The sequence below is a fragment of the Mesotoga sp. H07pep.5.4 genome (assembly GCF_003664935.1).
Classification (GTDB): Bacteria; Thermotogota; Thermotogae; order Petrotogales; family Kosmotogaceae; genus Mesotoga; species Mesotoga prima.
Genome location: NZ_JFHM01000006.1, coordinates 115,639 through 173,309, shown reverse-complemented (window position 1 = coordinate 173,309; position 57,671 = coordinate 115,639). Strand labels below are relative to the sequence as shown.

59 protein-coding genes and 1 pseudogene (2 of these 60 only partly in view) are annotated in these 57,671 nt (G+C 44.5%); 26 read left to right on the top strand and 34 right to left on the bottom strand.

Annotated elements, in window-relative coordinates; all coding sequences use genetic code 11:
- The 6 genes in view from rnpA to Y696_RS04235 are tightly spaced (at most 46 nt apart) and all read left to right on the top strand, a layout consistent with a single transcriptional unit that may run on beyond the window.
- A protein-coding gene (rnpA, locus tag Y696_RS04260; protein ID WP_006492498.1) for a ribonuclease P protein component crosses the window boundary here: on the top strand, positions 1-203 show its final stretch. It extends 226 nt beyond the left edge of the window; only the last 203 of its 429 coding nucleotides appear in the window; its start codon lies off the left edge, out of view; it ends in the stop codon at positions 201-203.
- Positions 148-390: a membrane protein insertion efficiency factor YidD gene (gene yidD, locus Y696_RS04255; protein WP_099772085.1), complete on the top strand. Its 243-nt coding sequence runs from the start codon at positions 148-150 to the stop codon at positions 388-390. Before rnpA ends, yidD begins: the two co-directional genes overlap by 56 nt.
- Positions 387-1,733, top strand: coding sequence for a YidC/Oxa1 family membrane protein insertase (gene yidC, locus Y696_RS04250; protein WP_006492497.1), 1,347 nt, complete (start codon positions 387-389; stop codon positions 1,731-1,733). The genes yidD and yidC overlap by 4 nt, the downstream gene beginning before the upstream one ends.
- A gap of 31 nt (positions 1,734-1,764) precedes the next feature.
- On the top strand, positions 1,765-2,472 hold the full coding sequence (gene jag, locus Y696_RS04245) for an RNA-binding cell elongation regulator Jag/EloR (RefSeq protein ID WP_006492496.1): 708 nt from the start codon (positions 1,765-1,767) through the stop codon (positions 2,470-2,472).
- Complete coding sequence (locus Y696_RS04240; RefSeq protein ID WP_006492495.1) at positions 2,438-2,800, top strand: cupin domain-containing protein; 363 nt, start codon at positions 2,438-2,440, stop codon at positions 2,798-2,800. Before jag ends, Y696_RS04240 begins: the two co-directional genes overlap by 35 nt.
- Before the next feature lie 46 nt (positions 2,801-2,846).
- Positions 2,847-3,080 (top strand): FmdB family zinc ribbon protein, encoded by a 234-nt coding sequence (locus tag Y696_RS04235; protein WP_006492494.1) that lies wholly within the window; start codon positions 2,847-2,849, stop codon positions 3,078-3,080.
- On the opposite strand, the gene tsaD is transcribed toward Y696_RS04235, so the two are convergent.
- A complete protein-coding gene (tsaD, locus tag Y696_RS04230; RefSeq protein WP_006492491.1) occupies positions 3,081-4,073 on the bottom strand; it encodes a tRNA (adenosine(37)-N6)-threonylcarbamoyltransferase complex transferase subunit TsaD in 993 nt (330 codons plus the stop codon).
- Positions 4,073-5,299, bottom strand: a complete 1,227-nt coding sequence (gene clpX, locus Y696_RS04225) for an ATP-dependent Clp protease ATP-binding subunit ClpX (RefSeq protein WP_039882879.1) — start codon at positions 5,297-5,299, stop codon at positions 4,073-4,075. Before clpX ends, tsaD begins: the two co-directional genes overlap by 1 nt.
- 56 nt (positions 5,300-5,355) lie before the next feature.
- On the opposite strand from clpX, the gene Y696_RS04220 reads away from it, so the two are divergent.
- The 3 genes from Y696_RS04220 to Y696_RS04210 are packed head-to-tail and all read left to right on the top strand — an operon-like array spanning position 5,356 to position 9,426.
- Complete coding sequence (locus Y696_RS04220; protein WP_006492489.1) at positions 5,356-6,996, top strand: radical SAM protein; 1,641 nt, start codon at positions 5,356-5,358, stop codon at positions 6,994-6,996.
- Positions 6,993-7,988 (top strand): asparaginase, encoded by a 996-nt coding sequence (locus tag Y696_RS04215; protein WP_121509806.1) that lies wholly within the window; start codon positions 6,993-6,995, stop codon positions 7,986-7,988. The genes Y696_RS04220 and Y696_RS04215 overlap by 4 nt, the downstream gene beginning before the upstream one ends.
- A 1-nt stretch (position 7,989) precedes the next feature.
- On the top strand, positions 7,990-9,426 hold the full coding sequence (locus Y696_RS04210; RefSeq protein ID WP_006492487.1) for an AI-2E family transporter: 1,437 nt from the start codon (positions 7,990-7,992) through the stop codon (positions 9,424-9,426).
- Between the two features lie 82 nt (positions 9,427-9,508).
- Here Y696_RS04210 and queA read toward each other — a convergent pair whose 3' ends face one another.
- Both queA and Y696_RS04200 read right to left on the bottom strand, forming a co-directional pair.
- Positions 9,509-10,519 carry a tRNA preQ1(34) S-adenosylmethionine ribosyltransferase-isomerase QueA gene (gene queA / locus Y696_RS04205; protein ID WP_121509805.1) on the bottom strand — a complete coding sequence of 337 codons (1,011 nt, stop codon included), beginning with the start codon at positions 10,517-10,519 and terminating at the stop codon, positions 9,509-9,511.
- Positions 10,500-11,501 (bottom strand): ribonuclease, encoded by a 1,002-nt coding sequence (locus Y696_RS04200; protein ID WP_259459844.1) that lies wholly within the window; start codon positions 11,499-11,501, stop codon positions 10,500-10,502. Before Y696_RS04200 ends, queA begins: the two co-directional genes overlap by 20 nt.
- A gap of 113 nt (positions 11,502-11,614) precedes the next feature.
- Between Y696_RS04200 and rpmE the strand changes: the two genes are divergently transcribed.
- The 3 genes from rpmE (at position 11,615) to glgP (ending at position 14,972) form a co-directional block, all read left to right on the top strand.
- Positions 11,615-11,824 carry a 50S ribosomal protein L31 gene (rpmE, locus tag Y696_RS04195; RefSeq protein ID WP_006492482.1) on the top strand — a complete coding sequence of 70 codons (210 nt, stop codon included), beginning with the start codon at positions 11,615-11,617 and terminating at the stop codon, positions 11,822-11,824.
- A 50-nt stretch (positions 11,825-11,874) separates the two neighbouring features.
- Positions 11,875-12,243 carry a S1 RNA-binding domain-containing protein gene (locus Y696_RS04190; protein WP_014730554.1) on the top strand — a complete coding sequence of 123 codons (369 nt, stop codon included), beginning with the start codon at positions 11,875-11,877 and terminating at the stop codon, positions 12,241-12,243.
- 161 nt (positions 12,244-12,404) lie between these two features.
- A complete protein-coding gene (gene glgP, locus Y696_RS04185; RefSeq protein WP_099772077.1) occupies positions 12,405-14,972 on the top strand; it encodes an alpha-glucan family phosphorylase in 2,568 nt (855 codons plus the stop codon).
- A 26-nt stretch (positions 14,973-14,998) separates the two neighbouring features.
- Here glgP and Y696_RS04180 read toward each other — a convergent pair whose 3' ends face one another.
- Genes Y696_RS04180 through Y696_RS04145 form a run of 8 tightly spaced genes read right to left on the bottom strand, consistent with a single transcriptional unit; the run spans position 14,999 to position 20,970 of the window.
- Positions 14,999-15,328, bottom strand: a complete 330-nt coding sequence (locus Y696_RS04180; RefSeq protein WP_014730552.1) for a hypothetical protein — start codon at positions 15,326-15,328, stop codon at positions 14,999-15,001.
- Between the two features lie 7 nt (positions 15,329-15,335).
- Positions 15,336-16,130, bottom strand: a complete 795-nt coding sequence (locus Y696_RS04175) for a DUF72 domain-containing protein (RefSeq protein ID WP_121509803.1) — start codon at positions 16,128-16,130, stop codon at positions 15,336-15,338.
- Positions 16,131-16,724, bottom strand: a complete 594-nt coding sequence (gene pduL, locus Y696_RS04170; protein WP_121509802.1) for a phosphate propanoyltransferase — start codon at positions 16,722-16,724, stop codon at positions 16,131-16,133. It abuts the gene before it with no gap.
- Positions 16,725-16,738: 14 nt separating this feature from the next.
- The gene (locus tag Y696_RS04165; RefSeq protein ID WP_121509801.1) at positions 16,739-17,845 is read right to left on the bottom strand and encodes a GTPase; all 1,107 of its coding nucleotides are present in this window, start codon (positions 17,843-17,845) and stop codon (positions 16,739-16,741) included.
- Positions 17,842-18,894, bottom strand: coding sequence for a YqeG family HAD IIIA-type phosphatase (locus tag Y696_RS04160; RefSeq protein ID WP_121509800.1), 1,053 nt, complete (start codon positions 18,892-18,894; stop codon positions 17,842-17,844). Before Y696_RS04160 ends, Y696_RS04165 begins: the two co-directional genes overlap by 4 nt.
- Positions 18,872-19,114, bottom strand: a complete 243-nt coding sequence (locus tag Y696_RS04155) for a DUF4911 domain-containing protein (RefSeq protein WP_014730547.1) — start codon at positions 19,112-19,114, stop codon at positions 18,872-18,874. Before Y696_RS04155 ends, Y696_RS04160 begins: the two co-directional genes overlap by 23 nt.
- Positions 19,115-19,123: 9 nt before the next feature.
- Positions 19,124-20,410: a PhoH family protein gene (locus Y696_RS04150; protein ID WP_014730546.1), complete on the bottom strand. Its 1,287-nt coding sequence runs from the start codon at positions 20,408-20,410 to the stop codon at positions 19,124-19,126.
- A 2-nt stretch (positions 20,411-20,412) separates the two neighbouring features.
- Positions 20,413-20,970, bottom strand: a complete 558-nt coding sequence (locus Y696_RS04145) for a PolC-type DNA polymerase III (protein ID WP_014730545.1) — start codon at positions 20,968-20,970, stop codon at positions 20,413-20,415.
- Between the two features lie 85 nt (positions 20,971-21,055).
- Here Y696_RS04145 and Y696_RS04140 point away from each other — a divergent pair, with 85 nt between their 5' ends.
- A complete protein-coding gene (locus Y696_RS04140) occupies positions 21,056-21,364 on the top strand; it encodes a polyhydroxyalkanoic acid system family protein (protein ID WP_014730544.1) in 309 nt (102 codons plus the stop codon).
- A gap of 3 nt (positions 21,365-21,367) precedes the next feature.
- The gene (locus Y696_RS04135; protein ID WP_014730543.1) at positions 21,368-22,120 is read left to right on the top strand and encodes a histidinol-phosphatase HisJ family protein; all 753 of its coding nucleotides are present in this window, start codon (positions 21,368-21,370) and stop codon (positions 22,118-22,120) included.
- On the opposite strand, the gene murJ is transcribed toward Y696_RS04135, so the two are convergent.
- Entirely contained in the window at positions 22,114-23,631 is a 1,518-nt protein-coding gene (murJ, locus tag Y696_RS04130; protein ID WP_121509799.1) for a murein biosynthesis integral membrane protein MurJ, read from the bottom strand. The two genes, Y696_RS04135 and murJ, sit on opposite strands and share 7 nt — an antisense overlap.
- Positions 23,632-23,736: 105 nt before the next feature.
- Between murJ and wecB the strand changes: the two genes are divergently transcribed.
- The gene (gene wecB / locus Y696_RS04125) at positions 23,737-24,894 is read left to right on the top strand and encodes a non-hydrolyzing UDP-N-acetylglucosamine 2-epimerase (protein WP_014730541.1); all 1,158 of its coding nucleotides are present in this window, start codon (positions 23,737-23,739) and stop codon (positions 24,892-24,894) included.
- A 22-nt stretch (positions 24,895-24,916) separates the two neighbouring features.
- Here the strand turns inward: wecB and Y696_RS04120 are convergent, their stop codons facing one another.
- The 5 genes from Y696_RS04120 to Y696_RS04100 form a co-directional block, all read right to left on the bottom strand.
- Complete coding sequence (locus tag Y696_RS04120; RefSeq protein ID WP_121509798.1) at positions 24,917-25,609, bottom strand: DUF2461 domain-containing protein; 693 nt, start codon at positions 25,607-25,609, stop codon at positions 24,917-24,919.
- Positions 25,606-26,358 carry a histidinol-phosphatase HisJ family protein gene (locus tag Y696_RS04115; RefSeq protein ID WP_014730539.1) on the bottom strand — a complete coding sequence of 251 codons (753 nt, stop codon included), beginning with the start codon at positions 26,356-26,358 and terminating at the stop codon, positions 25,606-25,608. The genes Y696_RS04120 and Y696_RS04115 overlap by 4 nt, the downstream gene beginning before the upstream one ends.
- Positions 26,359-26,387: 29 nt before the next feature.
- Positions 26,388-27,287, bottom strand: coding sequence for a tyrosine-type recombinase/integrase (locus Y696_RS04110; protein ID WP_099772067.1), 900 nt, complete (start codon positions 27,285-27,287; stop codon positions 26,388-26,390).
- A 213-nt stretch (positions 27,288-27,500) separates the two neighbouring features.
- On the bottom strand, positions 27,501-28,442 hold the full coding sequence (locus Y696_RS04105; protein WP_006492457.1) for a hypothetical protein: 942 nt from the start codon (positions 28,440-28,442) through the stop codon (positions 27,501-27,503).
- A 179-nt stretch (positions 28,443-28,621) separates the two neighbouring features.
- Positions 28,622-29,470 carry a carbohydrate kinase family protein gene (locus tag Y696_RS04100; RefSeq protein ID WP_006492456.1) on the bottom strand — a complete coding sequence of 283 codons (849 nt, stop codon included), beginning with the start codon at positions 29,468-29,470 and terminating at the stop codon, positions 28,622-28,624.
- Positions 29,471-29,568: 98 nt separating this feature from the next.
- Between Y696_RS04100 and Y696_RS04095 the strand changes: the two genes are divergently transcribed.
- Both Y696_RS04095 and Y696_RS04090 read left to right on the top strand, forming a co-directional pair.
- On the top strand, positions 29,569-30,810 hold the full coding sequence (locus Y696_RS04095) for a glycoside hydrolase family 1 protein (RefSeq protein WP_006492454.1): 1,242 nt from the start codon (positions 29,569-29,571) through the stop codon (positions 30,808-30,810).
- A 75-nt stretch (positions 30,811-30,885) separates the two neighbouring features.
- Positions 30,886-31,242, top strand: a pseudogene (locus Y696_RS04090) (sodium/proton-translocating pyrophosphatase); the annotation flags it as partial.
- Between the two features lie 56 nt (positions 31,243-31,298).
- On the opposite strand, the gene yihA reads toward Y696_RS04090, so the two are convergent.
- Genes yihA through Y696_RS04060 form a run of 6 tightly spaced genes read right to left on the bottom strand, consistent with a single transcriptional unit; the run spans position 31,299 to position 37,528 of the window.
- Entirely contained in the window at positions 31,299-31,871 is a 573-nt protein-coding gene (yihA, locus tag Y696_RS04085) for a ribosome biogenesis GTP-binding protein YihA/YsxC (RefSeq protein ID WP_006492449.1), read from the bottom strand.
- A complete protein-coding gene (gene lon / locus Y696_RS04080; RefSeq protein WP_006492448.1) occupies positions 31,852-34,227 on the bottom strand; it encodes an endopeptidase La in 2,376 nt (791 codons plus the stop codon). The genes yihA and lon overlap by 20 nt, the downstream gene beginning before the upstream one ends.
- Positions 34,228-34,785 (bottom strand): tRNA (adenosine(37)-N6)-threonylcarbamoyltransferase complex ATPase subunit type 1 TsaE, encoded by a 558-nt coding sequence (gene tsaE, locus Y696_RS04075; RefSeq protein ID WP_006492446.1) that lies wholly within the window; start codon positions 34,783-34,785, stop codon positions 34,228-34,230.
- Positions 34,743-36,203, bottom strand: coding sequence for a glycerol kinase GlpK (gene glpK / locus Y696_RS04070; protein ID WP_006492445.1), 1,461 nt, complete (start codon positions 36,201-36,203; stop codon positions 34,743-34,745). The genes tsaE and glpK overlap by 43 nt, the downstream gene beginning before the upstream one ends.
- Positions 36,204-36,213: 10 nt before the next feature.
- Entirely contained in the window at positions 36,214-37,287 is a 1,074-nt protein-coding gene (locus tag Y696_RS04065) for a DUF362 domain-containing protein (protein WP_121509797.1), read from the bottom strand.
- On the bottom strand, positions 37,208-37,528 hold the full coding sequence (locus tag Y696_RS04060; RefSeq protein ID WP_006492441.1) for a hypothetical protein: 321 nt from the start codon (positions 37,526-37,528) through the stop codon (positions 37,208-37,210). The genes Y696_RS04065 and Y696_RS04060 overlap by 80 nt, the downstream gene beginning before the upstream one ends.
- 150 nt (positions 37,529-37,678) lie before the next feature.
- Here Y696_RS04060 and Y696_RS04055 point away from each other — a divergent pair, with 150 nt between their 5' ends.
- The 3 genes from Y696_RS04055 (at position 37,679) to Y696_RS04045 (ending at position 41,182) form a co-directional block, all read left to right on the top strand.
- On the top strand, positions 37,679-38,227 hold the full coding sequence (locus tag Y696_RS04055) for a PolC-type DNA polymerase III (RefSeq protein WP_006492439.1): 549 nt from the start codon (positions 37,679-37,681) through the stop codon (positions 38,225-38,227).
- Between the two features lie 221 nt (positions 38,228-38,448).
- The gene (locus Y696_RS04050; RefSeq protein WP_121509796.1) at positions 38,449-40,602 is read left to right on the top strand and encodes a ribonucleoside triphosphate reductase; all 2,154 of its coding nucleotides are present in this window, start codon (positions 38,449-38,451) and stop codon (positions 40,600-40,602) included.
- Positions 40,520-41,182, top strand: coding sequence for an anaerobic ribonucleoside-triphosphate reductase activating protein (locus Y696_RS04045; protein ID WP_006492436.1), 663 nt, complete (start codon positions 40,520-40,522; stop codon positions 41,180-41,182). The genes Y696_RS04050 and Y696_RS04045 overlap by 83 nt, the downstream gene beginning before the upstream one ends.
- A 97-nt stretch (positions 41,183-41,279) precedes the next feature.
- Here the strand turns inward: Y696_RS04045 and Y696_RS04040 are convergent, their stop codons facing one another.
- The 5 genes from Y696_RS04040 to Y696_RS04020 all read right to left on the bottom strand — a co-directional run bounded on the left by Y696_RS04040 (position 41,280) and on the right by Y696_RS04020 (position 46,187).
- Positions 41,280-42,470, bottom strand: a complete 1,191-nt coding sequence (locus Y696_RS04040) for a POTRA domain-containing protein (RefSeq protein WP_006492435.1) — start codon at positions 42,468-42,470, stop codon at positions 41,280-41,282.
- Positions 42,471-42,479: 9 nt separating this feature from the next.
- Positions 42,480-43,724 (bottom strand): ABC transporter substrate-binding protein, encoded by a 1,245-nt coding sequence (locus tag Y696_RS04035; RefSeq protein ID WP_121509795.1) that lies wholly within the window; start codon positions 43,722-43,724, stop codon positions 42,480-42,482.
- Positions 43,725-43,740: 16 nt separating this feature from the next.
- On the bottom strand, positions 43,741-44,562 hold the full coding sequence (locus Y696_RS04030) for a carbohydrate ABC transporter permease (protein WP_006492433.1): 822 nt from the start codon (positions 44,560-44,562) through the stop codon (positions 43,741-43,743).
- Positions 44,555-45,487: a carbohydrate ABC transporter permease gene (locus Y696_RS04025; RefSeq protein WP_006492432.1), complete on the bottom strand. Its 933-nt coding sequence runs from the start codon at positions 45,485-45,487 to the stop codon at positions 44,555-44,557. The genes Y696_RS04030 and Y696_RS04025 overlap by 8 nt, the downstream gene beginning before the upstream one ends.
- Positions 45,488-45,590: 103 nt before the next feature.
- Positions 45,591-46,187, bottom strand: coding sequence for a class I SAM-dependent methyltransferase (locus Y696_RS04020; RefSeq protein ID WP_006492431.1), 597 nt, complete (start codon positions 46,185-46,187; stop codon positions 45,591-45,593).
- Between the two features lie 124 nt (positions 46,188-46,311).
- Here Y696_RS04020 and Y696_RS04015 point away from each other — a divergent pair, with 124 nt between their 5' ends.
- The 6 genes from Y696_RS04015 to Y696_RS03990 all read left to right on the top strand — a co-directional run bounded on the left by Y696_RS04015 (position 46,312) and on the right by Y696_RS03990 (position 49,447).
- On the top strand, positions 46,312-46,620 hold the full coding sequence (locus Y696_RS04015; protein ID WP_006492430.1) for a DUF5320 family protein: 309 nt from the start codon (positions 46,312-46,314) through the stop codon (positions 46,618-46,620).
- Between the two features lie 4 nt (positions 46,621-46,624).
- Complete coding sequence (locus Y696_RS04010; protein WP_039882872.1) at positions 46,625-46,852, top strand: DUF5320 domain-containing protein; 228 nt, start codon at positions 46,625-46,627, stop codon at positions 46,850-46,852.
- Positions 46,853-46,855: 3 nt separating this feature from the next.
- Positions 46,856-47,707, top strand: coding sequence for an ATP-binding protein (locus Y696_RS04005; protein WP_006492428.1), 852 nt, complete (start codon positions 46,856-46,858; stop codon positions 47,705-47,707).
- On the top strand, positions 47,707-48,582 hold the full coding sequence (locus tag Y696_RS04000) for an ATP-binding protein (RefSeq protein WP_039882870.1): 876 nt from the start codon (positions 47,707-47,709) through the stop codon (positions 48,580-48,582). The genes Y696_RS04005 and Y696_RS04000 overlap by 1 nt, the downstream gene beginning before the upstream one ends.
- Before the next feature lie 2 nt (positions 48,583-48,584).
- Complete coding sequence (locus tag Y696_RS03995; protein ID WP_039882868.1) at positions 48,585-48,902, top strand: NifB/NifX family molybdenum-iron cluster-binding protein; 318 nt, start codon at positions 48,585-48,587, stop codon at positions 48,900-48,902.
- 80 nt (positions 48,903-48,982) lie between these two features.
- A complete protein-coding gene (locus Y696_RS03990) occupies positions 48,983-49,447 on the top strand; it encodes a DNA polymerase IV (Family X)-like protein (protein WP_006492425.1) in 465 nt (154 codons plus the stop codon).
- Here the strand turns inward: Y696_RS03990 and Y696_RS03985 are convergent.
- The 5 genes from Y696_RS03985 to Y696_RS03965 all read right to left on the bottom strand — a co-directional run.
- Positions 49,440-50,942 carry a carboxypeptidase M32 gene (locus tag Y696_RS03985; protein WP_006492421.1) on the bottom strand — a complete coding sequence of 501 codons (1,503 nt, stop codon included), beginning with the start codon at positions 50,940-50,942 and terminating at the stop codon, positions 49,440-49,442. The genes Y696_RS03990 and Y696_RS03985 overlap by 8 nt on opposite strands.
- Positions 50,943-50,984: 42 nt before the next feature.
- Positions 50,985-51,875, bottom strand: a complete 891-nt coding sequence (locus Y696_RS03980) for an ABC transporter permease (RefSeq protein ID WP_006492420.1) — start codon at positions 51,873-51,875, stop codon at positions 50,985-50,987.
- On the bottom strand, positions 51,868-52,902 hold the full coding sequence (locus Y696_RS03975) for an ABC transporter permease (protein ID WP_006492419.1): 1,035 nt from the start codon (positions 52,900-52,902) through the stop codon (positions 51,868-51,870). Before Y696_RS03975 ends, Y696_RS03980 begins: the two co-directional genes overlap by 8 nt.
- On the bottom strand, positions 52,899-54,407 hold the full coding sequence (locus Y696_RS03970) for an ABC transporter ATP-binding protein (RefSeq protein WP_121509794.1): 1,509 nt from the start codon (positions 54,405-54,407) through the stop codon (positions 52,899-52,901). Before Y696_RS03970 ends, Y696_RS03975 begins: the two co-directional genes overlap by 4 nt.
- Before the next feature lie 107 nt (positions 54,408-54,514).
- A protein-coding gene (locus Y696_RS03965; protein ID WP_014730510.1) for a DNA-directed RNA polymerase subunit beta' crosses the window boundary here: on the bottom strand, positions 54,515-57,671 show its 3' portion. The gene runs 1,538 nt beyond the window's last position; the window shows 3,157 of its 4,695 coding nt (coding positions 1,539-4,695); its start codon lies beyond the right edge, outside the window; its stop codon occupies positions 54,515-54,517.

The window sequence follows — 57,671 nt, the reverse complement described above, 5'->3', positions numbered from 1 at the left end:
CTAATAAACAAGTCTTTCCCGAAGGGTATGATATACTTTTCATTGCAAGAAAGGATCTATCCGACCTGTTTAAGAAGAGAAAAGTTGGATATTATGATATTGTACAGATTACTAAACGAATCGCTGAGAAAATTGGAGAAACGTCCGATGAAAAAGATACTACTGTTTCTGATAGATTTCTACAGAAAAAAGATCTCCCCTAGAACCCGCCCAAGATGCAGGTTTTCTCCCACTTGTTCAACATACACATATGAGGCAATAGAGAGATTTGGAGCTCTGAAAGGGCTAATTCTAGGCATCTGGAGAATAATCAGATGCAATCCCTTCAATCCAGGGGGGTTCGACGAAGTACCAGATCATTTCACGCTATTGAGGAGGCACGAAAAATGAAAAGAGCGATAATTCTGACTTTGATCTTCGTGACATTATTCACGCTCTCGGTATCGGGCAAGGAACTTACCACTCAGGAAGGTACCAATACGCTCATAGTTTCCGGTAAAACTCTAAAGGTAACTCTGGACACCGAAAATGGTTTGGTATTAGGAGTAACAAGTTACGCCGATAATAAGACTGTTGAGTTTTACGTGTACAACGAAAGCCTTGGAAAAGATGGATTCAACGTTTTTGACGTAGCGGGTACCGAGCTTCTGCCTACCTCCTTTTCATACGACAAAGATGAAGAAGGCAATGTAATAGTTAGCTTCAACTATGAACAAGGTAGCAAGTCGTTTATTATCCTGAATAGTCCTTACTATGATTTCAGAGTTGAACTGAATTTCAATCAGAAGATTGAGGTCGCTCTGCCTTTTATTTCTTACCAGAATCAGACGATAGGACCCGACTCCTCATATTATTTGACATATGATAAGTTCAGCGGCCAGAAGACGCTCTTCGCAATTACTTCAATGCAAGGAACATTCAAATTCCAGAGATACGAATCTGAAACCGGTAGGGGCATTCTTGAATCTTTTGCGGGCCCTATGAGGTTGATTCACGTGGGACAAGCTCTTCCGGAGCATTATGATGCTATTGTAAAGGACTTGCAAGACTTTGGAGGAGTTACCTTCTTTTCCTGGATCTATCACGGAATAGTTTACTTCCTGTTCTGGCTATATCAGTGGTCTGGAAACTTCGGCTGGGCATTGATTCTCTTCACAATTGTTACCCGATTCATCCTCTACCCCTTATATCACATTCAAACAAAGTCAATGCTAATGATGAGGATGCTTCAACCCGAAGTAGAGAAGATCAAGAAAAAGTACAAGGACCCCAGAAAGCAACAGGAGGCAATGATGGCTCTGTATAAGGAGAAGGGATACAATCCCGCCTCCGGATGCCTTCCAATACTCCTTCAGCTGCCAGTACTGATACTTCTATACAATGCCATTCGATACTTCAGCGAAGTAATGGCATATACGCCTGGTTTCCTTATTTGGAAGGATCTTTCAGTAGGTAACTTCGTACTGAACATCCCGTTCATAATAATCACGGTAGTTGTAGGAATCTTCAGTTCATTGCTCACAGCTCAGGACGCAAGATCTGCGAGGTCGGGAGTAATCATGCAAGTAATCTTTCCGATCCTTTTCGCCACATTCCCTTCTGGATTGCTGCTTTACTGGACAACCCAGAGTGTCCTTCAGTTCTTTATAAGCTGGGTAGTGTACAAGCGCCACGGCATAAAGGGGCTGACTTTAAGACAGATGCTAGGTTTACAGGAAAAACCCGTGAAGTAGATTTAGACATGCTCAGGAGGTGTTAAACAAAATGAATCCAGTTGAATACAGAGCCGAGACCGTTGAAGAAGCCATCAGGCTAGCTCAAGCAGATCTTGGTGCTTATGACGATGAAATGCAAGTCACAGTGAAAGAGAAAGGCTCCAAGGGCTTCCTAGGGATATTTGGATCCAGGGAGTCGGTAATTGAAGTTTCCTTGTTGGACAAACACTGGGAAAGAAAGCTTCACGACTTCCTCAAGGGTATACTGAAGAATTTCGATGAAGAGACCTTTTCCGAAGTAAAGCTTGTTGGAAGAACGTATAGAGTCAGGATCGAAGGTGAAGAGGTTGCCAGACTTATCGGGAAGCATGGTAAAACTGTTGCCGCTTTACAGCACATATTAAACATTTACGCAAACAGGATGGCGCCTACCAAAGTCAACGTAACCGTTGATATCGGTGATTACAGACTTGAAAGAAAGAAACTGGTGGAAGAGATAGCACATAGAACGGCAAAGTCAGCAATATCCAGGAGAAGCAAGATCGTAATGGAACCGATGTTCGCCTTTGAGCGAAGGCTCGTTCACGAAGTAATTTCCAAGTATGAAGATCTGAAAAGCTATTCAGTAGGACTCGAACCTTACAGAAAAGTTGTGGTCGAATACAGAGACAGAAAATACTCATGCGATAAAGCGTTTGATTCAAAAAGGAGGCGCTATGAAAATGTCAGAACGAATTCTGGTAGGCAAAGCGCTTGATGTCGAGCCTCAGTTTTTCGACAACGAAAATGTAAAGAGCGTTACTAAGCGTGTCCTTATTGGAAAAAAGAAGGGCGCTACGAATTTTGTGATGAGACTGTTTACTGTCGGAGAAGGAGGATATAGTCCTCACCACAGCCATCCATGGGAACATGAAGTCTTTATCATCTCCGGGGAAGCAGCCATTGTCACTGACCAGGGCGTGATTAATGCTGGTAAGGGGAGCTATGTTTTTGTTCCCTCCGGCGTAAAGCACCAGTTCAGGAACACGGGAAACGGAGATCTGGAATTTCTCTGTGTGATTCCATCTTCGGCCGATGAGGAATAGAATAGATACAGCTAATAGAAAAATTCGATGCTAAGGAGGGACTCACGTGCCGTTTTACAGGTATAAGTGCGAGGATTGTGGAGAAGAAATCGAAGCCTTCCAGAAGATGTCCGATGAACCCCTTACGATCTGCCCAGCATGCGGGGGCCATCTCAAGAAACTGGTTAATAATGTGGGAGTTGTTTTTAAAGGCGGGGGTTACTACAGTACCGATTCGAAGAAGCCATCAGCTTCTAAAAGTAGTAGCAAACCTTCAACTTCTACCAGCAAGTCTGAATAGTTAGAAGAAATCCAAAGTCAGGTAAGGTACAGCATTTGTTGAAAGAGGGGAGAATAGCCCCCTCTTAGCTTTTTCATATGCCACTAATGCAATCATTGCAGCATTGTCTGTGCACAGGTCTACCGGTGGGAAGTAAGCCTTGATCCCGCTAACTTCAGATTGCACTCTTGCCCGTTCTCGAAGAAGTGAGTTCGAAGCGACCCCTCCCGCAAAGGCTATTTCATGTAGATGTAAACTTTCAGCTGCTTCGAATACTTTGGTAACGAGAGAGTCGACAATTGCTTCCTGAGCTGACGCGGCAACATCATAAACTGAAGCCAGAGGATTTTTCTTCATGAAGTACAGCACCGAAGTCTTGAGACCACTGAAGGAAAAATCGAAATTCCCCTTTTCACGAAGTGGCCTAGGAAAAGGATACTTAGCCTGTCCTTTCTCAGCGGCCTCTTGAATTGCCGGCCCTCCAGGATACCCAAGTCCAAGCAGCCTTGCAATTTTGTCAAATGCTTCTCCTGCGGCGTCGTCGCGAGTCTTCCCCACAAGTTCGATCCTATCCAAATCTTTAAGAACTAGGATCTCGGTATGCCCACCAGAAACGAGAAGAACCATAAAGGGAGGTTTGAGAAGCGGGTATTTAAGGAAATTTGCATAGACGTGACCGAATAAGTGGTTAACACCGACAAATGGTTTATTCATCGCGATCGCCATTCCTTTAGCAAAAGAAAGACCAATCAGCAATGATCCCACAAGTCCGGGACCCATAGTTGAAGCAAATACATCTATCTCTTTGATATCCAGATCGGCTTCTTCGAGCGAACGGGAAACCATTCTATCTATGATTTCTAGATGCTTTCTGGCAGCTATTTCGGGAACCACCCCACCAAATCTCTTGTGGATATCTATTTGCGAAGAAATCTGTGAAGATAAAAGGCGGCCATCTTCGATGATGGCCACCGCTGTTTCATCACACGAGCTCTCTAGAGCCAGAACTTTCATCAGGCAGATTCTCTAGAGATTATTTCGGGAGAAGAGTTTTTACTTATCACATCCTCGTTGATAACAACCTTCTCAACATTATTCATGGTAGGAATATCGAACATTATGTCAAGCATGACCTGCTCAATTACGCTTTTCAGCGCTCTTGCGCCTGTCCCTCTTTTCATAGCCCTTTCTGCGATCGCGGTCATGGCATCATCCGAAAACTCAAGTTCTACACCGTCTAGTCCCAGAAGCCTCTGGTATTGCTTGAGAATCGCATTTCTCGGCTCACTCATAATCCTCTTCAGATCCTCCACATCGAGATCATTCAGAGCCGCCAAAACCGGGAATCTGCCAACAAACTCCGGAATCAAGCCGTACTGAATCAGATCATCCGGTACTACTTGCTGAAGGACTTCTCCAAGCCTAAGCTGATTCTTGCCCTTTACCTTTGCTCCAAAACCCATTGAGGAATCAAGAACTCTCTGTTTTATTACGCTGTCAAGGCCATCAAAAGCGCCCCCCACAATGAACAAAATGTTGCTTGTATCTACCTTTATGAATTCCTGATAGGGATGTTTCCTGCCTCCTTGAGGCGGCACATTTGCAGTAGTTCCCTCGACAATCTTTAGAAGGGCTTGCTGAACCCCTTCTCCCGATACGTCTCTCGTGATCGATGGATTCGGAGATTTCCTTGCTATCTTATCTATCTCATCGATATAAATGATTCCTAGCTGAGCTTTCTCAACATCGTAATTCGCAGACTGAAGAAGTCTTAGAACAATATTCTCTACATCCTCACCAACGTATCCGGCTTCCGTAAGAGGGGTAGCGTCTGCGATTGCAAACGGAACATCCAGAATACGGGCCAGCACTCTAGCAATGAGAGTCTTTCCCGAACCGGTAGGCCCAACTAGCATTATATTGGATTTCTCAATTTCAACGTCATCTACATCATTGAAAACTCTCTTGTAGTGATTGTACACGGAGACAGAGATCGTTTTCTTTGCGTTCTCCTGACCAATCACATACTTATCAAGTTCTTTCTTGATATCTGCTGGGGTAGGCAGCTTTTTACCAGGCTCCTTCTTGGCTTTCTGGTCCTGCTGAATAATGTCATGAAACAGATCGACACATTCATTGCAAATGTACCCTTCTGTTCCTGAGATAAGCTTCTTTACCTGTGCAGCAGATCTTCCACAAAATGAGCAATGTCTTTCAAAAGGCAAAACTTTCCCTCCCATTAATCGCTGTTTTTATTATACACTGGAATGGTATAGCTCGCACGTGGAGGTAACCGATGAATGCTCTTATCATAGACGGATACACCGATGAACCGGCAGCCTTCGGTGTGCCACCGTACATTTCACCAAGGATTCGCGCTATTGCAGGAGCCTTTTTGTTGAAAGGTATCGAAACAGATTATCTCACTATCGACTCGGTAAGGCAAGAAGGACTGTGGGAGAAAGGCAACGATTATGACTTCCTGATCGTATTTGGGGGTGTCACTACTTCCGGAAGATACATTGGAGGAACTCCGATTTCAAGTTCCGAAATATCTCTTCTGCTCAAATCAAATTCCGATCCCACGAAAATCGTCAGCGGCCCGGTGGTATCTGTCGGATACACTTTGAGAGGTGGGACCACGGCCTTCACTCCTGATTTTCGAGAAGCAGATTATCTCTTGAGGGATGAGTTTGAAATTGCGGACTTTTTGGGTCTAGACTCGGGAGGGTCTCGTTACTCTCTACTTAACAGACTTTATCCGGCCGGTGCCGATGTAATCAGGCTTCATCCTTGTTTCCCGGATCTGATGGTTGAAATCGATATTTCCTCTGGTTGCGAGAGGTTGGATGGATTCTGCTCGTTTTGTACTGAATCCATTCTCTATGGCTCCTTTGAATGGAGAAGTATAAAAGGAATTGTCGCTGAATTCGAGAAACTTAAGGAAGTTGGAGTTAAGGCAATTAGATTCGGAAGGAGTGCAAATGTAATTGCATATGGGTATGACCGGAGACGAGACACTCTTGATCCATCCTTGAGTGAAGAACTCTTCAAATCAGCAAGGAGTATCATTCAGCCTGAAGTCTTTCATATTGATAATGGAAATCCAATCTTTATTGCTCATCATCCGTCAGAATCAAGATCGGTCATAGAATCCATAGTTAGGTATAATACAGCCGGGGACACCATATCATTCGGGGTTGAGAGCTTCGACGACGAAGTCCGTTCTTTGAACAATCTTGGTGGCAGCGTACAAGACATAATATTTTCAATCGAGTTGGTGAACGAAATCGGCAAAGAAAGAGTTGAAGGAGTGCCGAAGCTCTTGCCGGGAATCAATTTACTTTACGGCCTTCCAGGACAGAGTAGAAAGAGTTTCGACATTGACTACGATGAGCTTGTCAGCATTCAAGAAAGGGGTCTTCTTTTGAGAAGAATCAACATCAGACAGACAATGATCTTTCCTGGCGCCCGAATATTCAATATGACTAGACCAAGAATCGACCACAGACTATTCGAGAAACACAAACACCGTATAAGAAAGGAAATAGACTCTAAAATGCTTAAGAAGACCTTCCCACTGGGAGCGATCATCCGTGGTGTAATCCCTGAATTTAGCGAGGGGATGATCTACTTCGGCAGACCGCTCGGTACATATCCTATTCTAGTCGGTAGCCCCGTGGGCTTTGAAGAAAGAACCGATTTTGTAGTAATAGACCATGGAATGAGATCCATTACCGGTCTTCCAGTTGGAACAGAACTCAACGACCTAGGTGAAAGAGAAATGAGGTTCATCCCCGGAATTGGAAGGGACAGGGCAAAGTCCCTTGTGATAAAGAGACCAAGAACAAGAGAAGAGCTAATCAAGATTGTTGGTCCAGAGACTCACAAGACACTGTCATTAATAAAGACAAAACTAGGAGGAAAGTGGCTATGAAACAGAGGGTCGTTATAGTCACAACAGGTGGTACGATCGCAATGATTACGGATCCTGCGACTGGTGCTTCTGTACCGGCTCAGGGATTGAACAAACACGTGGCGGACGTCGACGGACTTAAAGATGTGGCCTGTACCGAGCACTACGAGTTTTCAAACATTCCAAGCCCATACATAAATCCCGAGACGATGTGGGCGCTTTCCAAGGTAGTTCAGAAGCTTCTCGATAGAGAGGAAGTTTGTGGAGTAGTTATCACGCACGGCACTGACACGCTAGAGGAAACTGCGTATTTTCTAGATCTGACAGTCAGAAGCGAGAAACCAATTATCTGTACTGCTGCAATGAGAAACATCGACGAAATGGGAACCGATGGTCCGAGAAATGTATTGTCCTCAGTTAGAGTTGCAGTTAGTCCCCTTGCGATTGGAATGGGGACAATGGTGTGCCTGAACGACGAAATCCACGCCGCCAGAGAGGTCACAAAGACATACACTAGCAATGTTGCTACTTTTGACTCTCCCGGTCATGGACCACTGGGAATCGTGGATGAAGACACGGTGATCTTCTTTAGAAAGCCTTTGTTGAGGGCAGTGTTCAATGTAGAAAAGATCGAATCGAGAATAGCCCTTGTGAAGACCTTTACAGGAGACGACGGTTCGATCCTGCGGATACTTCCCGATCTTGGATTCAAAGGGGTAGTTCTTGAAACATTTGGAAGGGGAAATGTACCTGTAGAAGTCTATCACGTAGTAAAACACCTAATAGAGGAGAAAGGGGTTCCGGTAATCATTACTTCAAGGTGCTTCAAAGGTCGTGTTCTTGGAGTTTACGGATATGTTGGTGGAGGAAAGAGTCTGGCCGATATTGGTGCAATCTTCGCTCAGGAACTATCCCCGATTAAAGCAAGAATAAAACTCATAGTGCTTATGGGGATTACAAAGGAGATTCCGGAGATTGAAAGACTCTTTAAACTCCCTTTGAAGGGGGCATAAAGTGAGTCGTGAGATTTTAAAAAAACCTCGTTTCAATGCTGCAATTTTCACCCTGTTCTACCTGGCTCTCTTTTTTATGGTATTCTCAGTTTCGTTGCAAACGGCAATGATTCTCTTCGCAACCTTCACGGTTGTCATAATATTGGAGCCATGGGCGAGATTTGCAGAAAGAAGTTTTCACATTAAGAGGTCGATCTCTCTTGGCATAGGGCTGGCGGTGATTTTTTCGGGTCTCACGCTTCTGATCGTTTTCCTGACTACCCCCGTCGCAAAAGAAGCTTCCAAATTCTATAACATAGTGAGAGACTTCTTTCCCTCCGCTGAAGAGACCGAAATAACTTCTTTCGAAGTAAATGCAAACATAGATAGATTTCTTTCCGAAGAGGAGTTTCTTTCAAAACTCTCTCCAGAAGAGGTTGAATCCTTGGATCTGCTGTCAAAAGATCTCAAACGTTACTACTCAGAAATCATGGACCCGATCACCGCAAACTCGGAAGACCTGAATGAGGAACTTGCCTTACTTGAGGAGACCCTGAAAAACAGAAGCGATTATGTCGTAATTATCAGCAGCGGTGAGCAAAAAAACGCTTCATATGAAGAGATACACAAAATCATTTCGAATTATCTTAACCCGGAAGCGGCGGAACTGCTTTCAGCTTCGGTTCTGGATAATGCAATGGTAGTCCATTCACAAGAACTGTGGCGCAACGTAGTTGATTACTTCATGCCCAAAAATGTCGACCCATCAACACAAAGAGCCACCTACGAAAGTGTGAGAAACTTCCTCATTCAAGTGCAGAGCAGCCTAATGAAATTTCTGCCTGGTATACTTGAAAAGATTCCAAGCTTCTTAACCAGCACGGGACTTGTTCTATTCTTTACCATAGTAGGCGCGATTTACCTGAGTTACTACTTCATCACTGTGAAGGATTTTATTCCCAGATTCTACCCCAAGAAAGTGCGTGGAATAGCTATGAGTTTCCTGGAAGATACTTACAAGAATCTAGAGCGATATGTAATTTCAGTGGTAGTAATCGCCATGATCGTTGGGGTGGTGGTTGGCATTGTTGTGCATTCTATGGGACTTAAGTACAGTCTTTTGATGGGTATGTGGGCCGCCTTCACAAATCTAATACCCATTGTTGGAGTCCCTCTTGAATTCTTCCCTCTTTTCTTGCTGGCAGTGTCTACTCAAGATCTAGTTCTTGTGCTTGTCTTAATGATAATTCTAGTAGTTGTGCATGCATCTGCGTTTATACTCTTCCTGGTATTCATGAAGGGATACAACAGGATAAACCCGGTGATAATTATCTTGATGATTGTTATCGCCGGGCAGCTCTGGGGGCTTTTTGGGGCAATTATTGCCGTGCCATTTGCAATAATCCTAAAGATGACATGGATGCATTTTTTCTCTCCAATGCTCGAAGAAGAGCAGTAGGGCACCTTTTTTTCCGCAAAGAAGACACCTTTTTTGTTTAAGGCTCCAGCATGGGAACTTCTAGCATCTCAGAGCCGCTTCTCTATAGTATCAGGCAGGCGTCACCGAACGAGAAGAACCTGTATTTCTTTATAATGGCCTCTCTATAGGCCGAGAGAATCAGTTCCCTCCCGGCGAATGCAGAAACGAGCATAAGAAGGGTAGATCTCGGTAAGTGAAAGTTAGTTATGAGAGAGTCGATCGCTTTGAATGTATAAGGAGGATAGATAAAAATATCCGTATGACCGCTATCACCTACGATGGAACCGTGGCGAGCAATTATGCTCTCCAAGGTTCGTACGGTAGTAGTTCCAACCGCTACTATTCTTCTCTTTTCCTTTCTGGCTCGCTCCAATCTCTCTGCAACCTCCGAAGAAACGGAGAAGAATTCATTGTGCATCTTATGGCCGTCTATTGTTTCTGATTTGACGGGTCTGAATGTGCCAATTCCGACATGAAGAGTAATGAATTGAACATCAACGTCTTTCTTCCTAAGTCTTTCCAAAAGAGTATCTGTAAAGTGCAATCCCGCAGTTGGGGCAGCTACGGAGCCTTCCAGCCGAGAATAGACCGTCTGGTACGACTCTGGATCGTCCGGGTAGTATTTGACGTAAGGTGGAATTGCCAAGAGACCTGCTTTTTTTACGTCTTCATCTGTCACGCTACCAAAATCTAGTATCCTGCTTGAATCATCGCAGTGTTCTATTACTTTGCAGGAAATCTTATTGAACAAGAGCACGTTTCCAAGTTTGATTTTTGACCCGGGCCTAACTATGGCTTTCCAGAGGCCCCCGCCAAGCTTTTCCGTAAGGACGGCCTCCACTTTGGCCCCTGTTTCCTTTCTGCCGAGGAGTCTTGCCGGAATAACACGACTGTTGTTTAAGACAAGAACATCTCCCGGATGAAGAAAATCCTCGATTTCTGCGAATACTCTATGCTCGAATGAGTATGTCTCCCTATCGATAACCAATAGCCGGGAACTGTCTCTTGGAATGGCTGGTTTCTGAGCTATCAGTTCTTCCGGAAGCTCAAAATCATAGTCTGAGACTTTCATCGATTTCCTCCGGTCTGATAATCGTAATATCTTCAGCAGCATGGTCCAGGAACCTGTCGTAGGTTATCACTGCCGAACCGCCCTCTCTCGCCAAAAAGATTAGCCGATCATCGGCAGGAGAGTATGTCTCGACTTGAGGAAGTGACAGAAGCCTATTGAGACTCTCCTGCTGAAAGCCGCCGATAGTATATCTGATGTTTGCATCAAACACTATCCTATAAGGGAACAAAGCAATCCTGCAAAGAGCCATTCTTAGGAAGAGATCATCGATTCTTTTTAGATCGGCATGATCGGTCATCGAAAAAACAACATTGCTGCCGTCAATAACAACAGGTCTAGAATGATTCGACATAATGGCCGTCTTAACGTAGGGATGTGTGAACCTGAGATTGCTAAGCAGCCTTTTTTCGGATTTCGAAAGAGAAGTTACTGCATTTCTAAGGGTCTTCATTTCTGAGATATCTGTGTATAAAGCTCTTATTAGTCTTTCAGAGAGATTGGAGCTTCTATCATTCTCCTCCCTTTCGAAAAGCAAAGCCGCTTCGAGCATAACGAAATCCTGAATCCCATGCTCACCAACTGAGCGAGTTAGGGATTGCCATTCTTTGTAATCATCGATTGATTGAATTCTCTCTTTTACCGGGCCAGTAACTGGAGGATTGTTTCTCGGATCCACAAAAAAAAGCAGGTGCCCCATATCTGAGACTGATGCTTTGGACAGTGTAGAAGCATATTCAACCCTTTCTTCGGGTGCCCTGTCTCTTTCGCGGAGTATGTCGATCGAAAATTCGACCTCTTCATAAGAGAGATGGGCCAATCCGCTTATGCTCCTTTGGATTTTTGCAATCGTTGTACTACTTACAGGGCTTCTCTTTAGAGCCCTATTTAAACTCTCGACACGCTCCTTTCTGTTACTATAAAAGGCGTAAAATCCTTGGGAAGAAGCGGCCTCTTTCACAAAGTTCAATATATCGTCAATCATCATTACTCACCGTTCCAGTACAGCATTCAGCCATAATTAAGTCTTTGACACGCTTTCCTCTCTATGATATAATGAATTCTGTGCAAATTACAACATGAAGAGGTGAAGCCCCGATGAAAAAAGAAATGCACCCTGAGATGAAGCTAGTGACTGTAAAGTGTACGTGTGGCGCGGAGCACAAGTTTTATTCAACAAAGGAAAATATCAAGATCGACCTTTGCTCGAGCTGCCATCCCTTCTTCCGCGGAGATGCGTCTTCTATGATTCTCGACACTGAGGGAAGAGTACAGAAGTTCAGAAACAAATACGGAGACAATTACTGAGCAAGCGTTTTGCGCAAACTCAAGTATATAGTCAATTGGAGGTTAGTCATGTGAGTGTGAAAGTGGGTACCGTTGTTGAGGGAAGTGTGACTTCTGTTAAGAAATTTGGAGCGTACGTAAATCTTGAAGGCGGAGAAGAGGGATTCATCCACATTTCAAAAGTCGCAAGGGAGTACGTGAAGAACATTGAAGACTATCTCAAAGTTGGTCAGAAAGTGGAAGCAAAGGTTCTCGGAACTACGAAAGACGGAAAGTGGGAGCTGTCTATAAAGGATTTGAAAGGCAAAGGTTCAGAAGAGGCGCCTACAAGCCAGGATTTCGAGAAGAAACTAGCCAAGTTCATGAGAGATAGCGGCGAGAAGATTTCTGCCTATAAGAGAAGACTCGACAAGAAAAGAGGTATCCGTAAAAGACCATAATGGAAGAGCGAAAGTTAGATAGAATTAAGGGAGCTAGGCTCCCTTTTTTGTAGCTCTGCTAGCAATTCGTAGAAATGGCGAGCGAAATGATAGTAGGAAAGCACATACTTGCATAAAAAGGTATAATTGGACAGAATTGCCAGAATTAGGAGGTTATTGCTATGTACTTCCTCGAAAGAGTGATGGCGGTACCACGATTACCGGAGAAGCTAAGAAGACTTGAAGAACTTTCAAAGAACCTTTGGTGGAGTTGGAACTACCGCGCTCAACAGATGTTCAAATACATGGATCCAGAAATGTGGTATCAGGAAAGAAGGAGTCCCATAAGGCTTCTTCGAAGGATAAGTCAAACCAGACTTTATGAGCTTTCCGAAGACAAACCATTTATTGAGATGTATGAAAGTGTTGTAGGAGAGTTTGATGAATATATGGGTGGGAAAGATACCTGGATGGATAGAGAACATCCGGACAGAAAGGAGCAATGTATCGCGTATTTCTGTGCCGAATATGGCTTTCATGAATCTTTCCCGATCTACTCCGGGGGTCTTGGGATTCTTGCTGGAGATCACTTGAAGACTGCCAGTGATATGGGACTGAACTTCGTTGCCGTCGGTCTTTTATACAGGAACGGTTATTTCGAACAGAGAATCGACGAGTCGGGCTGGCAACAGAACATATACCACTCTTATGAATTTGAAGACTTCCCCGTAGTTCCCGCACAGGATGACTCGGGAGATGAGATATTTGTTAACATCGACTTTCCAGGCAGGAAAGTCTGGGCGAAAATCTGGAAGACAGCCGTGGGAAGAACATCTCTCTATCTACTTGATACAGACATTCCCCAAAACGAGCCGGAAGACAGAAACATAACTGCTACACTCTATGGCGGTGACCGGGAAACTAGGATAAAACAAGAGATTCTCCTTGGCATCGGCGGAGTGAGGGCTCTCAGAATGCTCAATTATTCGCCGAATGTTTGGCACATGAATGAAGGGCATGCGGCCTTCCTTTCTCTCGAGAGAATCAGAGAGCTGGTTCAGAAGAATTCGATAGATTTATCCACAGCTTCAATGATTGTCAAATCAGGCAACGTCTTTACTACTCACACTCCTGTGCCCGCCGGAAATGACACGTTCAGCCTCGAGATAATCGACAAATACTTCCGCGATTTCTGGAGCACAATAAGAGCCGAGAGAGATGAATTCATAAATCTCGGGATTGAAAGACTTCCGGGCGGAGGCCAGCAATACAGTATGACCGTTCTAGCCCTTAGATTGTCCGCTCTAGCTAATGGAGTCAGCAAACTTCACGGAAGGGTAAGCAGAAACCTTTGGAATCATATCTACCCCGACCTGCCGGCTGTCGAGGTTCCAATATCTCATGTTACAAACGGAGTACATATCTGGACCTGGCTGAACCCAAATCTGGTCAAACTTCTTGACAGATATTTGCCTGTCGGTTGGCACGAAAAAGTGTACGACCCCGAAATCTGGGAGGCAGTGGACAAAATACCCGAAGAGGAGATCTGGAAATTGCATATGTCGCTAAAATCCAGGGCCAGAAACTTTCTCCAAGGTAGGCTCAAGAGGCAAAGAATGAGACTTGGCGAAACCATAGAAGATCTTATGGAAGTCGAAGAAGCTCTTCCCGAGGATGTTCTTACGATTGGATTCGCAAGGAGATTTGCCACATATAAGAGGGCGACGTTAATTTTCAAGGATATCAACAGGCTGAAGTCGATAATAACGAACTCTGAAAGACCGGTTCAGTTTGTCTTTGCCGGGAAGGCTCATCCTGCAGACGACCCTGGAAAGGAACTGATAAGAAAGCTTTATGAAATTTCCAGGACTCCTGAATTTAAAAGTCGAATCATTATAGTCGAAAATTACGACATGAACATAGCTCGACACTTGGTGAGCGGTGTCGATGTATGGCTCAATACGCCAAGAAGACCTCATGAAGCTAGTGGAACCAGTGGTGAGAAGGCTGGTATGAATGGAGTTCTGAATTTCAGTGTTCTAGACGGCTGGTGGGTAGAAGGCTTCAACGGAGTAAACGGCTGGGCCATCGGCGACAATAGAGATTACGAGGACCACGAGCTCCAGGATAGAATTGATTCCGTTTCCATTTACAGCTCACTTGAAAAGGAGATAATTCCCCTTTACTACTCTAGAGACGAAAAGGGAGTTGCCAAAGAGTGGGCAAAGAGAATGAAAAACTCTATCAAAGAAATCGGAAGCAAATTCAATACTCACAGGATGATCGCAGACTATGCTGAGGATCTATATTTTCCAGTCGCCGATCTTTCCAAAGAAGTCGAAAAAGATGATTTCAAACTCGCGAAGAGTGTTGCCATCTGGAAAGACAAATTCAGTTCGAGCTGGAATGCCATAAGAATCAAGCCCAATATGATAGGTGAGACTTCTGCAAAGTCCGTTAAGGTAGGACAGGAGATTTCTGTTTCAGCGAACATATATCTCGGTACTATGGATCCTTCTGAGGTTCAGGTCGAGATCTTCGTGGCAAAGATGAATGACGAAGGAGAAATGGACGGGTTTAGTCTTTACCCCATGAAGTTAGTTAAGGAAGATGTTCACGGCGAATATGTCTATGGAGGCAAATTCACCGTAGCTGAAGAAGGGCAGCTTGCATACACTGTTAGAGTAATTCCCAACCCCGAAAGACTACCTCACAGATACTTCATACCTGTTGCAAAATGGATTACGTAGAGGGAACCCGCCTAATGGCGGGTTTTTCAACTGTAGGAAGAAAAATCGCTTAATGTTCTCTCAAAATCACCGGGGGAAATATCTCCCCACAAAAGAGATTTATACAGACCTGGAACGCTAATTATCGCTTTCAGCTCTTCATCAAGGAAGACTCTTTTCCTTGGGTCGTAATAACCGTCCAAGATGACTTCCGTTGATTCAGAACCGGAAGTAATCATGCTAATAACGGCATTATAGACCTCGGTGATCTCAACTTCCCTCAAGCCAAGTTTCTGAAGCTGTTCATAGATCTCATGAGTTTCGTTTCCCTCAGCTATCATTCTGAGAACCACATTTATGTAATCAGAAAAGGTCATTCTTTATTCAGGCACCTCCTAAGATGTCTCTCATCAGGAGAGCGTTGTGAACTGCTCTTCCCATGTAGCAATTATTAAAGAATACATAGACCGGTACATCATGCTTATGAAATTCTAGCACATCGAGTGCAAAACGTCTCAAATCAGTTTTCGGGTAATCGTAGTTGTACCTCTCACTGCCCTTGCTGTTGAACCAATCGGGATTTCTCCCGTGAAACCTGAAATAAGCACCCCTGGAACCTGATCTCGGAAGATATGGAAACAATCCACCAAATGAAGGTTCGTCAACGGTTACAGGTACCACACCCAATCTGTCAATGGTTTCGAAGACCTCTTCAGCTGCCCAGCTTTCGTGCCTGAATTCGAAAGCGAGCAAATTCTTATCTGAACTGAAAGTCTTTGCGACTGCTTTAATGTAAGACATATTCTCTTTGTTGTTCTTGAAGGACCAGGGAAACTGAAAAAGCAACGGGCCCAATCTTCCCTCTTCTTTCATTGGAAAAAGAGCATTATAGAACTCATCCGAGATCTCTTCTAGCTCGTTGAGACCGTTCTTCCATATCTCATGAGTCACTCTTCCCGGCGCTTTTACTGCAAAGATCATCTCACCAGGTATCTTTCTAATCATTCCAGTAACTGTCTTATATGTTGGCATTCTATAATAAGTAAAATTTAGTTCAACTGAGTTGAATCTCCAAACAGAGTGATAGTATCTCAGCATCTGAGAAGAGCTTATCTCCGCTGGATAAGCAGTACCCACCCAGTCGGGGAATGAGTATCCGCTCGTCCCCAGATAAATCACTTAAAGCTCCTCAACAATGTATACCGGATCGTCGTTGTTGAGAATGGCCGCATTTGCTTCGTCTACATCTACATGAAACTCCAGAGCGTAACTGGAATGAACTCTAACTAGAACATCGTCGAATACTACTTTCCTCGTTCCGGCACCTGTAGCGTACACCATAACGATATCCTTGTCCTTAACACCAAAGATTTCGGCGTCCTCAGGCGTCATGTGTATGTGCCTCTTAGCCATCATTACTCCAGAATTCAGTACTACCGTTCCTTTAGGACCGACAATCGTGAGACCGGGCGTATCCGTATGGTCGCCGGAATCCTTAATTGGTGGCTTTATGCCAAGAGTAAAGGAATCCGTTCTAGATACCTCTATCTGAGTTGCCTTTCTGGCAGGTCCAAGAACTCTTACTCCTGTGATCGCACCTTTGGGACCCACGAGAATCACTTTTTCATCACATGCAAACTGGCCAGGTTGTCCAAGATCCTTGACTGGAGTAAGCTCATGACCCTTGCCGAAAAGACTCTCGATATCTGCTGCACTAAGATGAAGATGACGGTTTGAAACGCCTGTCTTGATTTCCGGTTGCTTGAGTTTCACAAAAACACCTCCAGTTATTTTTGCTTCTTGAATTTTTTCGCGCCAATAAGTCCCTTTCTTACTTTTGTGCCAACACCCTCTGGGGTAGTTACAGCGATCGTCAGAGGACCTTTTGCCACATTTATCCATCCCATTCCGAATATATGAAGCTCTTGACCGGTTCTAAGTCTGAATCTTTTGCTTTTCCATTTGTAATTGCTTCGAATCGACTCCGAAAAAGGAGGTTTCAAGATTCCTCCATACCATCTGTCCCACTCTTCGTTTCCCGTATCGGAATTGGTCTCGTGCACTGTTACACTTTCAGGAACAAAGACATGGAATATCCCGACCGGATCGCTCTCATTTTTTACATCTAACCTAACAAATCCACCAAGAAAAACTGTACGAACATCGTGAAACTGAATCGTCGATCTGCTAAGCTTCTTGCGTGGAAGGAATCTGCTTTGATCTTCTACACTCAGAAGGTCTGTTATCCTGTCCTTTGTGAAGATTCCGGGCGTGTCATAAACGGTGAATGCGGAGCCGCCGACTTTCTTAGAAGCTACCTTCACAGTCGTTCCAGGGAATCGGCTCACTGTAAGTTCTTCAGACTGTATAAGACCATTAAGAATAGAGGATTTCCCAACATTTGTCACTCCTATGGAGACAAACTCCTCGGAAGCCGATTTCAAATAAGAGAAGAGTGATTTAAGACCATAATTTTTCAGCACAGAAACGGGTCTAACGGTTTCCTTAGGTACTTTAAGCATACTGGCCGCCCAGTCTCTTATCTCGTCGATTTTAACCTCCCTAGGCAGAAGATCTATCTTGTTCAGTATGTAGTGAACGGTGTGTTCCTTCAGGAGTCTCAAGATATCTCTTCTACAGGTCCCGTCGAAATCTGAAATATCAATGACGTAGATAACATCTTGCGCAAGATCGAGGTATTCTTTTAGGTTGTCGATTGAATGAACGACTCTATCGTCTTCAGAAAGAGAACCATAGTGTTTGATCAAAAAACATCTACGACACAGTACTTGTTTCCCCGACTGAAGCCTGGATTCCATGACCGATCTGGATATGTAACCTAAACCGGCTGGGTCATCATGCTGGAGCTCAGCACCGCAACCACCACACTTCATCTATCCAACGCCTCCACTTCGGGATGCTTCCTCATCTTGCTCAATATGAGACCCTCTACTCTTCTCACAAGCTTCGTCCAGAAGAACTCCCTGTCGGAAATCGGTTCTACCTTAACCGTATAAGCACCCAATAAGTTCCCCATGATGATATCTGTGAATAGCTGATCACCAACAATTACCGTCTTGTATGGAGGTATACCGAAATCTTTCAATACACGTTTTGCTTTGAATGTAAAAGGTTTTCTTGCCCGACTAATAACCTTTGTCTTACCAAGTTCTCTTTCGATTTTTCCAAGTCTACTTGATTTCCCGTTTGAAATCAAAACCACTTCAAGGCCAAGCCGCTCTACTCTGCTTATCAGCAATCGTTTCTCCTTCGAAACGCTGGTAGCTCCCCACTTTTCGAGGGTGTTGTCAAAATCGAATATTATCAGTCTATAACCAGAATCTTTAAGTGAATCAAAATCAATATCCATAACGGTCGTTGCGAAAAGGTGGGGCGTTGCTAGTCTTCCGGTTCTGAATATCCAACCAACAGTGAAGAAAAAAACGAGATAGGCCGCAATTGTGACCTTCCCCAGAAGTCTCTTATACCATTTATGGCTGATATCCACCAAAGGGGATACCAGAATTGAGTACATACCCATTCTATTTCCCGCAATTATATCCGTGAAGAAAAGATCGCCAATTATTACTGTCTTTTCGGGTCTCGATTTCATCTCGCTGAGAACTTTCCTCAGCTCCTTTGTCCCGGGTTTCCTCATCGAGTGATACACTTTCAGGTCTTCTCCGAAGAGATCCTTCAGGTTCTTGACTCTCGACTGTGGTCCGTTAGTAACGACTCCAACCTTCATTCCAGATGAAATCAAGCTATCTATAACGGGCTTGTTCCTCATGTCGAAAGGTTCTCTCCATACAGCAATTGTGTTGTCATAATCGAAGAGAATCGTACTGTAACCGAGTTTTCGGAGCCTCTCGTAGTCTATCTCTCTTACGTTTTCTGCCTTTTCGTTCGGTACTGCGTTATCAAGTATGTCCAGGATTCGCACGAATCTCCACCACTTCCAGTTCAATACGGTTCTTAATGCTTTGAAGAAAACTCTTGACTTCCTCCAGCAGATCGGCGGGGACGATTATCTTAAGTAGTCCTTCGTCAGTAACATGCCTGATGTTCATCAGATTGTCTTCTGCCTCGGCAATATAACAAAGCACATGAATGTCCTCTGGCCTGATTTTTACGAAGAGATCATATTCCAATATCTCACCCATACATAAACCTCATAGCAAATCTGCGGCCAGACTTGCAAGTTCTGATCGCTCACCTTTCATCAGAGTGATGTGGCCTGCGAGTTCTTTGTCCCTAAATCTTGACGCCGCATATGTCAAGCCATTGCTGTAAGCATCGAGATAGGAATTATCTATCTGGTAGGGATCACCGATAACGACGATCTTGGTATTCTCCCCCACCCTCGTTATAATCGTCTTGATTTCATGCGGAGAAAGGTTCTGAGCCTCATCAATTATGAAGTACTGGTTAGGTATTGACCTCCCCCTAATATAACTTAGGACCTCAACTTCCAATTGTTCTCTCTTCTTCAAGAATGAGTCCATGTCCATATGGCGATTGCTGAACAACAAATAGAGATTGTCGTAAATTGGAGTCATCCATGGATCTATCTTCTCCTCCATCGAGCCAGGAAGATAACCTATATCCTGTCCCATCGGGATAATAGGCCTTGCAACAAGCAATCTCTCATACTTCTTTTCATCTACAACCTTCCTCAGACCACAAGCAAGCGAAATCAGCGTCTTACCAGTTCCGGCAATTCCTGGTATAAAGACGACCCTCACCCTATCGTCCAAAAGCAGTTCCATGGCCATCATCTGTTCGTAATTTCTGGGCTTTATCCCCCAGTTGCTTGTATCCATTGTGACTTCAAGAGGAACTATCATTTCGCCGTCGGGAGTTACCCTTCCGAATATTCCCTTTCCGAAGTCAACAAATTCATTTGCCCCAACGGAATCGGAGAGTTCATCCACCGAAAGCTCGTCCCTATCTATGAACTTGTCTCTAAGGGCTGAGTCGTCAAACGTGTGAACTCCTGAGAGCTTGTCGTCGATTTCAACTTTATCGTGAAGGTAGTCTTCAGCCTTCATCCCCATTATGTCGGCTTTGACTCGCATGTTGATATCCTTACTGACAAGTATCACAGGAAGTTTATCTACGAGTTCAAGTTCTTTCATATATAGAAGGATAGCGTTATCCTTGTACCCGCTTGCTGCAAAAGGCGGAAGCTGGCTCTTGAATTCATTGAAGACTGCTATTCTCAGCGTGCCGCCCGACTCCAGCCTAACACCCTCGGTCAGTCTGCCCTTAGATCTCAACGAATCGAGAAACCTGTTGACTTTTCTAGCATTCTGGCCAACAGATCCCGAGTTTTTTTTCAGCTTGTCTATCTCTTCAAGAACGGGAAATGGAATGATTAGATTGTTGTCCTCAAAATTGTCAAAACAGTATGGATCATGAACAAGAACATTGGTATCGAGTATAAAGTCTTTTATCAAACTTAACCCCTCCACTTCTTTTCGTATTTGACCATTTGAGATATGCCCCCGAGTCTTCTTGCCAATGCCAGAAAGACTTTTGCTGTTACCCTGGCATCGTCCATCGCCCTGTGAGTCGGAACATCTCTTATTCTCAACCTCTTCGCAATGCTCTTAAGACCATAAGGCCCTTCGGAAAAGACTTCATGAGCTATGTCAATAGTGTCAATGTAGTTATTTGCTAAGGGCAGTATTCCGGTTTCTTTCGATGCAATATCAAAAAAAGTCATGTCATTAACGATGTTATGACCTACAATCGTGGCTCCTCCAACGTAATTTCGGAATCTTGGGAAGACCTCTGCCATTGTCGGTTCATCTAACACATCCTCATTTTTCAGCCCGTGAATGCCTGTAATCTGCGCCGGAATCATTACAAGCGGATTCACGAGCGACTGAAATGATAGATTGTGCAAGATCTTGTTTCCATAGACCGGAATAGCTGCAATCTCAAGAATCCTATCCCCTTCAAGGGGACTGGATCCAGTTGTTTCTGTATCAATGACTAAGTAGATCTTTTTCATTTCTAAACCTCCGTGAAAATTTTACCATGAGACCGCTTATACTACCGGCTTCCTCTTTACTATACAATTGAGAGAGGTGATTCATTTGAAAGAACTTTCCGTTATCATCGAGCACACACTCGGAATTGAAGAGGCAATAAAGAGATTGAATAAGAAAATCGAAGAGCTGAAGAGTGAATATGAAGGGAAGTTCGCCCTTGACTCAACCTGGGAAGACGACTCCCTGAGATTCAGGTTGAAGGCGGCCGGAATGAAGACAGAAGGTTCTGTGAAGTTTGCCGATTCTACTGTTACGCTATCAGGAAAACTACCCTTAACGTTGGCTGCTTTTAGAGGAAGGATCGAAAGCACTTTGCGAGCTGAGCTTCTAAAAGTTCTATGTGACTGTGACTGAGAAGTGTCTGTAGATCTGCATAACCACAGCTCCTTTTCCCCTGACAGTCAGACACCTGTGGAGGAAATCGTTGAGGAAGCAATTCTTAAAGGACTGAAAGTTATAGGAATCTCCGACCATGATGATCTTGACGATTCCTTCCCTGATAGCTACAGGATGAAAGATCCTGAAATCTATTTGAGGAGCCTTTCTCGCATGAAAGAGAATTCAGTTATCAAGGTTCTGGCGGGTCTAGAAGTCGGGCTTCAGTCATGCGCAAAGACCTTACCTGAAGGTGACTTTGATTACTTCATTTACTCGGTTCACGGAATTCCCGGAATTAAAGACCTGACTTCCGGGGACGTTTGGACGCTTTATCTGGAAGAGGCAATCGAGGCGATTTCCGGTATCGACAGACCGGGTTTTTTCGGTCACATCGATTTTCTCAGAAGATATCTTCCCGGTCATAAAGCTCTTGACAACGAGGAACTTCTTTGCGAATTACTGAGGAAGCTCATAAGAGCCGGTATCGGAATTGAGATAAACACATCGGGTTGGCGTTATCCTTACAAAGAACCTTCACCGCAACGCTGGATTGTGGAGAAGTACTTTCTCTGTGGAGGGAAGTTTGTGACAATAGGTTCAGATTCTCATAGAAGGGAGGACGTAGGTAGTCACGTTTCCGACGCATTACTTCTGCTGAAGAGCATTGGATTCAAGGAGGTCTTTTACTGTGAAAAGATGGAATACAAACCCGTTGCGTTGACTATTTATTGAGAACTGCTTTTTTTGTTCCGCAAGAGATCTCTCAATTTGAAGAGATTCCCAACACGAAGTATCCTTGCCGAAAGAAAATACACTATTATTCCTGCAACAAGAGTCAACGAAGTCGAAATGAATCCGGTTCCAAATAAAGTCCTCCCAGCAATCATGACGCATGACATGACAAGCGAAGCAAGTATTATCTTCAAAATAGCAATAATCTTTTCTCTGTCGTATCCGCTCCACCTAAACAGTGCAACCGAAACGGTAACTGTGCCAACGATTCCGGCCACACTTGTTGCCAATGCAACGCCAAGCGGCCCAATTGTAAAACCAAGCAGAATATCTAGTGCTACATTGACGCTTACCATGATTGCGGAGATGATAGTCGGAGTTCTGGGACTCTTTCTCGCATAGTAAGCCCTTGATAAAACCCCATACGATCCATAGAAAGGCAATCCCAGAGTATATCCGTAAAGAAGAGACGTGGTAAACGCAGTATCGGATGGTGTAAAAGAACCCCTCTCAAAGAGAATCCGAACTATTCCTTCACCCAGGACCAGAAGACCCAGAGTCGAAGGTATGATAAGAAAGGCGAGCACAGTCAATGAGTCCCACAGAGCCTTCCTGAAACGGTCTCGCGCATCGGAACCGGAGAGTTTCGATAATCTTGGAAGTGCTACAGTGGCGACAGCAACGGCGAAGACGCCCAGTGGAAGTTGATAAAGCCTCTGAGCATACCCCAGGCTAGAGACTGCGCCTCGACCCAGTTCAGTGGATACTCTTACATCTACAAAGGAATTGATTTCGTTTATAGCCGGAGATACGGCCGAAAAAAGGAAAAGAATAAGGAACTCCCTTACATCACTTTTGCTGTATCCCGGTTTGAAGACAAAGCCCTTCGATTTGGCCGCCAGAGCTACAACAACCAATTGGATTACCCCGCCAGCCAGGAAACCTATAGTCGGTCCGACAATTGGTGGCGAAAACCTTTCTGAAAGCAGAATCCCTGCGATAGTTGAGAGATTTATGAACATTGGAGAAACCGCCGCAATGAAGAAAGCATCGAGACTGTTGAGAACTCCGCAGTAAACTGCCCATAGAGAAACAAGCGCTATGAATGGAAAGGAGATTCGAATTAATCTCGATGTCAGGTCCAATGCATCCTTATCGAAACCCCCGGCAAATACTGAGGCTACCCCCTCTGAAAAAACCATCCCTCCGGCGGAAATCGATCCAGCAACAATCACTACAAAGACAATGACAGTAGAAGCAAAGACAAAGGCCCTTTCTCTTGAAATCTTGAGCTTTTCGTTGAAAACCGGAACAAATGCCATGGTCAAGGCGCCGTCTGCGAATATCTTTCTGAGGAAGAAGGGGATCATTATTGCCACAAGATATGCATCATATTGAGCAGAAGTACCAAAGTAGTTTGCAAAGAGGGAGTCTCTCGCGAGACCCGTTAATCTGGATAACATAGTTGCTATGGCAAAGATAGCGGTGCTTCTCACAGTGCTTGCCGTCATAGAGACCTCCAGACAAGATTATAATACATGGAATGAGTCGGTGAGCAGCTTGTGCTCGTCGATACTCTCTAAGATGTTGAGTCGGGAAACTGTGATATACTGAACATGGCTTTTGTGAATGGAAAGAAGGAGGGAACGGCCAGACGGCTGAAGAAGATGAAAAAGGTAGCGCTAATTTTCGGGACGAGACCTGAAGCTGTGAAGATGGCCCCTGTGTATCTTGCTCTGAAGAATTCACCAATTAGACCGGTAGTTATAGCAACGGCACAGCACAGAGAGATGCTCGATCAAGTTTTATCCTTATTTGGCATAGAAGCGGATTTTGACTTAAACATAATGCAGGAGAGACAGTCACTGGCAGGCCTTACTTCAAGGTTGATAAGCAAACTCGAAGAGATTTACTCAGAGAACGTCTTCGATGCGACTCTGGTTCAGGGCGACACAACTTCTACGTTTGCAGGAGCACTTGTCTCCTTCTATCACAAGATTCCCGTAGGTCACGTTGAAGCAGGACTCAGAACCGAAAACATATATGACCCCTTTCCTGAAGAGATTAACAGAAGGCTAAACGGAGTCATCTCATCATTCCACTATCCCCCCACTGAAAATGCGAAGAACAACCTTCTGAAAGAAGGAGTTCCTGAAAACAAACTACTGGTAACTGGCAACACCGTGATTGATGCCTTGCTCTGGGTAACGGAGAATCGATCCGTACTCACTTCGAGTTTTAGAGAAGCACTCGGTGTAGAGGAAGATGAGTACATACTGGTAACCATGCATAGAAGAGAAAACTGGGGCGAGCCGATGCGACAGGTCATGAAAGCAATAAAGGACATACTTAAAGAGTTTCCGAAGATGAAAGTTGTATTTCCCGTTCACTTGAATCCCGCCGTAAGAGAGGTTGTTTATCCTGAGCTGGAGAAACATGACAGAATCGTCTTAACGGATCCACTCGATTATCTCCCTTTCGTATCGTTGATGGAAAAGGCGAGGATAATACTGACCGACTCCGGCGGGATTCAGGAAGAGGCTCCAGCTCTGGGGAAACCAACTTTGGTACTAAGAAAAACGACGGAACGACCGGAAGCCATAAAGGCAGGAACCGCGAAGCTCGTTGGAACAGACAGAGATTTCGTCTTCAATGAGACAGTCAAACTTCTAAGAGATTCTGATGAATACAGGCGAATGGCAAACGCAAAAAATCCGTTTGGAGACGGTACTGCATCAAAGAGAATCTTGAAGCATCTTTGCGAGAACCTTTAGATAATGCTCCCTACTCTAAGCTTTAGGCATCTCTCATTTTCAACTCCCAGAAGTATTCGTAAAGCTCCGATAGCGCGGAAAAGGCCGCCTCAAGGTGACCGACAAGTCTGGAGGATAGAAGAATCTCATCGATTTCGTGATTAGAGGCGATGTAGAAATCTCGATACTGAAGCCATTCGGAAAGGCTGTCAGACACTCCCTTCCTATTCCTCCTTCTCTTGTATTTCTCACCGAAGACAGAAAATTCGCTATCTCTCAGAACCTCTGTCTTTTCAACAAACCTTACAGGGTTTTTCTCGATCTCTTCAGAAAGCTTAACCATTGTCGCCCGGGAAGGCAGATAAAAACCCATTCCGTACCGGTACCAGTCTGGAAAAAGCTCGAAAAAGAACCCAGGAGAGTCTTTCCAGTTGGGTCCTGGAACTCTGAAAGTGAACCACATATTAGTTCGGTATGGTGGTTTTCCCTTGTTACGTCTCGCATCTCTGCTGATCCTGCTAATAGTCTTTCCCACCTGTGGTCTAACGTCTATAAATGGATCGATTCTCTCCATGGAAGGGCCTAGCTGCTTTACAAGAGCTCTGAATGGCTCCAACAGTTCTATACGGTATCGATCCCTGTTTCTTTCCATCCATGATCGGTTGTTGTTAATCCCGAGATCTATCAAAAATGAAAGTGTCTCGCCGGAAAAACCTTCGAACCTCTTTTCACTCATTTTGCCTCCATTATCGGAACGGGAATATAACTACCATTCTCACAATAAAACACTTCTTTAATCCCCATTTGCCTAAGCAAAGAAAGCGCTTTCACAGTGAAATTTCCGATCTGTGAGGCCCTGTGCGAGTCTGAACCTACCGTAACAAAGCGGCCCCCCAGGTCTATATATCTCTCTATTACCCATGGCTGGGGAGAAGGGTCCCCAATTCCGTACATCCAGCCAGAGGTGTTCAACTCGAGTCCAACGTGATTCGATACAAGCTTCATCAGAAGCGTATCCATAAGCTGCCCAGGTTTGGGAGGCTTTGCTTTCGGGATATGCCTTCGCAGAAAATCAAGGTGACCAAAAAAGCCAGGTCTGTCAATGAGATCTACCGCACTGATAGCCTCTTGAAGGTATATATCCCAAGGGTTTTCAAGGGTCTTGAGATCGGGTCTCCCTGGAACGGTGTGAACAGAGTAGATGAAATAGTCCATTTCTTCACCGGGCCAGAGAATTCCTTCCGATTGCAGGCCAAGCTCAAGCCCGGCAAGAACCTTTATTGGATACTTTTCGCTTAAAGTTCTTATCTCTTTTAGATACACGCTTACTTCTTCGGGCTGAAGACAGACCTCTTGGGCTACATATGGATCAAAGTGATCGGAGATTCCGACTATCTGAAGACCTTCCTTCAATGCCGATTGTATTACCTCTTCCACGGTATTCCTTCCGTCGGAATACGTAGTGTGATTGTGAATATCTATCATACAACAACTCCACAATATTCACTTGCAAATCAGTCCGATAGCAATTGTACAGCTGCTCTCTTCTCTTTATCTGTGATATGCAAATATATACTAGTAGTGCTAAGATTTGCATGTCCCAGCAATTCTTGTACAATCTTTATACTTGCACCTTTTTGTAGAAGTTGTGTAGCAAAACTATGTCGAAATAAATGTGGATGTACTCGTTTTTCCGGATATACATATTTTACTTGTGTATTTAGTACTTTTGGAATTACGTTTCTTGCCATTGGCTCTCCCCGTGTTCCTATAAAGACGTGGTCTTCATACTCACTCACGGGAAACTCTCTTCTTATTTGGAGATACTCCTTCATAATGGAGAGAACCTGGTCGTTCATCGGTACTTCTCTATCTCTGTTCCCCTTTCCGCTCATGATCCTCACCGCCGGCGAATTGCCCATTCTGAGATCCCCGAGCCTCAATTTGCACACTTCGCTTACCCTCAATCCACAGAAGTACATTACTGCAACTATAGCCTTGTTTCTTTTGCCCAGGTTGGTACTTCTGAAGGAAGAAAGGATCTCCATGACCTCATCATGCGTTATGTAATCAGGGATTCTACGCCGTGTCTTCGGATTCTTGATCAGCTCGGTCGGAACCTTACCTACCGTTCCACTTATGTAGAGAAACGTGTAGAATGATCGGATCGTCGAAAGATTTCTGGCCACGGTAGTTGCAGAAGGTCTCTTCTTCGAATACTTCCCCTGAGAATACTCTTTAACGAACAGCTCGATGTCTTTTCTCTTCACCGACTTGTAGTCAATTCCACGCTCATTAAGAAAGAGCTCGAAATGATGGAGATCGGAAAGATAAGCGGCAACTGTGTTGGAAGACATATTTCTCACAAATTCCATGTTCTCTTTGAATCTCTCAACTGCTTCGGAAAAGTCCATTTTCAACCCCCAGATTATCATAAATATGAGTCATAATAGTCATTATGACTCATATTTCGTATTATAGCACATGGCTTTCTTCAATGCTACGCGTGTAAGCTCCATTCAATAGGAGTTACAGCGTGATACCTCTTAAAATGCTCTGTGTTGAATTTTTCTTCACTTCCGTATCTATTTATATTCTTGCCAGAAGAAACAAGCAATATGAGCCATTTAACGCGTGCGTGCCTGAACACCGCTTTCAAAGCGCGCTTTGATTTCGGATATTACAGGTCTGTATTTGTCGGCCAGTCGATATCTCTTTCCCTCGCGCAATACAAGCTCTTCTTTGATCCCGGAGTAGTGTTTCGAAAGAGCACCCATTATGGCACCCAGTGCCATAGGTCCTTTCACCAGTTCGCTCTCGTTTTCCTCCAGGAAACTGTTTATTCTGTCTACCAAGTCTTCACTCAACATGGGTGAATCGAGTAAGGAAAACAGCATCCCTATAGTGGGCAGCTTAAGTCTCTCCAGAATGAATTCTTCAAGTTCCTCTTTAGACCACTCTTTTTGAAGCGATATCTGGGGTTTTCTTGCCAGCTCCTTTTTGAAAGCTAATAGCATTAACTCCATAAATGATGATATTCTTTTGTCGTAGTTATCATCTGTGACAAGTATCGACGCGACTGAACTAACCGGAAGCTCGATTTGCTCGATCATTGAAAACAACATACCAAGACGCCCAACTGTAACAAATGGTCTCCCGAGATCGATCGCTTCGGGAAGGATTAGGAGAGCGTTTCTCGCAACTCCCTTGGCCTCTTCGAAATCAGTACAAATAATCGCCGAGACTTTGATCTGAATAGCCTCACCCACCTTCCAGATCCCCGTTATCTTCTCTCTTCCGGAGTACTTCACATAGTCAACGGAGAAACCCGATAGTTCGGCAAGCCTATTAACAAGATCGGCGTAGGCTCTTCCGAGACTCTCAGAATCGCCATCAAATGTAGGATAGGCTTCAAGTAGCCCCTCGATGTCACTGACGATGGATTCGGGAGAAGTGTACTTTGAAAGATACTCGCGAATGAATCTATTTCTACTTGATTGCTCCCCTCCATCGTCACTCAGCTTACCAAGTATTCTTACAACATCAACCGATGCAATTTGTGCTGGCATTGAATCACCTCTACAGATATACTATCACAAAAGCGTTCATATTTGATCTAAGCTTTATATACACAAAATATTTTATATAAACTATTATAGAACAACACGGATCCATACATAACCTATGCAAATATATATACAGTTACTTTCATCATATTCAGTATAGTATATTATTAAAGTATATACAACTAATGCAAGTATACGTCATACCTATTTGCGAGATCACTTACTTCATTGTAAGTGAAAGCAGGACTTGCTCCCGGCCTTGATACTACCATGGATGCAAGTAGATTTCCCAGTTTCAAGCACTGTGCCGGATCTTTTCCTGAAAGATATGCGTGCAAGAACCCTGCAATGAAAGAGTCTCCGGCGCCCGTTGTATCAATTACCTTCGCAGGAAGAGCAGCTTCTTCTGGGCCGTTCTTGATTTTCGATCCTCTCGCTCCTAGTGTTACGACAATTTCCTTTGGCTCTACGGTAAGCGAATGTTCAAGATGATTCCACTCGCTCTCATTAACGAACAGCACTTCACACCTTGCTGCAATAGCCGCAACTCCATTTGTCTTCTCAAAAGTGACGATGCCTCCAGGGTTGTATGAAAACCTTACTTCGCCAGTTTTGCCTACAAACCTTTCAATCTGATCGGGAGTTACACCTCCAAAGTGGTAGAAGTCGAACCCATCTTCAATCGGGTACGCTTTTTCGTTAACTCCCCTGTACGTGAAGAGATGCCTTTGTCCATCTTTAGAGATCGCTGAAAAACAGAAGCCCGTCTTTCCATTCAGCTTTAAAAGATAATCGATGTTGAGGCCTTCTCTTTTCAGCAATTCAAGCGCCATCTCTCCAAAAAAGTCGCTCCCAACCGCACCTTGCAGATAGATGCTCTTCCTTAGCCTGCTTAACATTATTGATGTGTTCGAGGCGCTTCCTCCGATGGCAAAGCTCATCTCGCTGATCCTGTTTTCTTCATTATTCCCGCTTTCACTTATGAATGCGCTTAGGTCTATGTTCACATTGCCAACAATAGAAATCTTCATGCGACCAACCTCATCTTTCCAGTAGTTTTTACTTTGCCCACCTTCATGATTATAATTGTATATGAGTATACACATAACATACTTAGGAGGTTTCCGATATGCTTTCGTTTCCAGACGGTTTCATGTGGGGTGTTGCAACGGCCGGCCATCAAATAGAAGGGGGCAATGTATTTTCTGATTGGTACGCATGGGAACATCAAGGTAAGGTGAAAAATGGAGACACATCCGATGTCGCTTGTGGGAGTTGGGAGCATCTCGAAAGAGATTTGGAAGCTATAAAGGCTTTGGGTGTGAATGCGTACAGGTTTTCAGTTGAGTGGGCGAGAATCGAACCCAAAGTCAACAGATTTGAAGACAGTGTAATAGAAAGATATAAAGATTTCGTAACGATGCTAATTGAAAACGGAATACAGCCCATTCTCACTCTCAATCATTTCGTGCTTCCCCAGTGGTTCTCTGAAATTGGGGGTTGGGAGGACAGAGAAAATCTACCTTACTTTCGCCGTTTCGTCTCGACAATCGTCTCATCTATGGGTGAGAATGTTCATTACTGGGTGACAATAAACGAGCCGAATGTTTATGCGGTAATGTCATACCTCATGGGAGAATGGCCCCCGGAAATAAAAGACATGGGGAGAGCGATGAGGGTTCTTGCAAATCTACTTTACGCTCATAGTGAGGCTTATGATGTCATAAAAGAGTCCAATCCCCTCTCTATGGTGGGCGTGGCAGTAAACATGATTCCTTTCTTTCCTCTGAGAACGTTCCACCCTGGAGACAGAATTGTGTCCAAGTATCTTGACAGGGTTTACAACTACAGCTTTCTGGACAGCCTGAAGAATGGAAAGATGGTTAAACCTCTCGGAACCGGAGAAGCAGTATCGGGGATATCCTCAAAACTAGATTACCTCGGAGTAAATTACTACACCCGAATGTTTGCTAAGTATGCAAAACCGCTTCCCGAGATCGTTGTCGGAGATGAATTTGAAAAGACAGAGATGGGTTACGAATTCTTTCCGCAGGGAATTGAAGACGTAGTACTGAAGGCCTACAAGAGGTATGAATTACCGATCATAATCACAGAAAATGGTATCGCCGACGGTACAGACAAGAGAAGATGGGAATACATAGAAACGGCCCTAAAAAGCCTTAGAAGCGCAATGGATAAGGGTGCCCGAGTGTTTGGGTACATCTACTGGTCTTTAATGGATAATTTCGAATGGAAGGAAGGTTATTCGATGAAGTTCGGGCTTTACGAAACGGCGCGGGAAAATCTAGAACTAAGACCCCGTGGTAGTGCCGACAAGTTCAGGGATTTCATTCGAGAGAGCCTCTCCTGACAGAAATGAAAGATCTGAGAGCGAACGGCCAAGTCGGACTATGCTCGATGCGTAGAGATATGAACAACCGGAACTCTAAAGGAGCTAATGCTTCCGAGTCTAATAGCGATTGGGATTACGCTTCCTGCTGCATTCATAGGTGGATTACATGCCCTCGGCGGTTTCCTGGGTGGTGCGATCCTCTCCGGATTGTCCGACGCGCTCTTGATATCTAACAGTGGAGAAATGTGCGGCAACTCAAAGAAATTTACCGGGGATGGAGCCTTCTGTGGAAAGGGTTCCGACGCACACAAAGCGGCTGTCAATGGTGACACCGTCGGAGATCCCTTCAAAGACACTGCCGGTCCCTCGCTTAACATGCTAATAACGGTTATCTCGCTCGTTGCCTCTTTGATGAGCCCGCTTGTTATTCTTTATGCTGTCTTCAAATAACAGGCAATTAAAACAAAAGGCGGGGAACCCCCGCCTTTTTTCCTTTTCCTGAATATCTATAAAAGCGCAATCAATAACTTCTCAATCCCCTGCTTTTTCACCGCCGATACGACAAATACAGGCGGGTAGACTCCCAGTGAAGCCAATTCAGCTTTAATTGACTTCTCGGCTATTATCTGCTGGCTCCTTGAGAGCTTGTCGGCCTTAGTAAGGACTAGAATAAAAGGTATAGCATAGTATGTAACCCATTCGAGCATCTGAATATCGGCCGGCTGCAATGGATGCCTTATATCGACAAGAACTACGACGAGAGAGAGCTCTTCTCTTGATTCAAAATAATCGATAATCAACTTCTTCCATTTCTCTCTCTCCGTCATTGAGGCTTTTGCATACCCGTAACCGGGCAGGTCCACAAAGTAGATCTCTCGATTTACGCCATAGAAGTTGATCGACCTGGTCTTTCCGGGAGTCGAGCTCGTCTTCGCCAGCTTCCTTCCAAACAACGAATTAAGGAGAGAAGACTTACCGACGTTAGATCTACCGGCAAAGGCGATTTCTCTTCTAAGAGGAGGGGGGTATTCACCCTTAGAAAAAACCGTCCTCACTAGCTCAGTGCTCTTTACCGTCACCGGGGATCAGCGCCTCCTTCAGCACCTCTCGGATGTCCTCGACAAAGACGAACTCCAATTTTGACTTTATTTCATCGGGGACTTTTTCGAGATCTCGTTTGTTGGCCAGCGGGATTAGAACCTTTTTCATCCTTGCCCGATAAGCTGCCATCAGTTTTTCTTTCAGACCTCCAATCGGCAGTACTTTACCACGAAGAGTAATCTCCCCCGTCATTGCGATATCATTTCTCACCCTTCTTCCAGTAACGGCAGAGACAATCGCCGTGGTGAGAGTTATTCCTGCACTGGGGCCATCTTTTGGAACGGCTCCTTCCGGAACATGAATGTGGAAGTCTTTCTTTTCGAAAACCTCTGAGAACCTCTCATCATCGCAGAGCTTTCTGGCCAGCGATGCCGCTATCTGTGCCGACTCCTTCATAACATCGCCCAACTGACCCGTAATGATCGTCTTTCCCTTTCCTGCAACGGGCAAGACCTCTATGTACATAATTTCTCCTCCCACTGAAGTCCAGGCCAGACCAGTCACGACACCAACCTCGGGATGCTTTCTGAAATCGCTCTCTTTGAAAAGCGGCGCCCCGAGAAACTCACCGAGTTCATTCACGCCAACAGAGATCGAATCGCTGCCTTCTGCAATCTTAAGCGTCGCTTTTCTGATTATCTTCGCAAGATTTCTATCGAGCTCTCTGACTCCTGCCTCTCTTGTATAATCTCTTATCACATCCCTCACTGCCGCAGGCGTTATCCTGAATTTGCTTGAATCCATGTTGTACTCTTCCAATAGCTTTGGAAGAATGTGATCCCTTGCTATGTGATACTTCTCCGATTCCGTGTAACCTGGAATCTCAATTATCTCCATCCTGTCCTTGAGCGCAGCAGGAATTGAATAAAGAACGTTAGCGGTGGTTATGAACAACACTCTCGAAAGATCAAAGGGCACTTCCAAAAAGTGATCGGTAAAATTGTTGTTCTGTTCTGGATCAAGCACTTCAAGAAGAGCGGAGGCCGGATCACCCTGAAAGCTGATCCCCATTTTATCGACTTCGTCAAGGACAATTACCGGATTTCTTGTCTTCAGCTTCCTTATCATCTGCATTATTCGTCCTGGAAGCGCCCCAACGTAGGTACGCCTATGGCCCCTTATTTCCGCCTCGTCTCTCATCCCTCCAAGAGAGATTCTGCCGAACTTCCTGCCCATTGCTTCAGCGACCGACCTTCCAAGTGAGGTCTTTCCAACCCCCGGAGGACCTACAAGACATAGAATTGGAGCCCTGAGATTCTTTGAAAATCTCCTGGCAGCAAGAAACTCGAGTATTCTTTCCTTAACATCCTCGAGTCCATAGTGGTTGCTGTCAAGAGTCTTTCTAACATCTCTGATCACTATTTCGTCGTCGGTCTCTTCTTGCCAAGGAAGATTCAACAACCAGTCAAGATAAGTTCTTACAACTGTCGCTTCCGGAGAGTAAGGAGACATCTTCTCAAGTCGTGATATCTCCTGTTCCGCTTTTTCTTTAACTTCCTGCGGAAGCTCCCCTGACTCTGCCTTGTTCTTTAGCTCTTTTATTTCCTCATCTTCTTCGCCCTCTAATTCCTCTTGAATAGCTCTCATTTTTTCCCTGAGATAGTATTCCTTCTGTCCTTGCTCGATCTTTTCCTTAACCCTTTTATCCAGCTCTTCTTCCAGAGAGAGAATTTCTATCTCCCTTGTGAGTAGTTCCATCAGGGTGTTGAGACGATCCTTCGCTTCAATCTCCTCGAGAAGCCGCTGTTTCTCTTCAAGCGAAAAAGGCATCATCGAGGAAACGAAATCTCCAAACTTGTCCGCATCAGATGTGTCTTCTAGAGCCATTATTGCTTCGTCGGGAAAACGCCTGCTCATTGAGACATACCTAAGCGCAAGTTCTTTCACCTTTCTTACTAGCGCCTGAAGCATCTTGCTCTTTCTACCCTTTCCCTTTAGTTTTTCGACCACGACAATCAGTGAATTTTCCTTTTCTTCAACTGAAACCAACTTCGCTCTTGTCAAGCCTTCAACAAGTATCTTGTAATTTCCGTCGGGCATCTTCATGAGCTGAACAATTCTGGCAATTGTGCCTATCTCGAAAAGCTCTTCAATTTCCGGGTCCTCTTTCGTAATATCCCTTTGAGATACGAGAAAGACCATCTGATTGAACTTACCAATTGATTCTTCCAGAGCGGCCAGCGACTTTTCACGCCCCACATACAACGGCATAACTGCCGAAGGATAGACAAGCATGTTTGTTCTCGTGGGAATCACTGGCAGCTTTTCCGGAATTTCTATCTTCCGTTCGCTACCAACGGCCGCCTTTTCCAGTAATTCAAATTTCTGAGCCATCTATTCACCTTCCCTTCTTTCATCTTCATTAATTATCATAACCAGACGATTCAAAAGTGTCGTCATTTTACGACCATGAGGCTCTATTCTCATGCTTCGTTTCGACTCGTCACAGTGCTCCAACCTTACAATCAGGTAAGGTTGAGAGACATACTTGACATAAAGCTCAGGCCACTCCACCGCCACAACAGTGTCCAGGTCCACCAAGTCGTGAAGTGCAAGATCTAACATCTCTTCTTCGCTATCAACCCTGTAAAGGTCTACATGAATAAGACCAGGCCTCTCCACTTGCACCGGGTTTTCATTGTTCTCTTTTCTTGATGATCGTCGCGGGTAGGAGTTGACAATATTAAAGGTAGGACTCCTAACGTAGTCGCGATCGATACCCAATCCATCGGCCATCGACTTAACAAAAGTTGTCTTCCCGCTTCCAAGGTCGCCAAAGAGGAGAACCGTCTCTCCTCCTTCGAGCATCTCTCCTATTTTCTTAGCAACTCTCTCGAATTCCCTCAGATCTAATTCGCCCAATTCATAGATCTCTTCAGCGCCTCTTTCCACCTTCTGAACTCTTCCTCCATTCTGTCACCCGATGGTTCAAACACCACCTCGCTGATTCTTTTATTCTTAAGACTCTCGAGATCCCATAAGCCTGTGCATATTCCTGCAAGCATTGCCGCTCCAAGCGCTGTTGTCTCCTTTATGAGAGATCTGTCGACGGGAATGTTCAATACATTTGCCTGCATTTCCATGAGAAGATTGTTTCGGGTTACCCCTCCATCCACGAGTAGCTTATTCAATCTAATACCCGTTTCCTCTTCCATCAAATCTAGTATTTCCCTTGTCCTGAAGGCAATGTATTCAAGGACCGCTCTTACAATATGAGCCTTCCTCGTTCCTCTAGTTAGACCGATCATCATACCCCTGGCGGAAGAATTCCAGTAGGGTGCTCCAAGACCTGTAAGCGCTCCGGAAAAGAACACACCACCATTATCGGCGACTTCTCTGGCAAGAGACTCGGTTTCGGAAGGAGCGTCGATTATTCCAAGTCCGTCCTTCAGCCAGCTTATCAAAGCTCCAGTAGCAAATATCGACCCTTCAACAGCGTAAACAATTTCCTCCTTGGACTTCCATCCTATAGTGGTTAGCAGACCGTGTTCAGATATCTTTGGCTTCTTCCCTGTGTTCATCAAAATGAACGAGCCCGTTCCGTAAGTGCATTTTGCGTCGCCAGTCTGAAATGCAGTTTGCCCAAAGAGCGAAGCCTGCTGATCTCCAGCCATTCCACCTATTCTCGGACCATATATCGAAGGGCCGAGGAGCTTACAGGACTCAACGACTGTTGGCAGATATTCCTCTTTCACACCAAAGAGATTGAGCAAATCATTATCCCATTTCAGCTCTTCTATATTAAATAGCATTGTTCTTGACGCATTAGAGAAATCACACACATGAAGATTCTCCCTCGTTAGATTCCATACAAGCCACGAGTCTATCGTTCCGAATCTCAATCTTCCCCTATTTGCTGCATCTCTAACGGCAGGCACATTCTCTAGCAGCCATTCCATCTTTGTGGCGGAAAAATATGGATCCGGTTTGAGTCCAGTCTTCCGTCTAATTAACTCTCCATAAGAGCTTTCTATCTCTTTACATCTACCGGCAGTTCTTCTGTCTTGCCAGACTATGGCATTGTAAAGCGGTTGATCCGTGAGAGCATCCCAGGCAACAACTGTCTCCCTCTGATTTGTGATACCTATAGCCGCTATCTCCCTGAATGAAATTCTTGCATCTGAGACCACTCTCTCAATTGTGCTCATAGTACTGAGAATAATGTCTCTAGGATCATGTTCCACCCATCCCGGTTTAGGATAGATCTGCTTGAATTCCTCCTGCGCAACCGCAACTTGATACAGCTCTTGATCAAAAAGGACCGCTTTGCTGCTACTTGTTCCCTGATCGATAGCAAGAACGTAATTCATCAAACCCCTCCTATTTAAAAAGACGTCTCGTAAAAACAATAGCATCTTCGGGACAAAGCTCGTGACAGACGTAACATGTTATGCACTTGTTGTAGTCTATGGCAAATCTGTTTATGTCAATAGCTTTTGCTGGACACGCGTTTTCGCAGACACGACAGCTCCTGCATCTTTCTCTATCTATCTTCGGAAATTTCGTAACTATTCTTCTCAGTATAGCTGCGCCATAGACACCAATGAAGTTAGTTTCGGGAAGAAGGAGCTTGTCAGGATGTACTTCGTCACCAACTACATCATAGTCACCGACCAGGCCTCTGTCTCTCGCTATTTGCAGTATCGGAACTTTTGAATGGTTGACGCCAAATAATTCCGCTATAGCATCGTCCAGTGCAAAAACATCTCTTGACATCCCAATTATTCCTGGTTTGATAATCCTACCGTTCGAGGGACCGTTACCGTCCATCCCATATATACCATCAATTACGGTTAGATCTGCCCTCAGATGAACGGCGAGATCTAACAGCATCTTCGAAAACTCCTTCATGTTTCTGACTCTGAAATGCCAGCCCTGTTTCTTTGCACCAGGAACACATCCAAAAAGGTTCTTCACCCCTAGTGTAACCCGAGTTAGTGCATGAGTCTTGAGCTTAGGGAGATTTATCAGGAGATCAGTTTCAAGAACTGGTTTAGAAATAAGGAAACTCCTGTACGTTCCTTCGTCAAAGACGATTTGAACGGGGTCATCAAAATCCAGCAGAGGTATTCCCAACTCCTTGCACACTTGTGAGATTCCAGAAGCATATCCCGCAACAGAAGTGCTTACGCTAGCGGGAGAATCCCCAACGCTCACCTCCGCTCCTCTTCCAAGAAATAATTCTGCAACTGCTCTAACAAACAAAGGGTTCGTGGTTACACAACTTTCCGGTGATCTTGCCGATAGAAGATTGACTTTTAGAAGAACCTTCTTTCCCCGGAGAGTCTCGTCGAAACCGATCAGATCTAGCCCCTCACTGATCTTCTCCCTGCACTTTTTGTATTCTGGACTGCTTAGGATTGCTACCCTTTTCGTTTGGCTCCCGTTTCCCATATATTATCCTCTTCTTTTTCCTTCTATCGTCAACAATGCATGATACTCCTTCGGGTAACTTCACTTCGGAAGAACCCAGAGTCTCTACGATGACTTCTTCGGGAATAGAGGTAATGGCCCAGAGATCTGTAAGATAAAGCCTCTCGCCCGATCTGATCGGTGCTTTCTGAATCGCTGATTCAAGGGCCTTCCTATAGCGTTCCGTTATTTCCTCTTCGGAATGGTTTACTTTGTCATCCACTGTGGATCACCTCATAGAAATTATACTCTATTGACCGCCTACAAACTGGGAAGAAAGCGTAAAGGATCTTCTGATTTCTTCGCACTTCCAACTTGACATCCTTTCCGAAAGAGATCCTTTCGTTATAGAATGAGAAGAGGGGGAAGTCATTTGGAATTTGTAGTGATAGACACAGAGACAACCGGGATGAATCCATACCGAGGAGCCAAACTCATCGAGGTGGCTGGCGTTCGTGTGAAGAACTGGGAACTATGCAGAGATGACTTCTTTGATTCTCTCATTGATCCCGAATGCATAATTCCAATAGCAATAACTGCCCTTACTGGAATAAGCAACTTGACCGTGAAAGGCAAGTCAACAGTTTGCGATGTTCTCAGAGGCTTCTATTCTTTTGCTGGAGATGCAACGCTAATAATTCACAACGCCCCTTTTGATCTTTCCTTTATCAACTTCTATGGTGATAAATGTGGACTGGGTAAGCTTCGCAACCAATTTATCGACACAATAGAAGTCTCAAAGGCCGTCTTCAGATATGGGAGAAACAACCTTGACATTCTTTTGGCAAGACTGGGTATTATACCTGAATCGAGACATAGAGCATTAGGTGACGCACTGGCAACTGCCGAGGCCTTCGTTGCGATGTTAAATAGAATTGGTACAAATAGCGTTACCCGTTTCATAAAGAAACCCAACATTTAACACATTTCACTTTCGTCAAACCTTAAGTTCCTTTGAATTCTGAAAGTCTCTCAGGAACTCGTGCTTAGACAACCGCTATCACTTCCCAAGAAAATAACAAAACTTCCCCACTGAGATAATCATAGGGCGTCTATTTTTGAAATAACAACATATTGTGGTACAATCAACTTTAGACACAATTTGTGGGGATATTTCATTATCATATTTATGGAGGTATCGTGATGCTTAATGTGAGAAAGAGAAACGGGGCCATAGTAGGCTTCGATCTAGATAAGATAATCAACGCTATGAAAAAAGCATTCGATGCAACGGAAACCCATTATAACGAAGACATACTTGAGCGGGTTGCGTTGAGGGTTGTGGCCGATTTTCAGCCTAAAGCCACGGATAATCTAATCGACATCGAAGATATTCAAGACTCCGTAGAAAGAACGCTTGAAAGTCTTGGATTCACAGATGTTGCCAAATCTTACATTCTTTATAGGCGACACCGTGAAAAACTGAGAGAACTCGATTCCTCGATGCTTGACTTTTCGAAAACAGTTAATAGCTATCTAGACATGCTTGACTGGCGAGTTCACGAAAATTCCACTGTGACCTACTCAATAGGCGGGCTGATTCTTCACAACAGTGGAACGGTAACTGCCAATTACTGGTTGAGAGAAATATACGATCCTCAGATTGGCAATGCTCACCGTGAGGGAGACATTCACATTCACGATCTTTCAATGTTGTCGGGCTACTGCGCTGGCTGGAGTCTTAAGCAATTAATAGAAGAAGGCTTGGGCGGGGTGACAGGAAAAGTTTCTTCATCACCGGCAAAACACCTATCAACCCTGGTGAACCAGATGGTAAACTTCCTCGGAATACTCCAGAATGAATGGGCAGGCGCTCAGGCTTTCTCTTCTTTCGACACTTATTTGGCGCCATTTGTGAAAATTGACAACCTTTCTCTCAAAGAGGTGAAGCAAAACATCCAGTCCTTTGTCTTCGGAGTAAATACTCCTTCGAGATGGGGAACGCAGGCACCCTTTACAAACATCACGCTGGACTGGGTAGTCCCGACCAAATTGAGGACACAGCCTGCAATTGTTGGTGGGAAGGCCCTGGACTTCACATACGGAGATTGTCAGGAAGAGATGCGCATGATAAATCGCTCCTTCCTTGAAGTTTTGGACGAAGGAGATGCTAACGGCCGGGGCTTCCAGTATCCGATACCAACCTATAATATTACGAAAGACTTCGATTGGGAAGATGAAGACGCAAAGCTTCTTTTCGAAATTACCAGCAAATACGGTACCCCGTATTTCCAGAACTTCATCAACTCTGATTTGGATCCCGATGACGTAAGAAGCATGTGCTGCAGGCTTCAGCTTGACAAGAGAGAATTGAAAAGAAGGGGCGGAGGTCTATTCGGCTCAGACGAATTTACTGGATCGATTGGAGTTGTAACGATCAACCTTCCGAGAATCGCATATTTGAGCAAGAACGAAGAAGAGTTCTTCGCAAGACTTTCAAAAATGATGGACCTCTCGAGTAGGAGTCTCGAAATCAAGAGAGCAGTAGTCGAGAAATTGAATAACGAAGGTCTCTATCCATACACGAAGAGATACTTAAAGAACTTTGACAACCATTTCTCAACTATAGGCTTGGTGGGTATGAATGAAGCGAGCTTGAATGCGAGGTGGATAAAAAAGGCGATTTCAGAAGAAGAGGGCTACCAGTTTGCACTTAGGGTTCTGGACTTTATGAGAAGCAAAATGATGGACTATCAGGAGGCAACTGGCCATCTCTATAATCTTGAGGCAACTCCGGCAGAATCAACTGCCTACAGGCTGGCTAAGACAGACAAGGAAAAGTTCCCTCAGATCATTACTGCTGGAAAGGAGAATCCGTATTATACGAATTCCTCGCACCTTCCCGTTGACTACACTAGAGACATTTTCAGTGCACTAGACCTCCAGGAAGAGCTTCAACAGAAATACACGGGTGGGACAGTCTTTCATTCCTTCCTTGGGGAGAGAATTTCAGACTGGGAAACTACAAAGCAGCTTGTAAGAAAGATAGCGGAGAATTACAAAATTCCGTACTTCACAATTTCACCAACCTATTCAATATGTCCGGACCACGGGTACATAAGGGGAGAACACTTTACCTGTCCCGAATGCGGAAAGCCAACTGAGGTTTACTCAAGAATAACGGGGTATTACCGACCTGTACAAAACTGGAATACTGGAAAGCAAGAAGAGTTTAAGACACGGGAAACTTACCGAGTGGGGAGAGAAAGAGTAGATGAATTTCGCAGGAATAGAGAGCGTAAGCCTAGTGGACTATCCGGGGAAAGTAGCCCTGACACTGTTTACCTCAAGTTGTAATTTTGATTGTGCTTACTGCCACAATTCAGAATTAAAGAAAAGGGTTCAGGAAGAATTGGCGGAATCGGAAGTTTTCGATTACCTCGACAAAAGAGGAAAGCTTTTGGACGCAGTGGTCATAACCGGAGGTGAGCCAACCCTGAGAGCCAATGAACTGTTACCGTTTATGCGGAGGCTCAAATCACGGTTTCCAGAAACCCTTCTTAAGATCGACACGAACGGCTGGAATGCTGAAATCCTGCAGGAGTTTCTTAAGATCGTTGACTATGTTGCGATCGATTTGAAGTCACTCCACTACGAAATCTTTTCACCTGTGAATCTGAGAGAGATCGAAGACAGCATAGAAATAGCGAAGGGATTCGCAAATCATGAGATAAGAATTACAATGTTCCCCGCATATCTTCCCGAAGATGATTTTGAAGAGCTATCTAGAATCTGTGGAGGAGCATCGTTGGTTTCAGTTCAGCAGTACAAACCAGTTGCCGGCTTGTGTGAAACGCCGCCGTATCCCTCAAGCGTTCTTAAAAGATTTGCCGACCTGATTTCTGATCATGCGCAAAAAGTAATAATCAGAGAGTAAAGAGATTCTAGTGCAGAGCAACCGGCCGCGTACAGCGGCCGGTGCTTTTCTATTGCATTTTCAAGCTATTTGCTCGAATAACGAATATTCGACTCGTCTAGTTCAACTCTAGATAGAATTTGAATCCACTTCCTCCAAAGAATAATTGAGGTTCTACCGCAACACCAAGCGGTGTCTTCCATTCGAAACCGATTCCAACAGACATCCCAAGAGTTTCATTGTCACCGAGAGCTCCCATGAGGTAGAGCTTCGGTATAAAGACGCTCATTTCATCGGAAGAGGAGATACCAAAACTCTCGGTAAGAGGGACTCCGGCCTCCAGTATTTCTAACAGGAAGAATCTCGGATTGAAGGAATAAGGTTCCCACCCCTTGAGATCAAGATTACCGCCGAGATAAAACTGTTTCGTCACGGGCGCCTGGCCGAAATAAGTTAATCCTGCCATTGTATCGCTTTGGACGTAAATTCTACCGATTATTCTATACCAGTAAGTGAGTGAAGCTTTCTGATTTAGGTAATTGATTCCTTTTCCGAACCCGTAGGAGAGGGTAGTCTGACCATAGAAATTCCCTCTTTTCTCTTCATAATTCTCCTCGTCTCCAAACGCGAAGGCCCCTGAAAGGATTGATAGCGAGTAGTTATTCAACGGTGTAGCATCGAACGTTGCCTTTTCATATGCGTAAGATATCCCGACAACTAAGTCTTCGAAGGGATAGGTTGTTCCAGCACCAAATGAGTCCAGCGTAAGAATCAAATCGTCCCTCCAGGGAACTTCTCTGAACAGAGTCAGTTCCAAGAAAGGATCTAACCCGCTTCCAAAGGCACTGAAGGTGCTTGCACCCAAAGTAAGGCCGCCCCAGAAGAATTGAGGTTTGGGAAGAACCCCCAGTAGTTTTTCATCGGTAAATCTCAGGAACCTGATACCTCCATAGAGGTTGACACCTGAACCCAAAAAACTCTTATCTCCAACCCCCAATGCCAGATACTCGCCAAAGTACGGGTAGATAGTGTTGCGCTCTTGAACTGAAATTATTAGTTTGTAGTCGCCATCGACATCATTCAGCTGGAGGTAGACATCTGTGAAAAGCCCGCAATCCTCAAGATTTCTCTTCGCCCTGTAAACTTTCTCGATATCCAGCTCTTCACCAATCTGTAGCCCCGAGATGTTTATTACTACTCGCGGGTTTGTTTTATGAACTCCTGTAACCTCTATCCCCACAATTCTGTCCGCACCAAAAGCTGTCAATGAAAATAATAAGAGCACTGTTGCCAGAAGTACTCGCTTCATATCATCACCTCACTTCAGCAGCTCATTGACTTTGATTACAGCTTCATCAAAAGCTGGTTTGGGTTCCGAAACGCCTTTCCTTACCTGTTCCACTGCGTTGTATAGAATATTTCTGATCTCGATAATGTTCGTGTGTACTGGTCTTGGCCTCGCAAAAACGACTGATTCTATAGGCGCCTTCAACTGCGGGAACCTCTGCCAGATAAGCTGAATCTCCAGAGAATCCATAGCCGACTTGAGAACAGGCATGTATCCAGTCCCCTCATACCAGAACAAAGTGTTCTTTTCCGAGACCATCCACTTGATGAAGGTCCATGCAGCCTTAACCTTCTCCTCCGAAAGTCCCGACATGATGGAAAGCGAACCACCACCGAGTGTTGTTGCCTTCAGCTTTCCTTCAGGAAGCGGAGCTACCCCTAAATCCCAAGGGATGTTCTCCAGTGCATAACGGATTCCTCCACTAGTCATTGGCCCCATTGAGATTCTACCCATTGTGAATGACTGGATACCTTCATCGATTGTTAAATCTGCTGGGGAAAGACCCTCTGCAAACCAGCGTCTCCACGTTTCCAAAGCTTCGATTCCTTCGGCAGAGTTGATGATGCACTCAGTCATGTCTTCATTGAAAATCTCTCCACCATTTTGCCAGACTAAAGGTTCAAACTGGTAAAACATGGTGTCTACTCCCCACAAAAGACCGTATTGAGAAGGCCTGGAATCTGATGATTTTCTGATTGTAAGCTTTCTGGCATACTCCTCCAGTTCTTCCCAGTTTTTGGGAGGTTTATTGGGGTCTAATCCAGCTGCTTCGAAGTGGTCCTTGTTGTAGAAAAGCATTAAAGCACTTATGTTGAAGGGCAATGCATAAGGTTTACCATCGCGAATTATAGTCTGCCAGAAGCTTTCGACGAAATCTTCTGCACTGAGTGTGGGATCATTTGAAATCAGATCTGTAAGATCTTGTAACGATCCATCTTTGGAGAAAATTTGGATATGTTCAATGTTTACCTGTGCAATATCCGGACCCTTTCCTGCTAGCAGAGCAGCTTTCAACTTTGTTACAGTCTCATCGTATGAACCCTGAAAGATTGCCTTCACTTCGATGCCGTCATTAGACCTGTTAAAATCCGCAACGAGCTTATCGATTATTGGTTTCTGATAATCGGACATCGAGTGCCAGAAAGTAAGTGTCACGGCTCCCAACCCAGTAAGCGAGAAAACTAACAAGGCAAATACAGTAATTATTCTTTTCATCTTTTCCTCCTTTTCACTATCCTTTTAGTCCCGTAAGAGTTATTCCCTTAACGAACTGCCTTTGAGCTATGAAATACGCAATCATAATCGGAAGTGTAGCTACAACGGTGGCGGCCATGAACTCTCCCCACTGAATTCCCCCTTCTGATTTAAACATCGCGAGACCGAGCTGCACGGTCCTCATCTTCGGCTCACTTATTACCAGAAGCGGCCAAAAGTAGTTGTTCCACGACCACATGAACGAAAAGACAGCAATTGTTGCTATTGCCGGTTTGGTAAGTGGCAAAAAGACATTGACCAAAGTGCGTAGAGGACCACAACCGTCAATTGTTGCTGCGTCTTCCAGATCTCTTGGAATAGTTAGAAAGAACTGCCTCAGAAAAAAGATCGAAATAGCGGTCGAGGCATGAGGCAAAATCAATCCAAGATAAGAGTTGTCCATGTTAAGTTTCATGACGACCAGGTATTGAGGAATCATGACAACCTGCTGTGGAATCATCATAGTTGCCAGAAAAACATAGAATATCACATCTCTGCCACGAAACCTCATTCTAGCAAAAGCGAATGCTGCCAAGGAAGCCGTCAAGAGCTGCAAGAAAGTCGTTGCCAATGCTACAACAGTACTGTTTAAAAGATACCTAGCAAATGGAACTTTGGTAAAGACACTTACGTAGTTCTTCATTGTAAACTCTTTGGGTATCAGTGAAAACGGATCCCTAAGTATCTCCTTTAGATCTTTGAATGATGTCATAAAAGACCAGAAGAAGGGAAAGACCATTACAATGGCTCCCACCACAAGAATTACATACTTGACAGTTCTACCGACCCTTTTACTCATAATGAACAGTCCTCTCAATTGTTCTAACCTGAAATACAGTGAGCGAAATAACAAACAGGAATAGAACAAAGGCCATTGCAGCGGCATAACCGAATCGATAGTAAGAGAAGGCTTCACGATAGAGCCGAAAAACAACTACCGAAGTTGTGTTAAGTGGTCCTCCGTCGGGAGTCATAACCATTATCGGTCCAAAGACCTGAAAGGAACTTATGCTAAACATTATCAGAAGAAAAAATGTTGTTGGCGATAAGAGAGGAACGGTGATCTTCCTAAGCATCTGGAATTTGCTAGCTCCACTAAGCGAGGCTGCCTCATAGTATGTCGTTGGGATGTTCTGAAGCCCTGCAAGATAAACGACCATTGCGTATCCAATATTTTGCCATATTCCCATAAGGATTATCACAAAAAGAGACACACTCGGCCCCTGAAGTACTTTGGGAAGTGTAATTCCAGTCCAGTTCAGGAGGATCTGAAAAATCCCTTCTGGATTTGTCAACCAGTTCACGTATTCTCCTCCAAGCGATGCAATTATGTGATTCACATATCCCAGTTCCGTGCTGAACAGAAAACTGAAACCCATGCCTGCTGCAATTGGCGAAGTCACTACCGGAAGAAAGTAAATCATCCTAAAAAAGCCAATTCCCTTCATTGTGGAGTCGTTCAACAAGGTTGCTATGAGAAATCCTATAAGGAGCGAGAAGGGCAGCACGCCGAGAATATAGTAAGCAGTATAAAGCATGGAATCCCAGAATTCACTCGATGAGAGAATCTCTGAATAATTCCTGAGACCTACAAAGGTCATGTTTGGAGAAAGATCCCATTCGAAAAGGCTTATTGCAAATGAATAAAACAGTGGGTAAAGCATAAAGAAAGCTATTATAAGGCCCGCAGGCGCTATAAATAGGTACGGGATAAATTTCTTCACCTGTGTCTACCCCCAGAATCCTCTTCTCAAGAAACTACATCGGCAATACGACACCGTAGGGCTTAAAATCCTTGAACCTTCCTGAACAAACTCAATGAACATCTTACTCACAACGACAAATGTACCACCCAGTAGAGGAAGATAACCTCCTTCTATCTACAACAGGAAAGTACTCTTTCAGCTCTTCGAAAGCCTTTGGCACAAACTTTCTGTAATCACTTCTCTCGAAAAACTCAACAGTAGAGATCAATGGATTTCTGTTCGGAAAAAACTCATGGATCAAGACCTCTTTATTGCAAATTCTTCGACTCTCCTTGTAGAACTTTTCTCTACCTTCACGTTTATGACCGTGAGTGACATAAGAGGCAACAAGAAGATCAAAACTGCTGTCCTCAAAAGGAAGTTTCTCAAAGAAATCACCTTGAACAACCGATACACCACTACCCCTCAAATTGTGCCTGGCAATCATAACCATGGCGGCAGAGGCATCCACGGCAGTCACTTCATACCCTAGCTCGCTAAATGCCAGCGCAAGGGCACCAGTTCCGCAACCAATGTCTAAGACACTTCTTATCCCTTTTCCAAGCAGAGATCGGTGTTCTTTCAGCAACTTTCGATAGCTCTTTAGCTGCGACTTGAACGCAACATCATAAAAGGGAGCAATTAATGTAAAAAGTAATACGTGAGCCCTGTTTCCCATTGATCCTCCTTATCTAGATACTATCAGAAATAAAGCATAATTCTACAACGAGATGCTTGTCTTGACATTTTATATCTGAATTTGTATAATATATATGATAAGTGCATATATAGGAGGTGACTATATGCCATATGGATCAGGTCCAATGAGGTTTAGAGACGGGTCATGCAGATTCTATGGATATGGCCCAGGGTACGGAGCGGGATACGGAAGAGGTATGGGATATGGAAGGGGATTTGGCCCCGGAAGAGGATATGGTTATTACGGACCATACGATTACGACGTAGAGATTTCTCCGGAAATGGAACGTCAAGATTTAAGAGAGTATCAAGCTTTCCTAAAGAAGGAACTCGACATGATCAATGAGGAACTTAGAGAAATAGAGAAAAGGCTTGAGACACTTCAGAACACAACCAGTGCGGAGGAGGAGTGACATTATGCCGTGGAGAGATGGAACAGGTCCTGAAGGCTACGGACCAATGACCGGTTGGGGCATGGGCAACTGTGCACCCAGAGACCGAGTGGTAGGGCCCGCTTACCCGGTTAGAAATTATTCGTACAGGTTTTTCCCGAGGAGAAGGCTCTTTCTCGGGAGAAGAATGGGTTTTGGAGCGGGATTTGGTCCCGGAAGAGGCATGGGTTACGGCTTCAGGAGATGGTGGTAAGCCTTGGTTATCGCAGTATTGAGTGGCAAGGGTGGCACTGGTAAGACGACCCTTGCCACTAATCTTGCCGAAGCAATTTCCGACGAGTTTGAAGTGCAGCTTCTCGATGCAGATGCTGAAGAGCCCGATGTGCATCTCTTCTTCGAGCCGGATATCAACCAGGAAGAGGAGATAGAACTTCTTCTCCCCCTAATAGATAACGAAAAATGTACCCGATGTGGAAAATGTGCTGAAGCATGCCAGTTTGGCGCTCTCTCAGTTTTTGACGCTGGAGTCATGGTTTTTGAATCGCTTTGTCACGGTTGCGGTTTATGCACATTCATTTGTCCCGAGAAGGCCATTACCGAGAGACCAAAGATAATCGGAAAGGTTCAGACCGGAAAGATAAACAAAAAGATTGACTTTGGAATGGGAATACTAGAAATTGGCGAGCCTTCTCCTGTAAAGGTTATAAGAACACTGAAGAAGCACATAAACAGGGATAGAATAGTAATAATCGATTCACCTCCGGGGACTTCCTGCTCAGTTGTTGAAACTCTCAGAAATGTCGACTACGCTATACTCGTAACAGAACCAACGCCATTCGGTCTTCACGATTTAAAACTTGCTGTGGAAATTGTTAGGGAAATGGATATTCCCTTTGGCATTGTAATAAACAGGGATACCGGTTCTTATACTCTTGTAGATGAATACGCCAGTGAAGAGAATTTCTCCGTTCTTGAAAGAATCCCTTTTGATCGCGGTATAGCTGAGTCTTATTCTGAAGGCAAGCTCTTTGTTGAAACTTCGCCAATCTGGAAAGCAAGATTCAAATCGCTTGCGGAGAGAATCCTTTCTTCAGCGGGGGTGTCATGATGTTTCAGCTAGCAATTGTAAGCGGAAAGGGAGGAACGGGGAAAACAACACTCTCGGGATCACTTTCTGTCCTGTTTGATTCTATTGTTATGGCCGATTGTGATGTGGATGCCCCAAACCTTCATCTAATATTGGAAAACAAGCTGATTGAGAAATATGAATACTTCGGTGGAAAGAAGGCTGAGATCTCTGATTCGTGCATTTCTTGCGGAATTTGTGAAAAGTATTGCAGATTCGATGCAGTGATCAGAGGGGGGCCCTATTCGGTTGATCCTTATGCCTGTGAAGGTTGCGGGATGTGTGTCGCAGTATGTCCTGCTGATGCTATTACACTCAAAGACAACAAATCTGGCGATTACTTCTTGTCCCAATCAAACGGCATTCCTCTTGTGCATGCCCTTCTCACTCCCGGAGAGGAGACATCTGGTGGACTTGTCGCGGAGGTAAGAAAGCTTGCCATCAAAGTTGCCGAAGAGGAAAAGAAGGAAGTTATCATCATAGATGGAGCCCCAGGAATTGGTTGTCCCGCAACATCTTCAATAACCGGTACTACTTACGTTCTGGTAGTAGCTGAACCCACAGTTTCCGGTAATCACGACCTGGCCAGAATAGTCGAAACAATAAGACACTTCAAGAGGGATTTCGGAATAGTCATCAACAAGTGGGATCTTAACACATCGAAAAGCTCCTTCATTGAGTCTTGGTGCGGAGCAAACGGCATTGAGCTAATTGGAAAAATCCCTTTTGACGAGCAGGTCGAGAAAGCTACTATTATGGGTAAGCCAGTCGTTTCAATAAAAGGTTCAGAAGCAGCAGAAGCAATTGTGCGTATTGCTCAAAGGCTAAAGCGAAAAATCAGTGGAGTTGGAGGATGAGTATGAAAATTGCTGTTCCAGTGAAAGAGAAGAGTATGAATAGTATTCCGGACGATAGATTTGCCAGGGCAAAGTATTTCCTTATATACGATCCCGAAACTGGAAGTGAAGAATACATTGAACCTGACAACAGTGTAGCGCACGGAGCCGGACCGATGGCGGTGAACATGCTCACAAAGAAAGGTATAAGCGCACTGATTGCCTTTCATCTTGGAGGGAATGCAGTTCAAGCAATTGAAGCGGCCGGAATTGCATTCTACGAAGCGTTCGTCGGAACTGCCAAAGAGAATATCGACGCTGTACTTCGCAAAAAGAAGTAGAATAGAAATTTTGTTGATTCATCCTATCATTTGGACAAATCCCTGGTTTCTGCTATAAAATATAGTTAGAGGTGAAGTGAGTGGAGAAAGAAGATCTTGCAAGACAATTCGATCTTCTGTCGAGACTTTTGAAGGTAGCCAGGGACAATCCATTCAAAATAAGAACTTACGAATTTGCCGCTAAAACTATCAGATCAAACCTTACTTCGGGGAAGCTTTCAAGTCAAGATATCATAGCTCTCTCGTCGATAAAGGGAATCGGAAAAGCTGTAGTAGAGAAGTCTCTTGAGTTCCTTCATGGCTCTGAAATTCAGAAGATTACTGATTTGAAAAGCACACTCCCTAATTCCATTTATGCACTTGCTGCACATGATCTCATTGATCCTGAAGTCTTATCCTTCATCTGGAAGGACATGGGCTTGACTGAGCCGCTTGAGATTGTTGGATTTTTGGTCGACAAAAAGGAGAGCCTCAAGTTGTCTCAAGAAAGGCTCTCCAGTATTGAAGCTCTCCTTATTGAAATTGGTTCCTCCAAAACTAAGTGAAGTAGATCTTCGAATACTTCTCCATTACATACTTCAGGAAATAGCTGGGATCCAGCTCCTTCCCAGTGGCTATTTTTAGAAGTTTTTCAGGTTCGTAACGCCTGGCTTTTGAGTGGATATTATCCCTCAACCAATCTACCAGGGACAGCACATCTCCCTTTTCAATCCTCTTTTCCAGACCAGGGATGTCCTCCTTTGCCTTTGCAAACATCTGAGCAGCATAGAGATTCCCTAGCATGTAAGAAGGGAAGTATCCTATTGTTCCAGACGGCCAGTGTACATCCTGGAGAACGCCATCTCTGTTTGTTTGAGGTTCAATTCCAAGATATTCTTTCATCTTCGAATTCCATGCTTCCGGAAGATCTGAGACTTTGAGATCACCTTTGATGAGTGCTTCTTCCAGTTCAAATCTAACCATTATATGTAGGTTGTAGGTGACTTCATCTGCCTCTATTCTAATCAGAGAAGGTTCTACATTGTTAATTGCTCTGTAGAATTCACATAGAGATACATGTCTGAAGTTCGATGGATATGCCTTCTGAATCTGTGGGTAGAAGAAAGATAGAAATTCCATACTTCTTCCCACCATATTCTCCATCATTCTCGACTGCGATTCGTGGATACCCAAAGAACATGCACCGTAAAGAGGCGTATCGATGAGCGAAATCGGCAATCCCTGTTCATAAATCGCATGGCCCCCCTCATGAATAGATCCGAAGAGCGACGGTGTGAATTCATCAGGTAAGTATTTCGTGGTTACCCTTACATCATTAACACCGATACCAATCGTGAATGGATGAACTGTCTCATCAAGTCTACCTGCTTCAAAGTCATATCCTATTAATTTCAGAGCCTTTCTACTCAGCTTCTCCTGAGCTTTCTTGCTGAATCTGCCTTTAAGAATTCCAGTATCCGGGGATTTGCCTTTCTCTACAATTCTCCTAATAAAAGGAATCAGTTCCGATTTCAGTGGTTCTATTATCTTTCGCAGCTTCTTGGCTGTCATCCCCTCTTCATAGCCTTCCAGAAGCGCGTCATAAGGGTTCTCTTCGTAACCGTAAAGCCTGGCCATTTCTCTCAATAAATCGATAATCTCCTCTAGATAAGGCGCTATACTCTTGAAATCGTTTTCATTTCTCGACCTTTCCCATACCTTTTCACTTTTTGACGATAAAACAGAGAATCTGTGATATAGGTCCGGTGGAATGGCCTTGACTCTGTTATAAGCCTTAGTTGCCACTCTCACCATTGCTTTCTCATCTTCTGTTAATTCCTCTTCAATTTTTCCTTCGGCCAGTTGACTCAGCAAAGTTCCCATCTCTTCGGAAACTGCCTTTCTGAATGCGAGAGTCGAGACGTACCCTAGAACCTCTGATCTCATCTCAGCGCCTTTGGGTGGAATATACGTTCTCATGTCCCACGTTATCAGAGCGGCAGCACTATGAAGATAAGTGATTTCGGAGTACTTCGACCTAAGTTCATCTATAAGCTTCAAAACTACACCTCCAATTTGAAGAATTATATCATGCACATATCTTTACCAGTCCATGAACCTCTTGTCCTTGTTTTCACCATAAGAGATCGCCAGGATAATGAAAGAGGCAAAGTACGGTAAAGATAGAAGAAGTTTAGGAGAGATCTCAGTGGCAACCTGCAGGAAAACTGAAAGCTCAGTGACGAACCCTAGCATTAAAGCGGACAAAAGGACTATTAAGGGATTCTTTCTTCCCATGATAACTGCAACAAGTGCTAACCAACCTCTTCCTCCAGACATATTGGAAACAAAGGCCCCCATTGGAATGGACAAGGCAGCCCCAGCTAGTCCTGAAAGAATACCGCTCCCAGTGTATGCGAGAAACCTTAAGTCGTTTACTTTAACTCCGCTATAAAAAGCGCTTTCCTCGTCGAATCCACAAGAACGCAACTTCACTCCTGTGGACGTTTTCTTGAAAAACAGAAGAAGAAACAAAGGTACTACAAACGCCGATAGATCGAATAAACTCAGTCCGTTGAGCCAACCAAAACCCGAACCGGTGAGGAAATCCAAAGAAAGGACTACGGGTCTTGGAGAATCGCTGAAGACCACAGTCCCTTTGCTTAAAAACCAGTTGTAAGCAAGCGTGACAGTAATTCCCACCGAAAGAAGATTAACAGCTATGCCAACAACAAAGAGATTGGCCTTCAAGTATCTTACAGCGAAGAAGATAATTGAAGAAAGGGCCATCGCCACCAGAATGGCGGCAAGAGTTCCGATTATAACGCTTCCAGTGAACGACGAAACTACAACCGCAAAAAAAGCCGCTGACAATATTGTGCCTTCAAGACCAATATTTAGCCACCCAGATACCTCCGTCAGTAAACCGCCGCTCGCTGCGAGGACAATCGGCGTGGAGTTTTTTATCGTATCCCTGATGATGGCTTCAAGCATATCGTTTCCTCCCGAGGTGTTTGGGAACAAGCGCTTCAGCGGTTATCAAGAAGAAGATCACGGCCTGAACTATTCTGGCAAATTCAGGTGTGATATTTGCTTCAAGCGCTGCAATTTGTGCTCCGCTCTCTAGGTAAGCAAAAAAAAGAGCGGCAGGTATAACCATCACTGGATTATTCCTTGCAATCAATGCGATAGCGATACCATTCCACCCATATCCGCTCGAAAAACCTCTCATTACACGTCCATGAATTCCAACAACATCTATAATTCCCGCTGTAGAAGCCAATCCACCACTCAGAAACAGAGCCCAAAATAGCAACCTATTCGTTTTCAATCCAGCATAAAAAGCGAAAGCTCGATTTTTCCCAACTATTCTGATCTTGAAACCCTCTCTAGTCTTGAATAGGAAGAACCACAATAAAAAGGCAGCACAAAGAGAGAAGAAGATCCCTGTGTGTAAACCAGAAGGCAGCATAAGACCATTGAATCTGAATTTTGCAGGAAGGCTTATGGATGCCGCAAGACCAGAAGCCCTGTCATTTAGTGGTCCTTCGACAAAATAATCGACTACAAGCACTATTCCATTGCTGAGAAGGAGAGATGAAATCAGCTCACTAACTCCAGTTCGGATCTTAAGGATAGCGGAAATACTTGCCACCGAAGCCCCAAAGAAGAAACTGACTGTAAACATGAAGGCAATTCCAATTGCTCCAGGTACAAGATCGGATATAAGAATGCCTACCGAAGTACCCGCCAGCGCTCCCAGATAAACCTGACCTTCCATTCCCAAATTAAAACAGGAAGCTGTGAAGGCAACTGATGCGGCCAATCCCGTAAGCATTAACGGTATCGAATGTGCAAGTAGATTGCCAAAGTAGAAACGATTAGAAAAGACTGAGAGAAAGAAGGCCCTTGCGGCATGGCCAGGATCGTCACTCATCAACACTACTAGAAGAAGACCCGCACTCAAAGAAATTGCGATAACCAGCAGTGATCGTCCAAGGTTGTGAAGTCTTGAAATCACTCTATCTCCTCCATCGCTCCGAAGAGATACTTTCTCAGATCAGGAGTACTTAATCCCGGCCTGATGTCAGAAGAAAAGACGACTCTTCCCTCAGACATGATGAGTATTCTATCAGCAATTGTGAGTGCTTCGTCAACATCTGCCGAAAAAGCTACGATGGCAATTCTCTTCTTTGCCTCCATTAGAAGGAATTTCACGCTCTCGAGACTCTTGACATCAAGTCCTCTGAATGGTTCTCCAAGTAGAAGAACCTTTGGATCGCTGCTTATCTCTCTTGCAAGCAGTAACTTCTGAAGATTTCCACCTGAAAGTGAGGAAATCGGATCTTGAATTTTCCCGAAGGTCACGCCATAATCCCTAAGAAGTTTTCTTGCTGAGAACACATGTTTCTTTTCTTCAACAACCCACTCCCCGTTACTTATTGAGTATACAAGGAGATTGTCCCTTATGGATGAGCCTTTACAGCTGGCAATATTGTCTCTGTCGTAATGAAGAGCTGCCAGTCCAAGTTTACGAAGTTTGAAAGGTTTCAAACCCGTTATATCTTTTCCGTCGAGAATCACTCTTCCGGACAGAACTCTTCTCATCCCGAAAATTCCATCTAGAAGCTCTTCTTGACCATTTCCCGCAACTCCTGAAACAAAAAGGATTTCTCCCCTTCTTGCTTCAAAGGAGACCCCTTTTACGGCCTCACTATTAGAAGAACCTTCAACACTCACTTCCTGAACACGTAAGAGAGATTCATCGGACGTAGGGGACTGAACACGAAGTGCACAGAATTCCCCGCCGTATAGGAGTTCTTGAAGCTCTTTTATGGAAGTCTTATACCTACTTTCTGAAAAGACAACCTTTCCAGAGCGAAGCACAACAATCTTGTCCGAAATGGAGTAAGCTTCACGAAGCTTGTGAGTAATGAAGACTACCGCCTTTCCCTGAGATCTCAGTCTTGTGATGATCTCGAAAAGTTCTTCTTTTTCTCTGTTGGAAATCAGAGTAGTGGGTTCGTCAAATATTATCACATCAGGCGAATTCTGGAGCACTCTAAGAATCTCTAGCTTCTGTCTTTGCCCTGTGGAAAGCGACGCCACTTCATTGTCTAGCGGTAGCTGAAGAGAGTATTGTTTCATTAATTCTCTAAGACTCTCTCTGTAGTCCTTCATTCTAACTTTCTTTCGATTTCTTCTGAAACCGAGAATAAGATTCTCAATCACCGAAAGCTTATCAACGACTTTTATGCTCTGAGGGACCATTCCCAGACCTTTCTCGTTTGCGAAGTGGGGACCCGATGGAAGGTATTTCTCGCCTTTGAAGACCATCGATCCACTGTCGGGCTTTTCGATCCCCATGATGACCTTAACAAGCGTAGTCTTTCCTGCCGCGTTTTCTCCAAGCAGAGTGGTTATCTCTCCGGAGAACAGAGTTAAAGCGACTCCATCTAAAGCTTTTGTTTCGCTAATTTCATAGGTCTTATTTAAGTCGTTTATTTCCAAAACAGGCTTAGACAAATCTGCCCCCAAACTTTCAAAATTCAATTCCTTAACAATGTTACCATTACAAAAGAAAAGCGGAAAGCATTAGATGCTTTCCGCTCCTATTAAGCTAAACAATCAAATCAGGCCAACTCTTCTTCCTGGTACTGTGACGGAACAACCGCCTCTTCAACCTGAAGATTGGCGTACATATCAAGACCAGTTCCGGCAGGTATGAGTTGCCCTACAATGACGTTCTCTTTCAACCCTTGTAAGAAGTCAGACTTGCCTGCAACGGAGGCCTCGGTCAGAATCTGAGGTGTCTGCTGGAACGACGCGGCAGATAACCAGCCTTCACTCTCAAGAGACGCCTTCGTAATCCTTAGAAGCTTTCGCTTGAACTTAATCGGGTCCTTCGGCATTATCTGGATGTTCTTCTCGGGAATTACCGTATCGGGATTGAAGTCGTCTACCAGCTTCTGATAATGGTCCTCATCGACGTCATATATCAGTATTTGCTTTATACCGCCTTTGAGAATCTTCTCCAGAAGCTCTTCACTTATCGGTTCTGCCTCGGCCGCTATCTTCTGTATCTTTCCATCTTCGTCTTCGCCAAGGACCCTTCTTGCCAGCCTTTTGCCGATCACGTATTCTCTGTTCTCTCCAACTCTGCTGTTGGCTTCTTCTATCGATTTGTTTATCTTTCTAATCTCTACAATGTCCAGCAGATCACCAGGCAAAAAGTCCGTGTCACCTGGGTCTGTCACTTCGACCTTAGAAAGCATCTGCCGAATGATTAGCTCAAAGTGCTTGTCGTGAATCTCAACTCCCTGTTCGGCATAGACCCTCTTTATCTCGGTAAGCAAATACAGAGCAGTCTGAACAAGGCCAAGCTTTTCCATTAGTTTCCTAGGTCTAACAGTTCCCGTGGTAATTGCCTCTCCCTCAGTGACCTTGTCGCCTATCTCTATCTTCGGTTTGATGTTTGAGGAAAGATCGTATTCGCTGATACCTCCGGTCTTTGTTTCTATGTAGACCTTTCGTCTACCCTTATCATCTGAGACGAGATCCTTAACGAAACCGCCATCTCCCTTTTCTATGAAAAGCGCTTCGGGGTCCTTGAGTTTCTTTCGGGCCTCAAACAGCTCTTCAGCCCTCGGAAGACCTCTGGTTATGTCTTGCCCGGTCGCGATTCCACCCGTATGGAATGTCCTCATCGTCAGCTGTGTGCCGGGTTCACCGATTGACTGGGCAGCAACTACACCAACGGACTCTCCGACATTGACTATTTCATGGTTTGAAAGATCCATTCCGTAACACATGGCGCACACTCCGTTGTCAGATTCACACGTCAGAACAGATCTTACCTTTATTGTGGGTCTAACAAATACCTTCTCGATTTCGTTTTTCTGAAGATTCTTGGCCGTAAGCTCGTCGATTTTCTCTTGATACTTGACAAGCATCTCTTTAGAATCGTTCTTTATGGGATCGCCTACAAAGATCTGGTTGACACAGGGAAATGCGACTACCTTTATCTCCTCAATCTCTGAGTTCTTAAGCTGATGCAGAAGGTCACTGCCGATATGAGTTCCTTTCTTGTATTCCTTGTCATTAATCTTAATATCTTCATCAAGCTCTGTGTAGTTAATCAGCCTCGTTACCTTCGCGATGCTGAGAACCTCTTCACGGGCCACTTCAACCTTTGCCTTATAACCAGAGAGGAATGCTGCATCTTCATCTCTGATCATCGTATCTCGGAAGTATTCCTTTCCCGTTTTCTCGTTCTTAAGGACTTTTCCTGTCAACGGGTTGATGACATCGGCTGCAAGAACTCTTCCGAAGAGGAATTCTTCCAGTTTCTCGATCGTTACCCCGTCGGCCATGAGTTCTACTGCCTCAATTCCCTCATGAGTCCCGCAGTTGGGCGTTGTAACAGTAATCGTTTGCGAAACATCTACCAGCCTTCTAGTAAGGTAACCTGCAAAAGAGGTCCTGAGAGCCGTATCGGCAGAACCCTTTCTAGCGCCGTGAGTAGAAGTGAAGAACTCGAGCTCGGTAAGACCGTCTCTAAAATTCGACTTAATCGGCACTTCAATAGTCTTCCCGGATGGATCGGCCATAAGACCTCGCATGCCGGCCAGCTGTTTGAGCTGGTCAATGTTGCCTCTGGCTCCTGAGTCGACCATCATGTAAATCGGATTGAATGGATACTTCTCGAACTCCGTGTATGTCTTTTCCATTATCTCCTGAGTGGTATCCGACCAGATTCTGATTATCTCTTCGGTTCTTCCTTCTTCAGTTAGGAATCCCGACTTATACAGGTTCTCGATCTGATCTACCCTCTCCTGCGCAGCCTCTATAACCTTGTCTTTCTGAGGATATACAACTATATCGTTAATGGATATTGTGAGACCGGAAGTGGTTGCATAATGGAACCCGAGCGACATCATATCGTCCAGAAGGTCTGCCGTTCTATCGATTCCATATTCGTGGAAACAGTCGTAGATCAACTTCTTTATGGCTTTCTTGTTGAACTTCTTCATGTAGTCCCTAAGTTTTTCGGGTACTATTGTGTTGAAGATTATCCTTCCAACCGTTGTAAGCGTCAGTTCTCCTGACGAGGGGTCGAGTTGTACTAGAATGGGATCGTGGAGAGAAATATATCCAGAGTCGTATGCCAGTAGAGCCTCTCCAGCAGATGAGAACTTCCAATCGACCCATTCAAGAGCCTTTTCTCTCACTTTTCTTCTTGCTTCTACTTCCGAAATTTTCTCATCTTCACGGAGTCTTGCATCGTAATCCATGATCTCTTTTTCTTTCTTTTCATATTCGTGGTCAACGGTCGTGAGATAGTAAACGCCAACGATTATGTCCTTTCCAGGCATCGAAATAGGCTTCCCGCTGGCAGGGGAAATCACGTTGTATCTGCTGAGCATGAGGAACTTTGCCTCTGCCTGCGCTGCTGCCGATAGTGGAACGTGGACAGCCATCTGGTCTCCGTCAAAGTCTGCGTTGAACGGTGCACAGACAAGCGGATGAAGCTGAATAGCGTTTCCTTCAACGAGTCTGGGTATGAACGCCTGAATAGATATCCGGTGAAGAGTCGGTGCTCTGTTAAGAAGGACAGGATGTCCCTTTATAACATCTTCAAGGACTTCCCAGGCTTCCGGCATTTCCTTTTCTATGATTGTTTTCTTGAGCTTTCTCGCTGTCTTACTTGATTCGCTTCCATGGAGAAGCTTTGATAGAACAAAAGGTTTAAATAGCTCCATAGCCACTCTCTTGGGAATTCCGCACTCG

What these genes read in the sequence shown, in the direction of transcription:
- clpX (WP_039882879.1), bottom strand. Translation starts at nt 5,299, where the DNA reads ATGGGAGGGAAAGTTTTGCCTTTTGAAAGACATTGCTCATTTTGTGGA.
- tsaD (WP_006492491.1), bottom strand. Translation starts at nt 4,073, where the DNA reads ATGAAAGTTCTGGCTCTAGAGAGCTCGTGTGATGAAACAGCGGTGGCC.
- Y696_RS04115 (WP_014730539.1), bottom strand. Translation starts at nt 26,358, where the DNA reads ATGATAGATATTCACAATCACACTACGTATTCCGACGGAAGGAATACC.
- glpK (WP_006492445.1), bottom strand. Translation starts at nt 36,203, where the DNA reads ATGAATTACGTTCTTGCTATCGATCAGGGAACAAGTAGCAGCAAAGCG.
- Y696_RS04015 (WP_006492430.1), top strand. Translation starts at nt 46,312, where the DNA reads ATGCCATATGGATCAGGTCCAATGAGGTTTAGAGACGGGTCATGCAGA.
- Y696_RS04000 (WP_039882870.1), top strand. Translation starts at nt 47,707, where the DNA reads ATGTTTCAGCTAGCAATTGTAAGCGGAAAGGGAGGAACGGGGAAAACA.
- Y696_RS04220 (WP_006492489.1), top strand. Translation starts at nt 5,356, where the DNA reads ATGAATGCTCTTATCATAGACGGATACACCGATGAACCGGCAGCCTTC.
- glgP (WP_099772077.1), top strand. Translation starts at nt 12,405, where the DNA reads ATGTACTTCCTCGAAAGAGTGATGGCGGTACCACGATTACCGGAGAAG.
- Y696_RS04010 (WP_039882872.1), top strand. Translation starts at nt 46,625, where the DNA reads ATGCCGTGGAGAGATGGAACAGGTCCTGAAGGCTACGGACCAATGACC.
- Y696_RS04030 (WP_006492433.1), bottom strand. Translation starts at nt 44,562, where the DNA reads ATGAGTAAAAGGGTCGGTAGAACTGTCAAGTATGTAATTCTTGTGGTG.
- Y696_RS04100 (WP_006492456.1), bottom strand. Translation starts at nt 29,470, where the DNA reads ATGAAGATTTCTATTGTTGGCAATGTGAACATAGACCTAAGCGCATTC.
- Y696_RS04065 (WP_121509797.1), bottom strand. Translation starts at nt 37,287, where the DNA reads ATGGGAAACGGGAGCCAAACGAAAAGGGTAGCAATCCTAAGCAGTCCA.
- Y696_RS04050 (WP_121509796.1), top strand. Translation starts at nt 38,449, where the DNA reads ATGCTTAATGTGAGAAAGAGAAACGGGGCCATAGTAGGCTTCGATCTA.
- jag (WP_006492496.1), top strand. Translation starts at nt 1,765, where the DNA reads ATGAATCCAGTTGAATACAGAGCCGAGACCGTTGAAGAAGCCATCAGG.
- lon (WP_006492448.1), bottom strand. Translation starts at nt 34,227, where the DNA reads ATGGCTCAGAAATTTGAATTACTGGAAAAGGCGGCCGTTGGTAGCGAA.
- yidD (WP_099772085.1), top strand. Translation starts at nt 148, where the DNA reads ATGAAAAAGATACTACTGTTTCTGATAGATTTCTACAGAAAAAAGATC.
- wecB (WP_014730541.1), top strand. Translation starts at nt 23,737, where the DNA reads ATGGCTTTTGTGAATGGAAAGAAGGAGGGAACGGCCAGACGGCTGAAG.
- Y696_RS04095 (WP_006492454.1), top strand. Translation starts at nt 29,569, where the DNA reads ATGCTTTCGTTTCCAGACGGTTTCATGTGGGGTGTTGCAACGGCCGGC.
- Y696_RS04110 (WP_099772067.1), bottom strand. Translation starts at nt 27,287, where the DNA reads ATGGACTTTTCCGAAGCAGTTGAGAGATTCAAAGAGAACATGGAATTT.
- queA (WP_121509805.1), bottom strand. Translation starts at nt 10,519, where the DNA reads ATGAAAGTCTCAGACTATGATTTTGAGCTTCCGGAAGAACTGATAGCT.
- Y696_RS04020 (WP_006492431.1), bottom strand. Translation starts at nt 46,187, where the DNA reads ATGGGAAACAGGGCTCACGTATTACTTTTTACATTAATTGCTCCCTTT.
- Y696_RS04215 (WP_121509806.1), top strand. Translation starts at nt 6,993, where the DNA reads ATGAAACAGAGGGTCGTTATAGTCACAACAGGTGGTACGATCGCAATG.
- yidC (WP_006492497.1), top strand. Translation starts at nt 387, where the DNA reads ATGAAAAGAGCGATAATTCTGACTTTGATCTTCGTGACATTATTCACG.
- Y696_RS04035 (WP_121509795.1), bottom strand. Translation starts at nt 43,724, where the DNA reads ATGAAAAGAATAATTACTGTATTTGCCTTGTTAGTTTTCTCGCTTACT.
- Y696_RS04240 (WP_006492495.1), top strand. Translation starts at nt 2,438, where the DNA reads ATGTCAGAACGAATTCTGGTAGGCAAAGCGCTTGATGTCGAGCCTCAG.
- Y696_RS03995 (WP_039882868.1), top strand. Translation starts at nt 48,585, where the DNA reads ATGAAAATTGCTGTTCCAGTGAAAGAGAAGAGTATGAATAGTATTCCG.
- Y696_RS04200 (WP_259459844.1), bottom strand. Translation starts at nt 11,501, where the DNA reads ATGATTGACGATATATTGAACTTTGTGAAAGAGGCCGCTTCTTCCCAA.
- Y696_RS03980 (WP_006492420.1), bottom strand. Translation starts at nt 51,875, where the DNA reads ATGCTTGAAGCCATCATCAGGGATACGATAAAAAACTCCACGCCGATT.
- Y696_RS04145 (WP_014730545.1), bottom strand. Translation starts at nt 20,970, where the DNA reads ATGAAAAAGATCTACTTAGTCATTGATACAGAAACAACTGGATCCAGT.
- Y696_RS04180 (WP_014730552.1), bottom strand. Translation starts at nt 15,328, where the DNA reads ATGACCTTTTCTGATTACATAAATGTGGTTCTCAGAATGATAGCTGAG.
- murJ (WP_121509799.1), bottom strand. Translation starts at nt 23,631, where the DNA reads ATGACGGCAAGCACTGTGAGAAGCACCGCTATCTTTGCCATAGCAACT.
- Y696_RS04040 (WP_006492435.1), bottom strand. Translation starts at nt 42,470, where the DNA reads ATGAAGCGAGTACTTCTGGCAACAGTGCTCTTATTATTTTCATTGACA.
- Y696_RS04165 (WP_121509801.1), bottom strand. Translation starts at nt 17,845, where the DNA reads ATGAAGTGTGGTGGTTGCGGTGCTGAGCTCCAGCATGATGACCCAGCC.
- rpmE (WP_006492482.1), top strand. Translation starts at nt 11,615, where the DNA reads ATGAAAAAAGAAATGCACCCTGAGATGAAGCTAGTGACTGTAAAGTGT.
- Y696_RS04105 (WP_006492457.1), bottom strand. Translation starts at nt 28,442, where the DNA reads ATGCCAGCACAAATTGCATCGGTTGATGTTGTAAGAATACTTGGTAAG.
- Y696_RS04045 (WP_006492436.1), top strand. Translation starts at nt 40,520, where the DNA reads ATGAATTTCGCAGGAATAGAGAGCGTAAGCCTAGTGGACTATCCGGGG.
- Y696_RS04155 (WP_014730547.1), bottom strand. Translation starts at nt 19,114, where the DNA reads ATGGGTGAGATATTGGAATATGATCTCTTCGTAAAAATCAGGCCAGAG.
- Y696_RS04120 (WP_121509798.1), bottom strand. Translation starts at nt 25,609, where the DNA reads ATGAGTGAAAAGAGGTTCGAAGGTTTTTCCGGCGAGACACTTTCATTT.